Annotated in this window: 56 protein-coding genes (1 of these 56 only partly in view); 24 read left to right on the forward strand and 32 right to left on the reverse strand. The window is 70.8% G+C overall.

Annotated elements, in window-relative coordinates; all coding sequences use genetic code 11:
• Positions 1 to 579: the start of a glutamate synthase large subunit gene (gene gltB / locus ACFPCV_RS21920; protein ID WP_378058150.1), read on the reverse strand. 3,987 nt of this gene lie to the left of the window's left edge; 579 of the gene's 4,566 nt are visible here — the first part of the coding sequence; it begins with the start codon at positions 577 to 579; its stop codon lies off the left edge, out of view.
• A gap of 371 nt (positions 580 to 950) precedes the next feature.
• Here gltB and ACFPCV_RS21925 point away from each other — a divergent pair, with 371 nt between their 5' ends.
• The 11 genes from ACFPCV_RS21925 to ACFPCV_RS21975 all read left to right on the forward strand — a co-directional run bounded on the left by ACFPCV_RS21925 (position 951) and on the right by ACFPCV_RS21975 (position 13,309).
• The gene (locus ACFPCV_RS21925; RefSeq protein ID WP_378058152.1) at positions 951 to 2,336 is read left to right on the forward strand and encodes a glycoside hydrolase family 16 protein; all 1,386 of its coding nucleotides are present in this window, start codon (positions 951 to 953) and stop codon (positions 2,334 to 2,336) included.
• 367 nt (positions 2,337 to 2,703) lie between these two features.
• A complete protein-coding gene (locus tag ACFPCV_RS21930) occupies positions 2,704 to 3,972 on the forward strand; it encodes an ABC transporter substrate-binding protein (RefSeq protein ID WP_378058153.1) in 1,269 nt (422 codons plus the stop codon).
• Positions 3,969 to 4,973: a carbohydrate ABC transporter permease gene (locus ACFPCV_RS21935; protein ID WP_378058154.1), complete on the forward strand. Its 1,005-nt coding sequence runs from the start codon at positions 3,969 to 3,971 to the stop codon at positions 4,971 to 4,973. Before ACFPCV_RS21930 ends, ACFPCV_RS21935 begins: the two co-directional genes overlap by 4 nt.
• 1 nt (position 4,974) lies before the next feature.
• Positions 4,975 to 5,811, forward strand: coding sequence for a carbohydrate ABC transporter permease (locus ACFPCV_RS21940; protein ID WP_378058155.1), 837 nt, complete (start codon positions 4,975 to 4,977; stop codon positions 5,809 to 5,811).
• Complete coding sequence (locus ACFPCV_RS21945) at positions 5,808 to 7,190, forward strand: GH1 family beta-glucosidase (RefSeq protein WP_378058156.1); 1,383 nt, start codon at positions 5,808 to 5,810, stop codon at positions 7,188 to 7,190. The genes ACFPCV_RS21940 and ACFPCV_RS21945 overlap by 4 nt, the downstream gene beginning before the upstream one ends.
• Positions 7,187 to 8,191: a LacI family DNA-binding transcriptional regulator gene (locus tag ACFPCV_RS21950; protein ID WP_378058157.1), complete on the forward strand. Its 1,005-nt coding sequence runs from the start codon at positions 7,187 to 7,189 to the stop codon at positions 8,189 to 8,191. The genes ACFPCV_RS21945 and ACFPCV_RS21950 overlap by 4 nt, the downstream gene beginning before the upstream one ends.
• 466 nt (positions 8,192 to 8,657) lie before the next feature.
• On the forward strand, positions 8,658 to 9,614 hold the full coding sequence (locus ACFPCV_RS21955; protein WP_378058158.1) for an ABC transporter substrate-binding protein: 957 nt from the start codon (positions 8,658 to 8,660) through the stop codon (positions 9,612 to 9,614).
• On the forward strand, positions 9,611 to 10,642 hold the full coding sequence (locus ACFPCV_RS21960; protein WP_378058724.1) for a FecCD family ABC transporter permease: 1,032 nt from the start codon (positions 9,611 to 9,613) through the stop codon (positions 10,640 to 10,642). Before ACFPCV_RS21955 ends, ACFPCV_RS21960 begins: the two co-directional genes overlap by 4 nt.
• A complete protein-coding gene (locus ACFPCV_RS21965; protein WP_378058159.1) occupies positions 10,639 to 11,448 on the forward strand; it encodes an ABC transporter ATP-binding protein in 810 nt (269 codons plus the stop codon). The genes ACFPCV_RS21960 and ACFPCV_RS21965 overlap by 4 nt, the downstream gene beginning before the upstream one ends.
• A 20-nt stretch (positions 11,449 to 11,468) precedes the next feature.
• On the forward strand, positions 11,469 to 12,248 hold the full coding sequence (locus ACFPCV_RS21970; protein ID WP_378058160.1) for an SDR family oxidoreductase: 780 nt from the start codon (positions 11,469 to 11,471) through the stop codon (positions 12,246 to 12,248).
• Positions 12,245 to 13,309, forward strand: coding sequence for an NAD(P)H-dependent amine dehydrogenase family protein (locus tag ACFPCV_RS21975; protein WP_378058161.1), 1,065 nt, complete (start codon positions 12,245 to 12,247; stop codon positions 13,307 to 13,309). The genes ACFPCV_RS21970 and ACFPCV_RS21975 overlap by 4 nt, the downstream gene beginning before the upstream one ends.
• 82 nt (positions 13,310 to 13,391) lie before the next feature.
• Here the strand turns inward: ACFPCV_RS21975 and lgt are convergent, their stop codons facing one another.
• The 6 genes from lgt to ACFPCV_RS22005 all read right to left on the reverse strand — a co-directional run bounded on the left by lgt (position 13,392) and on the right by ACFPCV_RS22005 (position 19,623).
• A complete protein-coding gene (gene lgt / locus ACFPCV_RS21980) occupies positions 13,392 to 14,480 on the reverse strand; it encodes a prolipoprotein diacylglyceryl transferase (protein ID WP_378058162.1) in 1,089 nt (362 codons plus the stop codon).
• A 120-nt stretch (positions 14,481 to 14,600) separates the two neighbouring features.
• Complete coding sequence (gene trpA / locus ACFPCV_RS21985) at positions 14,601 to 15,392, reverse strand: tryptophan synthase subunit alpha (protein WP_378058163.1); 792 nt, start codon at positions 15,390 to 15,392, stop codon at positions 14,601 to 14,603.
• Positions 15,389 to 16,636, reverse strand: a complete 1,248-nt coding sequence (trpB, locus tag ACFPCV_RS21990) for a tryptophan synthase subunit beta (RefSeq protein WP_378058164.1) — start codon at positions 16,634 to 16,636, stop codon at positions 15,389 to 15,391. Before trpB ends, trpA begins: the two co-directional genes overlap by 4 nt.
• A complete protein-coding gene (trpC, locus tag ACFPCV_RS21995; RefSeq protein WP_378058165.1) occupies positions 16,615 to 17,424 on the reverse strand; it encodes an indole-3-glycerol phosphate synthase TrpC in 810 nt (269 codons plus the stop codon). Before trpC ends, trpB begins: the two co-directional genes overlap by 22 nt.
• 140 nt (positions 17,425 to 17,564) lie before the next feature.
• Entirely contained in the window at positions 17,565 to 18,089 is a 525-nt protein-coding gene (locus ACFPCV_RS22000; RefSeq protein ID WP_378058166.1) for a Trp biosynthesis-associated membrane protein, read from the reverse strand.
• Complete coding sequence (locus tag ACFPCV_RS22005) at positions 18,082 to 19,623, reverse strand: anthranilate synthase component I (RefSeq protein WP_378058167.1); 1,542 nt, start codon at positions 19,621 to 19,623, stop codon at positions 18,082 to 18,084. The genes ACFPCV_RS22000 and ACFPCV_RS22005 overlap by 8 nt, the downstream gene beginning before the upstream one ends.
• 379 nt (positions 19,624 to 20,002) lie before the next feature.
• Between ACFPCV_RS22005 and ACFPCV_RS22010 the strand changes: the two genes are divergently transcribed.
• The gene (locus tag ACFPCV_RS22010; protein WP_378058168.1) at positions 20,003 to 20,611 is read left to right on the forward strand and encodes a TetR/AcrR family transcriptional regulator; all 609 of its coding nucleotides are present in this window, start codon (positions 20,003 to 20,005) and stop codon (positions 20,609 to 20,611) included.
• On the opposite strand, the gene hisI is transcribed toward ACFPCV_RS22010, so the two are convergent.
• Positions 20,612 to 20,974, reverse strand: a complete 363-nt coding sequence (gene hisI / locus ACFPCV_RS22015; RefSeq protein ID WP_378058169.1) for a phosphoribosyl-AMP cyclohydrolase — start codon at positions 20,972 to 20,974, stop codon at positions 20,612 to 20,614. It abuts the gene before it with no gap.
• Entirely contained in the window at positions 20,971 to 21,732 is a 762-nt protein-coding gene (hisF, locus tag ACFPCV_RS22020) for an imidazole glycerol phosphate synthase subunit HisF (protein ID WP_378058170.1), read from the reverse strand. Before hisF ends, hisI begins: the two co-directional genes overlap by 4 nt.
• A 43-nt stretch (positions 21,733 to 21,775) precedes the next feature.
• On the opposite strand from hisF, the gene ACFPCV_RS22025 reads away from it, so the two are divergent.
• The 4 genes from ACFPCV_RS22025 to ACFPCV_RS22040 are packed head-to-tail and all read left to right on the forward strand — an operon-like array spanning position 21,776 to position 24,278.
• Complete coding sequence (locus tag ACFPCV_RS22025) at positions 21,776 to 22,342, forward strand: TetR/AcrR family transcriptional regulator (RefSeq protein WP_378058171.1); 567 nt, start codon at positions 21,776 to 21,778, stop codon at positions 22,340 to 22,342.
• 57 nt (positions 22,343 to 22,399) lie between these two features.
• Positions 22,400 to 23,125, forward strand: a complete 726-nt coding sequence (locus tag ACFPCV_RS22030; protein WP_378058172.1) for an ABC transporter ATP-binding protein — start codon at positions 22,400 to 22,402, stop codon at positions 23,123 to 23,125.
• Positions 23,122 to 23,856 (forward strand): ABC transporter permease, encoded by a 735-nt coding sequence (locus tag ACFPCV_RS22035; protein WP_378058173.1) that lies wholly within the window; start codon positions 23,122 to 23,124, stop codon positions 23,854 to 23,856. Before ACFPCV_RS22030 ends, ACFPCV_RS22035 begins: the two co-directional genes overlap by 4 nt.
• Before the next feature lie 44 nt (positions 23,857 to 23,900).
• On the forward strand, positions 23,901 to 24,278 hold the full coding sequence (locus ACFPCV_RS22040; protein ID WP_378058174.1) for a PPOX class F420-dependent oxidoreductase: 378 nt from the start codon (positions 23,901 to 23,903) through the stop codon (positions 24,276 to 24,278).
• On the opposite strand, the gene priA is transcribed toward ACFPCV_RS22040, so the two are convergent.
• From priA to ACFPCV_RS22070, 6 genes are all read right to left on the reverse strand, one after another.
• A complete protein-coding gene (priA, locus tag ACFPCV_RS22045; RefSeq protein WP_378058175.1) occupies positions 24,265 to 24,996 on the reverse strand; it encodes a bifunctional 1-(5-phosphoribosyl)-5-((5-phosphoribosylamino)methylideneamino)imidazole-4-carboxamide isomerase/phosphoribosylanthranilate isomerase PriA in 732 nt (243 codons plus the stop codon). The genes ACFPCV_RS22040 and priA overlap by 14 nt on opposite strands.
• A gap of 14 nt (positions 24,997 to 25,010) precedes the next feature.
• Complete coding sequence (hisH, locus tag ACFPCV_RS22050; protein ID WP_378058176.1) at positions 25,011 to 25,640, reverse strand: imidazole glycerol phosphate synthase subunit HisH; 630 nt, start codon at positions 25,638 to 25,640, stop codon at positions 25,011 to 25,013.
• Positions 25,641 to 25,649: 9 nt separating this feature from the next.
• Entirely contained in the window at positions 25,650 to 26,300 is a 651-nt protein-coding gene (locus ACFPCV_RS22055; RefSeq protein WP_378058177.1) for a fibronectin type III domain-containing protein, read from the reverse strand.
• Positions 26,275 to 26,871: a hypothetical protein gene (locus tag ACFPCV_RS22060; protein ID WP_378058178.1), complete on the reverse strand. Its 597-nt coding sequence runs from the start codon at positions 26,869 to 26,871 to the stop codon at positions 26,275 to 26,277. The genes ACFPCV_RS22055 and ACFPCV_RS22060 overlap by 26 nt, the downstream gene beginning before the upstream one ends.
• 105 nt (positions 26,872 to 26,976) lie before the next feature.
• Positions 26,977 to 27,852, reverse strand: a complete 876-nt coding sequence (locus ACFPCV_RS22065; RefSeq protein ID WP_378058179.1) for a transketolase family protein — start codon at positions 27,850 to 27,852, stop codon at positions 26,977 to 26,979.
• Positions 27,853 to 27,855: 3 nt separating this feature from the next.
• Positions 27,856 to 28,527 (reverse strand): transketolase, encoded by a 672-nt coding sequence (locus ACFPCV_RS22070; RefSeq protein ID WP_378058180.1) that lies wholly within the window; start codon positions 28,525 to 28,527, stop codon positions 27,856 to 27,858.
• 79 nt (positions 28,528 to 28,606) lie between these two features.
• On the opposite strand from ACFPCV_RS22070, the gene soxR reads away from it, so the two are divergent.
• Complete coding sequence (gene soxR / locus ACFPCV_RS22075; protein WP_378058181.1) at positions 28,607 to 29,068, forward strand: redox-sensitive transcriptional activator SoxR; 462 nt, start codon at positions 28,607 to 28,609, stop codon at positions 29,066 to 29,068.
• A gap of 34 nt (positions 29,069 to 29,102) precedes the next feature.
• Here soxR and ACFPCV_RS22080 read toward each other — a convergent pair whose 3' ends face one another.
• Entirely contained in the window at positions 29,103 to 29,522 is a 420-nt protein-coding gene (locus ACFPCV_RS22080) for a DnaJ family domain-containing protein (protein WP_378058182.1), read from the reverse strand.
• Positions 29,523 to 29,552: 30 nt separating this feature from the next.
• Between ACFPCV_RS22080 and ACFPCV_RS22085 the strand changes: the two genes are divergently transcribed.
• A complete protein-coding gene (locus tag ACFPCV_RS22085; RefSeq protein WP_378058183.1) occupies positions 29,553 to 30,110 on the forward strand; it encodes a TetR/AcrR family transcriptional regulator in 558 nt (185 codons plus the stop codon).
• Between the two features lie 271 nt (positions 30,111 to 30,381).
• Here the strand turns inward: ACFPCV_RS22085 and ACFPCV_RS22090 are convergent, their stop codons facing one another.
• Genes ACFPCV_RS22090 through hisD form a run of 4 tightly spaced genes read right to left on the reverse strand, consistent with a single transcriptional unit; the run spans position 30,382 to position 33,577 of the window.
• Complete coding sequence (locus tag ACFPCV_RS22090) at positions 30,382 to 30,540, reverse strand: hypothetical protein (protein WP_378058185.1); 159 nt, start codon at positions 30,538 to 30,540, stop codon at positions 30,382 to 30,384.
• 19 nt (positions 30,541 to 30,559) lie between these two features.
• Positions 30,560 to 31,159, reverse strand: coding sequence for an imidazoleglycerol-phosphate dehydratase HisB (gene hisB, locus ACFPCV_RS22095; protein WP_378058186.1), 600 nt, complete (start codon positions 31,157 to 31,159; stop codon positions 30,560 to 30,562).
• Positions 31,156 to 32,259: a histidinol-phosphate transaminase gene (locus ACFPCV_RS22100; RefSeq protein WP_378058187.1), complete on the reverse strand. Its 1,104-nt coding sequence runs from the start codon at positions 32,257 to 32,259 to the stop codon at positions 31,156 to 31,158. The genes hisB and ACFPCV_RS22100 overlap by 4 nt, the downstream gene beginning before the upstream one ends.
• Entirely contained in the window at positions 32,252 to 33,577 is a 1,326-nt protein-coding gene (gene hisD / locus ACFPCV_RS22105; RefSeq protein ID WP_378058188.1) for a histidinol dehydrogenase, read from the reverse strand. The genes ACFPCV_RS22100 and hisD overlap by 8 nt, the downstream gene beginning before the upstream one ends.
• 190 nt (positions 33,578 to 33,767) lie before the next feature.
• Between hisD and ACFPCV_RS22110 the strand changes: the two genes are divergently transcribed.
• Positions 33,768 to 35,036: a M14 family metallopeptidase gene (locus ACFPCV_RS22110; protein WP_378058189.1), complete on the forward strand. Its 1,269-nt coding sequence runs from the start codon at positions 33,768 to 33,770 to the stop codon at positions 35,034 to 35,036.
• Between the two features lie 58 nt (positions 35,037 to 35,094).
• Here the strand turns inward: ACFPCV_RS22110 and ACFPCV_RS22115 are convergent, their stop codons facing one another.
• Positions 35,095 to 36,291: an aminotransferase class V-fold PLP-dependent enzyme gene (locus tag ACFPCV_RS22115; RefSeq protein WP_378058190.1), complete on the reverse strand. Its 1,197-nt coding sequence runs from the start codon at positions 36,289 to 36,291 to the stop codon at positions 35,095 to 35,097.
• Positions 36,258 to 37,778, reverse strand: coding sequence for an ABC transporter substrate-binding protein (locus ACFPCV_RS22120; protein ID WP_378058191.1), 1,521 nt, complete (start codon positions 37,776 to 37,778; stop codon positions 36,258 to 36,260). The genes ACFPCV_RS22115 and ACFPCV_RS22120 overlap by 34 nt, the downstream gene beginning before the upstream one ends.
• A 73-nt stretch (positions 37,779 to 37,851) precedes the next feature.
• On the opposite strand from ACFPCV_RS22120, the gene ACFPCV_RS22125 reads away from it, so the two are divergent.
• The gene (locus ACFPCV_RS22125) at positions 37,852 to 38,616 is read left to right on the forward strand and encodes a carbon-nitrogen hydrolase family protein (RefSeq protein WP_378058192.1); all 765 of its coding nucleotides are present in this window, start codon (positions 37,852 to 37,854) and stop codon (positions 38,614 to 38,616) included.
• 625 nt (positions 38,617 to 39,241) lie between these two features.
• On the opposite strand, the gene ACFPCV_RS22130 is transcribed toward ACFPCV_RS22125, so the two are convergent.
• The gene (locus ACFPCV_RS22130) at positions 39,242 to 40,549 is read right to left on the reverse strand and encodes a cytochrome P450 (RefSeq protein WP_378058193.1); all 1,308 of its coding nucleotides are present in this window, start codon (positions 40,547 to 40,549) and stop codon (positions 39,242 to 39,244) included.
• Between the two features lie 49 nt (positions 40,550 to 40,598).
• Between ACFPCV_RS22130 and ACFPCV_RS22135 the strand changes: the two genes are divergently transcribed.
• Complete coding sequence (locus ACFPCV_RS22135; protein ID WP_378058194.1) at positions 40,599 to 41,171, forward strand: TetR/AcrR family transcriptional regulator; 573 nt, start codon at positions 40,599 to 40,601, stop codon at positions 41,169 to 41,171.
• Positions 41,172 to 41,367: 196 nt separating this feature from the next.
• Here the strand turns inward: ACFPCV_RS22135 and nadC are convergent, their stop codons facing one another.
• Genes nadC through nadA form a run of 3 tightly spaced genes read right to left on the reverse strand, consistent with a single transcriptional unit; the run spans position 41,368 to position 44,830 of the window.
• Positions 41,368 to 42,210 carry a carboxylating nicotinate-nucleotide diphosphorylase gene (gene nadC / locus ACFPCV_RS22140; protein ID WP_378058195.1) on the reverse strand — a complete coding sequence of 281 codons (843 nt, stop codon included), beginning with the start codon at positions 42,208 to 42,210 and terminating at the stop codon, positions 41,368 to 41,370.
• Positions 42,207 to 43,823: an L-aspartate oxidase gene (locus ACFPCV_RS22145; RefSeq protein WP_378058196.1), complete on the reverse strand. Its 1,617-nt coding sequence runs from the start codon at positions 43,821 to 43,823 to the stop codon at positions 42,207 to 42,209. Before ACFPCV_RS22145 ends, nadC begins: the two co-directional genes overlap by 4 nt.
• On the reverse strand, positions 43,820 to 44,830 hold the full coding sequence (nadA, locus tag ACFPCV_RS22150; RefSeq protein WP_378058197.1) for a quinolinate synthase NadA: 1,011 nt from the start codon (positions 44,828 to 44,830) through the stop codon (positions 43,820 to 43,822). The genes ACFPCV_RS22145 and nadA overlap by 4 nt, the downstream gene beginning before the upstream one ends.
• Before the next feature lie 70 nt (positions 44,831 to 44,900).
• Here nadA and ACFPCV_RS22155 point away from each other — a divergent pair, with 70 nt between their 5' ends.
• A complete protein-coding gene (locus tag ACFPCV_RS22155) occupies positions 44,901 to 45,617 on the forward strand; it encodes an NUDIX hydrolase (RefSeq protein WP_378058198.1) in 717 nt (238 codons plus the stop codon).
• A gap of 9 nt (positions 45,618 to 45,626) precedes the next feature.
• Complete coding sequence (locus ACFPCV_RS22160; protein WP_378058199.1) at positions 45,627 to 46,343, forward strand: LON peptidase substrate-binding domain-containing protein; 717 nt, start codon at positions 45,627 to 45,629, stop codon at positions 46,341 to 46,343.
• 87 nt (positions 46,344 to 46,430) lie between these two features.
• Here the strand turns inward: ACFPCV_RS22160 and ACFPCV_RS22165 are convergent, their stop codons facing one another.
• The 6 genes from ACFPCV_RS22165 to dnaE all read right to left on the reverse strand — a co-directional run bounded on the left by ACFPCV_RS22165 (position 46,431) and on the right by dnaE (position 55,613).
• Complete coding sequence (locus tag ACFPCV_RS22165; protein WP_378058200.1) at positions 46,431 to 47,036, reverse strand: DUF2567 domain-containing protein; 606 nt, start codon at positions 47,034 to 47,036, stop codon at positions 46,431 to 46,433.
• 565 nt (positions 47,037 to 47,601) lie between these two features.
• Entirely contained in the window at positions 47,602 to 47,796 is a 195-nt protein-coding gene (gene bsaP / locus ACFPCV_RS39025; RefSeq protein WP_465251570.1) for a biotin synthase auxiliary protein BsaP, read from the reverse strand.
• Between the two features lie 25 nt (positions 47,797 to 47,821).
• Positions 47,822 to 48,856 carry a biotin synthase BioB gene (gene bioB, locus ACFPCV_RS22170; RefSeq protein ID WP_378058201.1) on the reverse strand — a complete coding sequence of 345 codons (1,035 nt, stop codon included), beginning with the start codon at positions 48,854 to 48,856 and terminating at the stop codon, positions 47,822 to 47,824.
• Between the two features lie 818 nt (positions 48,857 to 49,674).
• Positions 49,675 to 50,394 (reverse strand): dethiobiotin synthase, encoded by a 720-nt coding sequence (bioD, locus tag ACFPCV_RS22175; protein ID WP_378058202.1) that lies wholly within the window; start codon positions 50,392 to 50,394, stop codon positions 49,675 to 49,677.
• 88 nt (positions 50,395 to 50,482) lie between these two features.
• Entirely contained in the window at positions 50,483 to 51,748 is a 1,266-nt protein-coding gene (locus tag ACFPCV_RS22180; protein ID WP_378058203.1) for an adenosylmethionine--8-amino-7-oxononanoate transaminase, read from the reverse strand.
• A 274-nt stretch (positions 51,749 to 52,022) separates the two neighbouring features.
• Entirely contained in the window at positions 52,023 to 55,613 is a 3,591-nt protein-coding gene (dnaE, locus tag ACFPCV_RS22185) for a DNA polymerase III subunit alpha (RefSeq protein ID WP_378058204.1), read from the reverse strand.
• 130 nt (positions 55,614 to 55,743) lie between these two features.
• Between dnaE and ACFPCV_RS22190 the strand changes: the two genes are divergently transcribed.
• Positions 55,744 to 56,370 carry a nucleoside/nucleotide kinase family protein gene (locus ACFPCV_RS22190; protein ID WP_378058205.1) on the forward strand — a complete coding sequence of 209 codons (627 nt, stop codon included), beginning with the start codon at positions 55,744 to 55,746 and terminating at the stop codon, positions 56,368 to 56,370.
• The last annotated feature ends 3 nt before the right edge of the window (positions 56,371 to 56,373 follow it).

The following is a 56,373-nucleotide window of genomic DNA, read 5'->3' on the forward strand; positions in this document are numbered from 1 at the left end:
GCCGGAAGCGACACTCTCGTGCTCGGCACGCTTGCGCAGGCAGAACGCCATGCGGTCCAGCTCGAGCCCGCCGATGCGGTTGCCGCTGCCGTCGGTCGGCGCGGCCACGAACGGCATCCCGAAGTGCGGCATGACCGAGCGCGCGGTCGGGCCGACGTCGGCGGCCTCCGGTGCGACCGGCACGTCCCGCCAGCCGAGGACCTCGAGGCCTTCTTCCTTGGCGATGCGCTCGACCAGCGCGACGGCCCTGGCCCGCTCGTCGAGGTCCTGGGGCAGGAAGGCGATGCCCGCCGCGTAGGTGGCGGCACCGTCTGGCGCCGGCGCGGGGAGTTCGAAGTCGACGACCGCGCGCAGCAGTTCGTCGGGGAGCTGAAGCAGGATGCCGGCACCGTCGCCGCTGGTGGGCTCGGCGCCGGCGGCGCCGCGGTGCTCCAGGTTGGCCAGCGCCACGAGGGCGTCGGTCACGATACCGTGTGACCTGCGCCCCCGGATGTCGGCGACCATCGCCACGCCACACGCGTCACGTTCGGTGGTGGGGTCGTAAAGACCTCGTGCGGTGGGTACGGCGGAATAGATCACGCGTCGACCTCCCTCGTCGTCCTCGCGCTCAACTGTCAGCTGGGCGCGGGACGGCGGTGGCCCGCGTGTTGACGTGAGCTTAACAGTCCCGAAACCCAGGAGCCATGCGTCGACGGCGGATTTTCCGCGTTGGATGTAACGATCTGGATGATCCGCGCGATATGCGCCCTTCGCCCTGGTGAGGCCCGTCAGGCACCGGCTGCTTCGCCTACGCCAGCGTAACCGACCGGCCCGCAGGTGGAACAACAGCGAAATGTTGCGACCTGTTGACAATCCGTTGTGAGAGCGCTTCCATGACTAACGGCAACATCTGCGGCCTGCATGCCAGGCACTCGGAACCCTGCCCGAGCGTGACAAGGAGGTCACCGCCCATGCCCACTACACGTGCGCCTGCGCGCCGGAGGTTCGCCTTCGGCGCCGCGGCCGCCGCAGTGCTCGTACTGACACCCCTGACCTACACGGCGCAAGCGTCGGTGCCGCCGCCGGACTCCGGCTGGACACAGGTCTGGGCCGACGACTTCAACGGTTCGGCCGGCAGCCTGCCGTCGTCGGCGAACTGGATCTTCGACATCGGCCACGGCTACCCCGGCGGCCCGGCCAACTGGGGCACCGGCGAGATCGCCTACCACACCAACAACCCGGCCAACGTCAGCCTCGACGGCGGCGGCAACCTGCGCATCACCCCGCTGCGCGACAGCGCGGGCAACTGGACCTCGGCCCGCATCGAGACCCACCGCGGCGACTTCCGGCCACCGTCGGGCGGCACGCTGCGCATCGAGGGCCGCATCCAGATGCCGAACGTCACCGGCAGCAGCGCGCTCGGCTACTGGCCCGCGTTCTGGGCGCTGGGCTCGCCCTACCGCGGCAACTACTGGAACTGGCCGGGCATCGGCGAGTACGACATCATGGAGAACGTCAACGGGATCAACTCCGTGTGGGGCGTGCTCCACTGCGGCGTCGCGCCCGGTGGCCCGTGCAACGAGAACAACGGCATCGGCGCGAGCCGGGCCTGCCCGGGCAGCTCCTGCCAGTCGGCCTTCCACACCTACCGGTTCGAGTGGGACGACGCGGCCGACCAGCTGCGCTGGTACGTCGACGGGCAGCAGTACCACTCGGTGAGCCAGAGCCAGGTCGGCGCGGACACGTGGAACCAGATGACCACGCACGCCGGCTACTTCATCATCCTCAACGTCGCCATGGGCGGCGCCTTCCCCGACGGTGTCGCGGGTCACGTGACGCCGACCGCGGCCACCGTGCCGGGGCGTCCCATGCTGGTCGACTACGTGGCCGTGTGGTCGCGTGGCGGCGGCGGAGGTGGCCCGACCGACCCGCCGCCGGGTGACGGCGGCAGCGCGTACGACCGCATCGAGGCCGAGTCGTTCAACGGCCAGAGCGGTCTGACCGTGGAGGGCACGGCCGACGCGGGCGGCGGCAGTCACGTCGGCTATGTGGGCAACGGCGACTGGGCCCGTTACGACGACATCGACTTCGGCTCGACCGCGGCGACCCAGTTCGTGGCCAGGGTCGCGTCCGGCGCCGGTGGCGGGGTGAGCGGGCTGATCGAGGTGCGCCTCGACTCCCGGTCGAACGCTCCGATCGGCAGCTTCGCGGTCGGCAACACCGGCGGCTGGAACAGCTGGCGGACGATACCGGCGAACATCTCCCGGGTCACCGGCGTGCACGACGTGTTCCTGACGTTTACCAGTGGCCAGCCGGCCGACTTCGTCAACGTGAACTGGTTCAACTTCGGGCGCTAGGGGCGCGTTCGCCGGTCGCCCCGGCAGGGTTGGCCAGAGTTCGCGCCGGGCAACGGAACCTCAGGGGACCGTGCCGGCACCCAGCCACCATCCACCGAACGTCCGCACAGCTCCCCGAAACGAAACCAGTACCTTGGATTCCGGGGAGGCGGACCAGCGATCCGCGCGACCCATAACAGGCCACGTGGAGGCTCGGATCGCACTCGCCGGTCCCCCGTGCCCCGTCCCAGGTGCGGGGGACCGGCTCTTTGTCCCACAACGTCCCGGTTACAGGGTCTTGACACAGCCTGGTCCGCCCGAGATCCTTCGGTAACTCATGAGAGCGCTCTCATGCATCCCACACCGACGTGGCCGCAGGAGGCCAGACATGCGCAACCCAGGGATCGTCGCGTGCGTCGCCGCGACCGCCCTCGTTCTCACGGCCTGTGGCTCAGGTGGTGACGCGAGCGAGGACGGCGGCAACACGCTGACGATCAACGTCTTCGGCGACAGCTTCTCGTTACCGGACAACCGCGCCCTCTACGACGAGTACGAGAAGGCGCACGGCGTCAAGATCGTCGAGAACCGCAGTGACTTCGGCACGCACCACCAGAACCTGCAGGCCCGCCTGACCGCGGGCTCCGGGACGGCGGACCTCGAGGTGATCGAGGTCGGGCAGGTGTCCGGCTTCATCGGGCAGTCCGAGTCGTTCGTGAACTTCAAGGACAAGGACGTCGACACGGGCCAGTGGACCGAGTCCACCGTGCAACGTGCGTCCACTCCGGACGGTGGCGCCCTGATCGGCCTGCCGACCGACATCGGCGGCCTCGCCATGTGCTACCGGACCGACCTGTTCGCACAGGCCGGCCTGCCGACCGACCGCGACGCGGTGTCCGCGCTGTGGTCGACGTGGGAGGACTACGTCGACGTCGGGAACCAGTTCCTGACGGCGATGCCGGAGACCAAGTGGTTCGACGCGGGCGGCCACGTGTTCACCGGCATCCTCGGCAACGAGAAGGAGACCTTCTACAACCCCGAGGGCGACCTGATCGTCGAGGAGAACAAGGCGGTCAAGGACGCGTGGGACCTGACGGTCGACGCGATCAAGGCCGGCCAGTCGGCCGCGCTGCCCGAGTTCTCCCCCGAGTGGAACACCGGTTTCCAGCAGGGCCAGTTCGCCACGATCACCTGCCCCGCGTGGATGATGGGCTACATCCAGGGCAACGCCCCGGACACCAAGGGCAAGTGGGACATCGCGAAGATCCCCGGTGGTTCCGGCAACTGGGGCGGCTCGTACGTGACGGTGCCTGCACAGGGCAAGAACGTCGACAAGGCCGTCGAGCTGGCGAAGTGGCTGACCGCACCCGAGCAGAACATCAAGCTGTTCAAGTCGATCGGCAACTTCCCGAGCCAGGAGTCGACCTGGACTCAGCCGGAGGTCGCGGACTTCACCTCCGAGTTCTTCTCGAACGCCCCCGCGGGCAAGATCTACCCCGAGTCGCTGGAGAACGCGCCGGTGCAGGTGGTCGGGCCACAGAGCGGCGTCATCGGCAACACGTTCGCCGGTGCGCTCAACAGCGTCGAACAGGGCACCGATCCCGAGGAGGCCTGGGAGTCGGCGATGAACGACATCAAAGCCGCCGCGGGTGATGGATGACCGTGCGAACGTCAGGGCAGCTCGACAACCGTGGGGCGCCACCGGACTCACCGGGGCGCCCCTCGGGGCCCTCCGCCCGCAGGCAGGCGTGGCGCTCCCGGCTGTACCGCTTCGACGTCAAGGGCTCGCCGTACCTGTACGTCCTGCCGTTCTTCGGGCTGTTCGCGGTGTTCGGGCTGTTCCCGCTGATCTACACCGCGGTCATCTCGACCACCGCGTGGAGCCCGCGCAAGCCCGGCAGCGAGGACGTCTCGGTCGGGCTCGACAACTACGGCAGGCTGCTGTCGGACGAGAACTTCCACAACTCGCTGCTCAACACGTTCGGCATCGGCATCGTCTCGACCGTGCCGCAGCTGTTGCTGGCGCTGGCGATCGCGCACCTGCTGAACTACCGGCTGCGCGGCAGGCTGTTCCTGCGCATGGGCGTGCTGGTCCCCTACATCACGTCGGTCGCGGCGGTCGCGCTGATCTTCAACCAGATCTTCGCCCGCGACTTCGGGCTGCTGAACTGGTTCCTGCAGCCGTTCATGGACAACCCGCTCGACTGGCGCGCGGACAAGTGGTCGTCGTGGCTCGCGGTGTCCTCGATGGTGATCTGGCACTGGACCGGCTACAACGCGCTGATCTACCTGGCCGCGATGCAGACCATCCCGTACGAGCTGTACGAGTCCGCGTCGATCGACGGGGCGAGCCGCTGGCAGCAGTTCTGGCACATCACGATCCCCAGCCTGCGGCCCACCATCATCTTCACGGTCATCGTGTCCACGATCGGCGCGTTGCAGCTGTTCGCCGAGCCGTTCCTGTTCGACACGACCCGCAACAGCAACGGCGGCCCGGAACGGGAGTTCCAGACCGTGGTCCTCTACCTGTACCAGCAGTTCTGGACCAACGGGCGGTACGGCTACGCCGCCGCGATCGCGTGGACCCTGTTCCTGATCACCGTCGTGATCGCACTGGTCAACTTCCTGCTGGTGCGCCGGATCCGATCGGCGGACGACTGACATGGCACACAGACGCTCCCCTGACCAGGCCCGCTGGGGCACCTACGCGATCCTGTTCGCGATCATCATCGTGTCGATCTTCCCGCTGTACTGGTCGATCGTGGTGTCCTCGCGCGACCAGTCCGCGATCGGCCGCTATCCCCCGCCGCTCGTGCCGGGCGGTTCGCTGTGGGACAACCTGGCGAAGTCGTTCGAGCAGGGCAACTTCGGCCTGGCGCTGACCAACTCGCTGATCGTCGCCGGGACCATCACGGTCGCGGTGGTGTTCACGTCCACGCTCGCGGGTTTCGCGTTCGCCAAGCTGACCTTCCGCGGCAGGGGCGGGCTGTTCGCCGCGGTGGTCGGCACGATGCTGGTGCCGACACAGCTCGCGATCATCCCGCTGTACATCATGGTCACCCAGTGGTTCGGCTGGGCGAACGACCTGCGCGGCGTGATCGTGCCGGCGCTGGTGAGCGCGTTCGGCGTGTTCTTCATGCGCCAGTACCTGTCCACCGCGATGCCGACCGAACTGCTCGAGGCCGGCCGCGTGGACGGTGCCTCGACGCTGCGGATCTACTGGAACGTGGTGCTGCCCATCGCGCGGCCGGGAGCCGCCGTGCTGGGGCTGCTCACGTTCATCACCTACTGGAACGACCTGTTCTGGCCGTTGATCCTGCTGAACACGCAGAACCCGACGGTGCAGGTGGCGATCGCCAACACGCGCAGCGGCATCGAGGTGGACTACTCCCTCGTGCTCGCGGGCACGGTGATCGCGACGTTCCCGATGCTCATCGTGTTCTTGGTGCTTGGCAGGCAGATCATCGGAGGGATCATGCAGGGGGCGGTGAAGGGATGACGGGGATCCAGTTTCCCGAGGGTTTCGTGTGGGGCGCGGCGACCGCGGCGTACCAGATCGAGGGCGCGCACGACGTGGACGGGCGCGGACCGTCCATCTGGGACACGTTCAGCCACACGCCGGGCCGGGTCGCGAACGGCGACACCGGGGACGTGGCGGCCGACCACTACCGCCGTTTCCGCGACGACGTCGCACTGATGGCCGACATGGGGCTGCACGCGTACCGGTTCTCCGTTTCGTGGCCCCGGATCCAGCCGACGGGCAAGGGCCCGGCCAACGCGGCGGGGCTGGACCACTACGAACGCCTGGTGGACGAGCTGGCCGCGCACGGCATCGAGCCGATGCTCACGCTCTACCACTGGGATCTCCCGCAGGAGCTGGAGGACTCCGGCGGGTGGGGGGCGCGGGACACCGCGGCCCGGTTCGCGGAGTACGCCGAGCTCGTAGGGGCACGACTCGGCGACCGGGTCCCGGTGTGGACCACGCTGAACGAGCCGTGGTGTTCCGCCTTCCTCGGATACTCCTCCGGCGAGCACGCGCCGGGGCGCACCGACCCGGCGCTGGCGCTGCGGGCGGCGCACCACCTGCTGCTCGCGCACGGGCTGGGTACGCAGGCGCTGCGTGCCGTGCTGCCGGAGCAGGCGAAGGTGTCGATCACGCTGAACCTGTCCTCGGTGCTGCCCGCGGTCACGTCGGCGGCCGCGACGAACGCGGTACGGCGGATCGACGGGCTCGCCAACCGGCTGTTCCTGGACCCGCTGTTCCGCGGCCACTACCCCGTCGACGTCCTGCGGGACACGGCCCGGCTGACCGACTGGTCGTTCGTGCTGCCAGCGGACCTGGCGGTGATCGCGGCGCCGGTCGACCTGCTGGGCATCAACTACTACACGCCGACGCTGGTCGACAGCGTCGGACCGGCGGGTCTGCCGGTCGACGGCCCGTCGCCGTGGCCGGGGTGCCGCGATGTCCGGTTCGTCCAGCCGCCCGGTCCGCAGACCGCGATGGGCTGGGCGATCGACGCGCAGGGCCTGCGCAACGTGGTGCACCGGGTGCACGACCAGTACCGGCCGGTACCGTTGATGATCACCGAGAACGGCGCCGCGTTCGACGACGAGCTCGGGGTCGACGGGGTGCGTGACGACGAGCGGATCGACTACCTGCGCGACCACTTGGAGGTCGTGCACGAGGCGATCACGCACGGCGTGGACCTTCGGGGATACTTCGTGTGGTCGTTGCTGGACAACTTCGAGTGGGCCTACGGGTACGCGAAGCGGTTCGGCATCGTCCATGTGGACTACCAGACACAGGCCCGCGTGTGGAAGGACAGCGCACACTGGTACCGGAAGGTGATTCAGACGAACGGCATAGACGAGGAATGATCTCGAAGCCCACGCTCGACACCGTCGCCGCCGAGGCGGGGGTGTCGCGGGCGACCGTGTCCAGGGTGATCAACGGGTCGCCGAGGGTGTCCCCCGAGGTGAAGGTGGCGGTCGAGTCGGCCATCGCGGCGCTGGGCTACGTGCCCAACCGGGCGGCCCGCAGCCTCGCCATGCGCAGGACCGACTCGATCGCGCTGGTGATGCGCGAGCCGGACGCCACGGTGCTCAACGACCCGTACCTCGGCAACATCATCATCGCGACGAGCCAGACCCTCATCGGCACCGGTGTGCAGCTGGTGCTGGTGAACGCGCAGAACACCGCGGAGCACGCGCAGCTCGCCGACTACGTCCGAAGTGGACACGTGGACGGCGTGCTGCTGGCCTCGATGCACGACGACGACCCGCTCCCCCGCGTGCTGCTGGAGGCCGGGATCCCCACGGTCGTCGGCGGCCGCCCCTCCCGCCCGATGCCCGGTCTGTCCTATGTGGACGTCGACAACGTGGGCGGCGCCCAGCTGGCGGCCGAACGCCTGCTGGCCGCCGACCGCCACCGCATCGCCACGATCGCCGGCCCGCAGGACATGACGGCGGGCATCGACCGCCTCACGGGTTACCGCCGCGCCCTGTCGGCCACCGGCCGCAAGGCCGACCGGGTGGCGTACGGCGACTTCACGAGGGAGTCGGGACAGCAGGCGATGACGGCCCTGCTCGACCACCACCCGGACCTGGACGCGGTGTTCGTCGCGAACGACCTGATGGCCATCGGCGCACTGCGCGCCCTCCGCGACGCCGGCCGCCAGGTCCCGGCCGACGTGGCGGTGGTCGGCTACGACGACATCGAGATGGCCCGCCACACCGAACCCCCGCTGACCACCATCCACCAGCCCATCGTCGACCAGGCCCGCACGATGACCGAACTGCTCCTGACCCAGATCGGCGGCGACCCGGTCGGCGACCCGGTGGTCCTGCCGACGGAACTGGTGGAACGCGAGTCCGCCTGACCGGTTTCTTCCCTGAATCGGTGTTGTGTCTTGGGTCTTGTCCACGCCGGCCGGACAGATCTCTGGGGTGGAGGGCTGTCGTGTCGGGTTCGGGTCTGCCTGCCATCCCGTCGACCTCCGCGGAGGGCTTGCGGGTTGCGTGAGTACGGGCCGTGCCTCCCAAGCCCCCGCTGCGCGGGCCGGGTGTTTCTCGCCACGCTCGTCCGCCGGGGTCACGACTGTCACGTCGGCCACTGGCCCGCCCCGTTACCGCACCGGGGTGATAGCGTCCCGGTGCTGGTCAGCACACTGACCGGTGACGCGGCGAGGTAGCGAAGTCCGGTGCGATTCCGGCGCTGTCCCGCAACTGTCATAGCCAGGTCGCCTCCCTGTCGCGTCGACGCCAACCGCCCCCGGTGCAGGGACGCGGCGTCCCGGGGCTCCCGGGTCGCGCCCGTGCGCCGGGCCGAAGACCCGAGGTGGTCCGTTGTCCTCCACCGTCAGGCGCCTCACGGCGCTGACCGTCGCCGGTGCGCTGCTCGTCGCCGGGTGCGCCAACCGTGACCAGCCCTCCGACCAGCCGCCCGGTGACTCGGTCGACGCCACCAGCGAGGCGTTCCCCGTCACGGTCTCCGCACCGGGTGGTGAGCCGGTCACCATCGAGCGGCGGCCGGCGCGCATCGTGTCGCTGTCGGCGAGCAACACCGAGACGCTGTTCGCGGTCGGCGCCGGTGAGCAGGTCGTGGCCGTGGACGACCAGTCCGACTACCCCGCCGACGCACCCAGGACCGACCTGTCCGGGCTCACCCCGAACATCGAGGCGATCTCCGAGTACGACCCCGACCTCGTGGTGATCTCCGACGACGCCGAGAACCTGGTCCAGTCCCTGCAGGCGATCGACGTGCCGGTGCTCGCGGTGCCCGCCGCGCAGACGCTGGAGGACGTGTACGTGGGCATGGAAGCCATCGGCAAGGCCACCGGTCACGCCGACGAGGCCGCCGACCTGGTGGAGCGGACCAGGTCCGAGCTGGACAAGATCGTCGCCGACACGCCGAAGCCCGCGACGGCGCTCACCTACTACCACGAGCTGGACACCACGCTGTACAGCGCGACGTCGAAGACGTTCATCGGGCAGGTCTACGACCTGTTCGGGCTGACCAACATCGCCGACGCGGCCGACGTGGACGCGGGCGGCTACCCGCAGCTGTCGAACGAGGCGATCCTGCAGGCCGACCCGGACCTGATCTTCCTCGCGGACGTGCAGTGCTGCGGCCAGAACGCGGGCACCGTCGCCGCGCGGCCGGGCTGGAACACGCTGAAGGCAGTGCGGAACGGCAACGTCGTCGAGTTGGACGACGACCTGGCCTCCCGCTGGGGGCCCCGCGTCGTCGACATGGCCAGGTCCGTGGCCGACGCCGTGACCAAGGCCGGCGAGCAGAACTGACCGCGACCCCCACCCGCCTCCGCCCTGGCGTGCTCGCCGTGGCGGTGGTGGGGCTGGTCGCCGTCGTGTCGGTCTCCACGCTGCTCGGCGCCGCCAACCTGGGCTGGACCCGGGTGGTGCAGGAGGTGTGGGCACAGCTCACCGGCGGCACGTCCCCGCTGTCGGCGACCGAGGCGGCGATCGTGTGGGAGGTGCGGTTCCCCCGCGTCGTGCTGGCCGGGCTGGTCGGCGCGGCGCTCGCCGTGTCCGGTGCCGCGTTCCAGGGCGTGTTCCGCAACCCGCTCGCCGACCCGTACCTGCTCGGTGCGGCCGCGGGTGCCGGGATGGCGGCGACGATCGTGGTGGTCGCCGCGCCGCAGACGGCAGGCTGGGTGATCGGCCCGCTGCCGATCGCCGCGTTCGCCGGGGCCATCGGCGGGGTGTCGCTGACGTGGATGCTCGGCCGGTCCGCGGGTGGTGGCACCGCCGTCCTGTTGCTGGCGGGGGTCGCGGTCGCGTCGTTCCTGACCGCGGTGCAAACGTTCGCGCAGCAGCTGAACACCGACACCATCAAGCAGGTCTACACCTGGATGCTCGGTGGCCTGAACACCTCCGGCTGGCGCGAGGTGCTGGTGACGCTGCCCTACATCGTGCTGGCCGCGACCGTGCTGTGCCTGTGCGGGCGACTGCTCGACGTGCTGGCGGTCGGCGACGACGAGGCCGCGTCGCTCGGCATCAACCCGGGACGGGTGCGGGTGGTGGTGCTGCTGTCGGCGTCGCTCGCGACCGCGGCCGCCGTGTCGGTCAGCGGGCTGATCGGGTTCGTGGGGATCGTGGTGCCGCACGTGGTGCGTCTGCTGGCCGGGGCGAGCTACCGGGTGGTGGTGCCGCTGTCGCTCGCGGGCGGGGCGATGTTCCTGATCGTCGCCGACCACATCGCGCGGACCGCGTTCGCGCCTGCCGAGCTGCCGATCGGCGTGATCACGGCGTTCACCGGCGCGCCGTTCTTCCTGCTGGTGCTGCGGATGAACCGGAGCCAGCTGCGATGACCGCTCTGTCGCTGCGCGCGGTCAGCGCCCGCCACGGCACCAAGGTGGTGGCCGCGGACGTCGACGTGACGCTGGAGAAGGGCGGCTGGCTCGCCATCATCGGCCCGAACGGGGCCGGGAAGTCGTCGCTGCTCAAGGCGATCGTCGGCATCGTGCACCACGACGGCGAGATCCTCGTCGACGACGCGCCGACCTCGGCGCTGTCGAACCGCGAACGCGCGCGGGCGATCGCGTACGCGCCGCAGACCCCGCAGCTGCCGGACCGGCTGACGGTGACGGACTACGTGCTGCTCGGCCGCACCCCGCACCTGTCGCCGCTGGCGCGGGAGCGCAAGTCGGACCTGGCGGTGGTGTCGCAGGTGCTGGAGCGCCTCGACCTCGGCCCGCTGGCGACGCGTGCGCTGCAGACCCTGTCGGGTGGCGAGCGGCAGCGTGCGGTGCTGGCGCGCGTGCTGGCGCAGGAGGCGGGCCTGCTGCTGCTGGACGAGCCGACGACCGGGCTGGACATCGGGCACGCGCAGGCGCTGCTCGACCTGATCGACCGCCTGCGCCACGAGGAGGGCGCGACGGTCGTCAGCACGCTGCACGACCTGACCCTCTCGGCGCAGTACGCGACGCAGCTGTTGTTGCTGGACAAGGGGAACGTGGTCGCGACGGGGTCGCCGGCGGAGGTCATCACCCGCGACACGATCGCCCGCCACTACGACGCCCGCGTGCAGGTGCTGACCACGGAGGACGGTCAGCTGGTCGTGGCCCCCACCAGGTCCCCGGACCGCGCCGAGCAGCTCACCCCGGACAACAACTAGAACGTGTTACAGTTCCATCCGTGATCCTCGACCGGTTCCGGGTTGCCGACCAGGTGGCCGTCGTGACCGGGGCGGGACGCGGGATCGGGGCCGCGACCGCGGTGGCGCTCGCCGAGGCGGGCGCCGACGTGGTGCTCTCCGCACGCACCGCCGGTGACCTCGACGAGGTGGCCGAACGGGTGACCGCCACGGGACGACGCGCGCGGGTCGTGCCGGCCGATCTGTCCGACGTGGACGCGGCGGCCGGGCTGGCGCGGATCGCGCACGAGACGTTCGGGCGCCTGGACATCGTGGTCAACAACGTCGGCGGCACCTACCCGCGCCCGTTCCCCGACACCGGCACCGACTTCCTCGAGCAGGCCTTCCACTTCAACGTGTCCACGGCGCACGCGCTGACCCGCGCGGCCGTGCCGCTCATGACCTCGGGCGCGGTCGTCAACATCTCCTCGATCATGGGCCGGGTCGCCGGGCGTGGCTACCTCGCCTACGGCACCGCCAAGGCCGCCCTCTCCCACTACACGAGGCTGGCCGCCTCCGACCTCGCGCCGAGGGTGCGGGTCAACGCGATCGCGGTCGGCTCGGTCGCGACGTCGGCGCTGGACGTCGTACTGACGAACGACGAGTTGCGCGAGAAGATGACGCGGGTGACACCGTTGCGGCGCATCGGCTCGGCCGATGAGATCGCCGCGACCGTGTTGTTCCTCGTGTCCGCCGCGGGCGGCTACCTGACCGGCAAGGTGCTCGAGGTCGACGGCGGCCTCCAGCAACCGAACCTCGACCTGGGATTGCCTGACCTATGAGAGTCGTGCAGTGGAGTACCGGCAACGTCGGCCGTCACGCGCTGGCCGGCATCGCCGCACACCCGGAGCTGGAGCTGACGGGTGTCTGGGTTTCCACACCGGACAAGGCGGGCCGCGACGCCGGTGAGCTGGCGGGGCTGCACCGCACGCTGGGCGTCGCCGCGACCACCGACGCGGACGCCCTGATCGCCACCCGACCGGACTGCGTCGTGTACACGGCGATGGCCGACGACCGCCTGAACGAGGCACTGGCCGACCTCACGCGGTTCCTGCGGGCCGGTGTGAACGTCGTGGCGAGCGGGCCCGTGTTCCTGCAGTACCCACACGGCGTGGTGCCCGAGGACCTGGTGGCGCCGATCCACGCGGCCGCGGCCGAGGGCGGCGCGTCGCTGTGGGTGAACGGCATCGACCCCGGGTTCGCGAACGACTGGCTGCCGCTGGTGCTGACGTCGGTGTGCGAGCGCATCGACCAGGTGCGCTGCCTGGAGATCCTCGACTACGGGACCTACGACAACGCCAAGATCCTGTTCGACATCATGGGTTTCGGCCGCCCGCTCGACGACACCCCGACGCTGCTGCTGCCCGGTGTGCTGTCGCTGGCGTGGGGCAGCGTGGTGCGCCAGCTGGCGGCGGGGCTCGGTGTGCCGCTCGACCGCGTGGAGGAGTCGGCGACCCGGCTGCCCGCACCGCACCGGATCGAGGTGCCCGCCGGGGTGATCGAGGAGGGCACGGCGGCCGCACTGCGGTTCGAGGTGCGGGGCATGGTGGGCGACCGCGCGGTGTGCGTGCTGGAGCACGTGACGCGCCTGCACCGGGACCTCGCCCCCGACTGGCCGAGGATGTCCGGGCAGGGCGGCTACCGGGTGCAGGTCACCGGCGAACCGAACTACACGCTGGACCTGCACATCGAGGCCACCGACGGCGACCACAACACCGGCGGCCTGAAGGCGACGGCGATGCGCCTGGTGAACGCGGTCCCGGCCGTCGTGGCGGCGAAACCCGGCCTGCTGACGGCGTTGGACCTGCCACTGATCACCGGCAAGGGCCTGGTCGCCCGCTGACCCCCTCGCGGAGCCGCCGCCCTGAAAGACGCTTTCGAGACGCTCAACGTCCCGAAAGCGTCTTTCAGGGCAGGTCGGTGGTCTAGCTGTCCGACTTCGTCGAGGCGTCCGCCTTCTTCTCGGGCTCCCCGCCGGTCTCGTCCGCCTTCTCCCGCTCGGCGTCGTCGTCGGCGGGGTCCGGCTCGGCCTCGGAGTCCGCGTCCCCGTCGCTGTCCGCATCACGGTCCGCATCGGTGTCCGGCTTCGCCTCGTCGTCCGGTTCGTCCTCCGGAGGCGCGTCCTTGCCGCGCAGGCTCGCCGGATCCTCCCGCTCACCACGGGACCGCGCCAGCACGAAGTACACGGCGGCGCCGACGAACACGAGGATCGACACCCAGACGTTGATCCGCACCCCGAACACCTGCGTCGCCTGGTCGGTGCGCATCAGCTCGATCCAGGTGCGGCCCAGCGTGTAGCCCATGACGTACACGGCGAACGCACGGCCGTGGCCGAGCCGGTACTTGCGGTCGACCCACACGACGAGCGCGGCGACGAGCACGTTCCAGATCAGCTCGTACAGGAACGTCGGGTGCACCGGACTGCCGTTGGTCGCGATGTGGTTGACCGCGACGCCGTTGAGGTTGTCGACGTTGCCGAGCGCGTCTTCCCGCCGGTACAGCTCAAGGCCCCACGGCAGGTCGGTCGGCGCGCCGTACAACTCCTGGTTGAAGTAGTTGCCGAGGCGGCCGATGGCCTGCGCTGCGACGATGCCCGGTGCGATGGCGTCCGCGTACGCGGGCAGCGGCACCCCCTTGACGCGGCAGCCGATCCACGCACCGACGGCACCGAACGCGATGGCCCCCCAGATGCCGAGGCCGCCGTCCCAGATCTTCAGCGCGTTCAGCGGGTTGTTGCCCTCGCCGAAGTACAGGTGCCAGTCGGTGGCCACGTGGTACAGGCGGCCGCCGACGAGGCCGAACGGCACCGCGAACACCGCGATGTCGATGACCGTCCCCGCGGTGCCACCTCGGGCGATCCACCGCCGCTCGCCCCACCAGATCGCCAGGATGATGCCTGCGATGATGCAGAGGGCGTACGCACGGATGGGGATGGGCCCGATCTCCCACACGCCCCGGTCCGGGCTCGGGATGTTGGCCAGGATGACACTGGACGCCACAGTCACGCGCGTCACCGTAACGGGCGACGTGTGTGGTGGACGCATCAGGTCCGGAAATCGCGCCGTGGCCGCCGGTTCCGTGAGCTGGTGGGTCAGCCCGCGAACGCGTGCCGTCCGCTCCGAGCGCCCGTTCCCCTAGCTCGTGACGAGCCCTCGGCGCACGCCTTCCGCCAGCTCAGCGGCCAGTTCCTGCACGGAAGCGACGCCGTCCGCGGCCCGGGACACGAAGGCGGAGCCCACGATGACGGCGTCCGCGAAGCCCGCCACCTCGGCGGCCTGGTCGCCCGACCGCACGCCGATCCCGACACCGATCGGCACCGACGTGTGCGCCCGCGCCCGCGCCACCAGTCCCGCGGCGTCCGCGCTCACCGCGTCGCGGGCGCCGGTGACGCCCATGACCGCGGCCGCGTACAGGAACCCGGTGGTGGCGGCGGTGGTCAGCGCCATCCGCTCCTCGGTGGTGGACGGCGCGACGAGGAAGGTCCGGTCGAGACCGTGGGCCTCCGACGCGGCCAGCCAGTCCTCCGCCTCGTCCGGCACCAGGTCCGGGGTGATCAGACCGAGTCCGCCGGCCGCCGCGAAGTCGCGGGCGAACCGGTCGACGCCGTAGCGGAACACCGGGTTCCAGTACGTCATCACGACGGCCTTGCCGCCCGCGGCCGACACCTGCTCGACGACCGTGAACACGTCCCGCAGCCGGAAGCCGCCCGACAGCGCGGCGTTCGCCGCGGCCTGGATCGTGGGGCCGTCCATCACCGGATCGGAGTACGGCACCCCGATCTCGACCAGGTCGCAGCCCGCGTCGATCATGCCCTTGAGCAGGTCGGCCGAGCCGGGCACGGTCGGGTAGCCGGCGGGGAGGTAACCGATGAGCGCGGCCCGGCCCTGTGCCTTCGCCGCCTCGATCGTGGCGGTGACGGTGCTCATGACGTGAAGCCGAAGTACGCCGCCGCGGTGTCCATGTCCTTGTCCCCTCGCCCGGACAGGCACACCACGATGAGCCCGTCCGGTCCCAGTTCCCGGCCCAGCTTCAGCGTGCCCGCCAGCGCGTGCGCGGACTCGATCGCCGGGATGATGCCCTCGGTGCGCGACAGCAACTGGAACGCGTCCATGGCCTCGGCGTCGGTGACCGAGCGGTACTCGGCGCGGCCGGTGTCCTTGAGCCACGCGTGCTCCGGGCCGACGCCCGGGTAGTCGAGGCCCGCGGAGATCGAGTACGCCTCGATGGTCTGACCGTCCTCGTCCTGCAGCAGGTAGGACATGGCGCCGTGCAGCATGCCTGGCGTGCCCTCGGACAGCGTCGCGCCGTGCTCGCCGGAGTCGATGCCGTGGCCGCCGGGTTCGAACCCGACCAGGCGGACGTCCGCGTCGTCGATGAAGCCGTGGAAGACGCCGATGGCGTTGGACCCGCCGCCGACACACGCCGTGACCGCGTCCGGCAGCCTGCCCGCCTTCTCCAGGATCTGCTCGCGCGCCTCCTGGCCGATGACCTTGTGGAAGTTGCGCACCATCATCGGGAACGGGTGCCCGCCCGCGGCGGTCCCGAGCAGGTAATGCGTGGTGTCGACGTTCGCGACCCAGTCCCGCAGCGCCTCGTTGATGGCGTCCTTGAGCGTGCGGGAGCCGGTGGTCACCGGGATGACCTCGGCGCCCAGCAGGCGCATGCGGGCCACGTTCAGCGCCTGCCGCTGCGTGTCGACCTCGCCCATGTAGACCACGCAGTCGAGGCCCATGAGTGCGCACGCGGTGGCGGTCGCGACGCCGTGCTGGCCGGCGCCGGTCTCGGCGATGACCCGCTTCTTGCCCATCCGCTTGGTGAGCAACGCCTGACCGAGCACGTTGTTGATCTTGTGTGAGCCGGTGTGGTTGAGGTCCTCGCGCTTGAGGAAGACCCGTGCGCCACCGGCGTGCTCCGCGAACCGCGGCGCCTCCGTGAGCAGCGAGGGACGGCCGGCGTAGTCGCGGAGCAGGCGGTTGAACTCGTCGACGAAGTCGGGGTCGAGCCGCGCCTTCTCGTAGACGGCGGTCAGCTCGTCCATCGCCGCGATCAGGGCCTCGGGCAGGAACCGGCCGCCGTAGGGCCCGAAATGGCCCCGCTCGTCCGGATCGTGCTGTGTTGCCTCGGTCGCCGCGCTCCTCCGCTCCCTGGTCACCGGCTCGGCCTCGGGCACGCGGGGTGCGACCCCGCGGTCACCAGCTGGACCAGCGCCGCCTTCGGGTCGGGTGCCGCCACCAGACTCTCGCCGACGAGCACCGCGTCGGCGCCCGCGCCCGCGTGGGTCATCAGGTCGCCGGGACCGCGGATGCCGGACTCGGCGATCTTGACTGTCTCGAACGGCAGCCCCGGCGCGAGCCTGCCGAACGCCTCGCGGTCGACCTCGAGGGTGTGCAGGTCACGGGCGTTGATGCCGACCACGGACGCGCCCGCCTCGAGCGCACGGTCGGCCTCCTCGGCCGTGTGCACCTCGACCAGCGCGGTCATACCGAGCGACTCGACCCGGTCGAGCAGTGAAACCAGCGCGTTCTGCTCCAGCGCGGCAACGATCAGCAGCACGATGTCCGCGCCGTGCATGCGCGCCTCGTGCACCTGGTAGGGCGTGACGACGAAGTCCTTGCGCAGCAACGGGATGTCGACGGCGGCGCGCACCGCGTCGAAGTCGGCCAGCGAGCCGCCGAACCGACGCTGCTCGGTGAGCACGCTGATGACGCGGGCCCCCGCGTCGGCGTAGTCCTTGGCGAGCGCGGCAGGCTCCGGGATGTTCGCCAGGTCGCCCTTGGAGGGACTGCGGCGCTTGATCTCCGCGATGACGCCGATGTCCGAGGCGCGGAGCGCGGAGACGGCGTCCCTCGGCGGCGCTGCCTTGGTTGCGCGTTCCTTCACGACATCGAACGGCAGCGCGGCCTCGCGGACCGCGAGGTCCGCCCGCACGCCTTCGATGATTGATTCGAGGACGCTCACTGGCCACACTCGCCGGCGCTCGTCGGTCCCGGCTGTGGTGCGGCCGACTCCGATGTACCGCTCGTGCTATCCGTCACCAGCCATGCCCCTTCCCGCTTAAGGGATGCTAACCCCGTGCCGTCGCGGCACTTTCCACGGGTTCACGTTCGTGGTCCGTCCGCCGTCGGATCCTCGCCGTCCGACAGGCCATCCCACATGTCCTTGTCGAGATCGCCGGAACGTCGGGCGGCGTTAGCGCGCTCGTGACGGGCGCCCATCGTGGGCAGCGTCGCGGCGTACCGCACGATCAGCACGCCGGCCGCCAGGAACAGCAGCCCGCCGAGCAGAGCGAGACCACGGCCGGTGAGCAGGTCGAAGGCACCTTCGGTGCGGAACCCCTGCCAGCACACCCAGCCGCCCGCGACGACGATGACGGCGCCGAGCAGGCGGCGCATCCATCCGCTGACGGCGAACACGCCCGCGAGCGAGGCGAGCCCGAGCCAGGCGACCGCGGTGAAGCTGGGCGAGCCGGGTGCCATGACCACACCGGGGTTCAGGAGGACCGGGCCCCGCGGTTCCGGCGGAGAGGTCCCGGCGAGGTGCCAACTGACGCCGTTCGCACCCCACAGCGCGGCCGCGGCGCCGAGCAACAGCACCGCGATGATCCACAGTGGACGCTTAGCCATCGGCCGCTGGGCGCATGGTCTGGGCGGTGGCGATGGCCGCGAGCACCGCGCCCGCCTTGTTGACGCACTCGTCGTCCTCGGCGACCGGGTTCGAGTCGGCCACGATCCCGCCCCCCGCCTGCACGTACGCGGTGCCGTCCCGCATCAGGGCGGTGCGGATGGCGATGGCGGTGTCGGCGTCACCAGCGAAGTCGAGGTAGCCGACGACGCCGCCGTAGAGCCCGCGCCGGGTCGGCTCCAGCTCCTCGATCAGCTCCATCGCCCTCGGTTTCGGCGCCCCGGAGAGCGTCCCGGCGGGGAAGCAGGCCGCTACGGCGTCGTAGGCAGTCCTCCCGTCGGCGAGCTGCCCGGTCACGGTCGAGACGATGTGCATGACGTGGCTGTACCGCTCGACCCGGAAGAAGTCCACGACGTGCACCGACCCCGGTTCGCACACCCGTCCGAGGTCGTTGCGCCCGAGGTCGACGAGCATGACGTGCTCGGCCCGCTCCTTCTCGTCGGCGAGCAGGTCCTTCTCCAGCAGCGCGTCTTCCTCGGGGTCCGCACCCCGCCACCGAGTACCCGCGATCGGGTGAGTGGTGGCCTGCCCGTCGCGCACAGTCACCAACGACTCGGGACTGGACCCGACGATGTCGAACCCGTCGAGCCGCAGCAGGTACATGTAGGGGCTGGGGTTGGTGGCCCGGAGCACCCGGTAGACGTCGAGCGGGTCGGCGTCGGTGGTTATCTCGAACCGCTGCGAGAGGACGACCTGAAAAGCCTCCCCCGCCCGGATCGCGGCCTTGGCGACCTCGACGGCGGCGGTGTGCTCGGCCTGCGACCGCCGCCGCACGTACTCCGGCTTGGGCCGCTCGTAGACGGCGGCGGTCGGCGGCGCGGGCGTCTGCAGACCCCGGGTCATCCCGTCGAGGTTCCGCACCGCCGCGTCGTAGGCGGCGTCCACCCGCTCAGGGCTGTCGTCCCAGTTCACGGCGTTGGAGATGAGGGTGATGGTCCCCTCGTGGTGATCGAGCGCGGCCAGGTCCGTCGCGAGCAGCATCACGAGTTCCGGCAGGTGCAGGTCGTCGACTGTGAGCTCGGGAAGCCGCTCAAGCCGGCGAACGGCGTCGTACCCGATGAACCCGACCATGCCCCCGGTCAGCGGCGGAAGACCGGGCAGCGGGTCGGTGTGGAGCCGCTGGATGGTCTCCCTGAGCGCGGCCATCGGGTCCCCGCCCGCGGGCAGCCCGACCGGCGGCGTCCCGGTCCAGACGGCTTCCCCGTCACGCTCGGTCAACGCCGCCGCGCTACGCACCCCGACGAACGACCAACGCGACCAGGACCGCCCGTTCTCCGCCGACTCGAAGAGAAAGGTCCCCGCCCGCCCCGCGGCAAGCTTCCGGTACACCCCGACGGGCGTCTCCGCGTCGGCGAGCACCCGCTTGACCACGGGAATGACCCGGCGCCCGGCTGCAAGCCGGTGGAACTCCTCCCGGGTGGGACTGACCACCCCGAGCCCGACAGCAGGAGCGGCGGCTTCGATCACACTGACCATGCCAGCCATTCTGCCCGCCTCCCCGCCCCCCGGGCCCGGTGGCTCAGTCCGGGGCGCCACAAGGCAGCCAACCGAACTGCGGCAGCCCGAACAGGCCCACGACAGAACGAGTGACAGTCGGCCAGCGTGGTGGCGCTGGCAAGTAGCGGCGGGAGCCAACCGCGCGTGCTCGGGAGCGATGTCGCGAAACGAGAACTCGCGGGTCCCGAACGGGGAACTCGCGGGTCCCGAACCGGGGACTCGCCGGTTCCGAACGCGGGACTCGCGGGTTCTGAACCGGGGACTCGCGGGGTAGCGTGGATTTGGGGGGCCGGAGGCCAGGCCGGCGTGGAATTCACTGGTTGTTGAAAAGGTTTGGTGGCTGGCGCATGATGAGGGCGTGACCGAGAAGACGACCGGGGTTCGGCGGCGGGGGCGGCGGCCCGGTGGGGCGGACACTCGGGAGGCGTTGATCAACGCCGCTCGTGAGGTGTTCATCGAGCAGGGGTATGACGGGGCCACTGTCCGGGCCATCGCGGGACGCGCCGGAGTGGACGCGGCCATGGTCAACCACTGGTTCGGCAGCAAGGAGGGCCTCTTCGGCGAGGCTGTGCTGAAGTTGCCCTTCAACCCCCAGGACATCGTCGAGATCCTCGTCGCGTCGCCGGTCGACCAGATCGGGGACACGATGGTGCGTACGTTTCTCAGCCGCTGGGACGCTTCCGGGGGTGGCGTGTTCACGGCGCTGATTCGTAGCGTCGCAAGTCACGACGAGGCTGCCGTGATGCTTCGGGACTTCTTTCTCAAGCTTGTCTTCAAGCAGGTCATCAGCCGGTTTTCGCCTGACCACCAGGAGTTGCGGGCGACCTTGATCGCCACGCAGGTCGTGGGGCTCGGGATGGTGCGGTACGTCGCGCAGTTCGAGCCGCTCGCCTCCGCCGACATCGACACGCTCGCCGCCGCCATCGCGCCCACGATTCAGCGATACATCACCGGACCCATCACCTGATCAGTCCGTCACCTGATCCGTGGCCTGGAGCAGGCGGTCCTCGTCGAAGCAGGTCGCGGCGCCGGTGTGGCACGCAGCGCCCTCCTGGTCCACCACCAGCAGCAGCGTGTCGCCGTCGCAGTCCAGCCGGACTTCGTGCACCAGCTGGGTGTGACCCGACGTCTCACCCTTGACCCACAGCTTGTTCCTGCTGCGGGAGAAGTACGTCGCGCGCCTCGTCTCCAGCGTCATGGCCAGTGCCTCGTCGTCCATCCACGCCACCATCAGCACCTCGCCGGTGCCCCGGCGTTGGACCACCGCGCAGACCAGGCCATCCTCGTTGCGTTTCAGGCGGGCCGCGATGGCCGGGTCCAATGTGGTCATCGGACGACTACTTCCGCTTCACGCAGCGCGTCTTTGACCTCGCCGACGCGCAGCTGCCCGAAGTGGAAAACGCTTGCGGCCAGCACCGCGTCCGCGCCCGCCGCGACCGCGGGGGCGAAGTGCGCGGCCTCGCCCGCGCCGCCCGACGCGATCAGCGGGACGTCCACCTCGGACCGGACCTTCCTGATCAGTTCCAGGTCGAAACCCGCCTTGGTGCCGTCCGCGTCCATGGAGTTCAGCAGGATCTCCCCCACGCCCAGTGCCTGTCCCCTGGCCGCCCATTCCACCGCGTCGATGCCCGTGCCCATGCGGCCGCCGTGCGTGGTCACCTCGAACCCGGACGGGGTGCCCTGTGCGCGCCGCGCGTCGACCGACAGCACCACGCACTGTGCGCCGAACCGTTGGGACGCCTCGGAAAGCAGCTCGGGGCGAAGGATCGCCGCGGTGTTGATCGACACCTTGTCCGCGCCCGCACGCAACAGGCGGTCCACATCGGACGTCTCGCGGACGCCGCCGCCGACCGTGAGCGGGATGAACACCTGCTCCGCGGTGCGCCGCACGACGTCGAAGGTCGTCTCGCGGTCCGAAGAGGACGCCGTGACGTCCAGGAACGTCAACTCGTCGGCGCCCTCCGCGTCATACGCGCGCGCCAGCTCCACCGGGTCGCCCGCGTCGACCAGGTTCGTGAAGTTGACGCCCTTGACGACGCGTCCGGCGTCGACGTCGAGACACGGGATCACCCGAACCGCAACTGCCATGACACCGAGGATACTGACCAGAGCCGAACCCGAAGGAGCCAACGTGGCAGGTCGCCGCCCCGGACAGACGCAGACGCGTGCGGACATCCTCGCCGCTGCCCGCAACCAGTTCGGCCAGCGCGGCTACAACGGTGCGACGATCCGCGGCATCGCGGCCGAGGCCGGGGTCAACCCCGCGCTCGTCCACCACTTCTTCGGGTCGAAGGAGCAGGTGTTCGCGGCGGCGCTGAACCTGCCGATGACCCCCTCCTCGATCGTCGACGCCATCACGCAGGGTCCCCGCGACCAGATCGGCGAGCGGATCATCCGCCTGTTCCTCGGGGTGTGGTCGGCGCCCGACTCGCGACAGACCTTCTTTGCGCTGGTCCGGTCCGTCACGAGCAACGAGCAGATCGCGTCGCTCATGCGCCAGTTCCTCGAGCACACGGTCATCGGCCCGGTGTCGGCCGCGCTCGACCTGCCGCCACTGCGGGTCACCGGTGCCGCCTCCCAGGGCATCGGCCTGGCCATGGTGCGGTACGTGATCCGGGTGGAGCCGCTCGCGTCGGCCACCGACGACGAGGTCGTCGAGCTCGTCGCGCCTGTGCTGCAGCACTACTTCACCCCTTGAGCAATACCTGCTCCCTTCGTCTTGACGGCGTCGCTCATCGCGCGCAAAATTAAACGTGTGACTAATTCCAGCGCGGTGGTCGTCGAGAACCTGCGCGTTCGCCGGGGTGCGCGCACGGTCCTGCACGACCTCAGCTTCGACGTCCCCCGCGGTTCCGTGACCGGCCTGCTCGGCCCGAGCGGCTGCGGCAAGACGACCCTGATGCGCTCGGTCGTCGGCGTGCAGACCGTCGAGTCGGGCACGGTCACCGTGCTCGACCACCCGGCCGGCAGTCCGCAGCTGCGCGACAAGATCGGCTACGCGACCCAGAGCCCGTCCGTCTACGCCGACCTGACGGTCAACGAGGCACTGCGCTACTTCGCGTCGATCCTGCGTGCGCCCGCGAACGACGTGGCCCGCGTGATCGACGAGGTCGGCCTCGGCACGCATGCCGACGACGTCGTGGGCCAGTTGTCCGGCGGCCAGCTTTCCCGGACGAGCCTGGCGGTCGCCCTCCTGGGCAAGCCGGAGCTGCTGGTGCTCGACGAGCCCACGGTCGGGCTCGACCCGGTGCTGCGCGAGGACCTGTGGGCGCTGTTCAACAGGCTCGCCGACCGGGGCGTGACGCTGCTCGTGTCCAGTCACGTGATGGACGAAGCCGCGCGCTGCCAACGCCTGCTGCTCATGCGCGAAGGCCGGATCCTCGCCGACGACACCCCGGCGGCGCTCCGCACGAGCACCGGCGCCGAGGATCTCGAACAGGCCTTCCTCAGCCTCGTGCGCGGACAGGAGACCCCCGCATGAACGTCAGGTTCACGGCGGCCACCGCGCGCCGCATCCTCACGCAACTGCGGCATGACCACCGCACCGTCGCGATGCTGATCCTGGTTCCCTCGCTCCTGTTGATCCTCCTTCGCTACGTGTTCAACACGGAGATGGCGTTCGACGCGGCCGCACCCGCACTGCTCGCCGTCTTCCCCTTCGCGATCATGTTCATCGTCACCTCGGTCACCACGCTGCGGGAGCGCACGAGCGCGACGCTCGAACGCCTGATGACGATGCCGATCGGCAAGTTCGACCTGCTGCTCGGCTATGCCATCGCGTTCGGGCTGGTCGCGATGCTCCAGGTCGGCGTCGCGACCGTGATCTCCTTGACCTGGCTGGGTATGGAGATCAACGGTTCGGTGTTGCTGCTCCTGCTGATCGCCACGCTCGACGCGCTGCTCGGGACCGCACTCGGGTTGTTCGTGAGCGCGTTCGCCCGCACCGAGTTCCAGGCGGTGCAGTTCATGCCGTTGATCGTGATGCCCCAGATCCTCCTCTGCGGGTTGTTCGCGCCGCGCGACACGATGACGCCGGTGCTCGAATGGTTGTCGAACGTGATGCCCCTATCGTATGCCGTCGAGGCGCTCGAATCAGTCACACGTTCGAATGAACTCGACGGGACATTCGTCCGCGATCTGGTGATCGTTGCCGGTAGCGGCGTTCTGGCGCTCGTGCTCGGCGCGGCCACGCTGCGCCGCCGGACCCCGTGAGCGACTGAGAGCGGTCACAGTTACCCGGAAGTAGAGTTTCCGGTATGTCTGATGTCGAGCGGCTCGGTCGCGGTTCCTACCTGCTGGTCACCACGTTCCGGAAGGACGGGACACCGGTGCCCACCCCGGTGTGGGTCGGCAGGGAGGGGGACGAGCTGCTCGTCTGGACGCAGACCACGGCGGGCAAGGTGAAGCGGGTACGGAACAACCCGACGGTGGAGCTCGCCGCCTGCGACCTGCGGGGCAAGCCGCGCGGGGAGACCGTCAAGGGCACCGCGCGGATCCTCGACGCCGAAGGCACCGAGCGGGGACGACGGGTGCTGAGGAAGAAGTACGGCATCGCGGGACGCGCGGTCATCGGGGCGAGCAAGGTCTTCCGCGGGCGCGACGGGACCGTGTGCCTCGCGATCACGCTCGACTGACGGCCGCCAGCGCCTCCGCCATCGTGAAAGCACCCGTGTACAGCGCCTTCCCGACGATCGCGCCCTCGACCGGCAGCGCGGCCAGGGCCTTGAGGTCGGCGATGCTCGACACGCCACCCGACGCCACGACCGGGGCCTTCGCCCGGTCGCAGACCTCGGCCAGGAGCGCGGTGTTCGGGCCCTGCAGCATGCCGTCACGGCCCACGTCGGTGACCACGTAGCGGGCGCAGCCGTCGGCTTCGAGGCGCGCCAGCACGGTCCACAGGTCGCCACCGTCCTCGGTCCAGCCCTTCGTCTTCACCCGCCAGACACCCTGGTCGTCGGCGCGGACGTCCAGACCGACCGCGATCTTCTCGCCGTGCCTGGCGATGACCTCCGCGCACCACGCCGGGTCGGTGACGGCCGCCGTGCCGAGGTTCACCCGCGCGCAGCCGGTGTCCAGTGCGGCGGCGAGGGAGGCGTCGTCCCGGATACCGCCGGTCAGCTCCACCCGCGCGGTCAGCCGCGACACGATGTCGGCCAGTCGTGCGCGGTTGTCACCGGTGCCGAACGCCGCGTCCAGGTCCACGAGGTGGATCCACTCCGCGCCTGCGTCCTGCCACGCCTTCGCCGCGTCGAGCGGGTCACCGTAGGCGGTCTCGGTGCCGGAGCGGCCCTGGACCAGGCGCACGGCCTTGCCGTCGCGGACATCGACTGCGGGGAAGAGCGTGAACGTCACGCCAGGAAGACTAGCTAAAGGTTCTTCAGCCAGTTGGTCAGCAGGTGCGCGCCGGCATCGCCGGACTTCTCCGGGTGGAACTGCGTCGCCGACAGCGGGCCGTTCTCCGCCGCCGCCACGAAGTCGCCGCCGTGGGTCGCCCACGTCACCTTCGGACCTGGCATCGGCGGCTGCTCGGTCAGCTCCCAGTTCCGCACCGCGTACGAATGGACGAAGTAGAAGCGGGTGTCGGCGTCGAGGCCGTCGAACAGCACCGAGTCGGCGGGCGCGCGGACGGTGTTCCAGCCCATGTGCGGCACGATGTCCGCCTCCAGCCGATCGACGGTGCCCGGCCACTCGCCGCAGCCCCGGGTCTGCACGCCGTGCTCGATGCCCTGCTCGAACAGGATCTGCATGCCGACGCACACGCCGAGCACCGGCCGGCCGCCCGCGAGGCGCTGCCCGATGATGCGCTCGCCCGCGACCGCGCGCAGCCCTTCCATGCAGGCCGCGAACGCACCGACACCGGGCACGACGAGCCCGTCGCACTCCAGCGCGGCATGGCGGTCGCTCGTCACCTCGACGTCCGCCCCGACCCGGCGCAACGCGCGCTCGGCCGACCTCAGGTTGCCTGATCCGTAGTCCAGTACGACGACTCGTGCCACGTCTCCAGGTTACGGGGTGCGCTCGCTGACCACGTTGGACATTTCCCCGAAGCGGTAGGCCCGCACCCGATAGGTGTCGGCGCTCTCGCCGAGGAGACCGACGCGGTTGACGTTCGCGTCGACGACGAACGCGACCTCGAAGGTGCCGCCGACCTCGCGTTCGACGAGGTGGCCCGTCTCGTCGGCGGCATTGTCGGTCCAGGTCAGACGCAGTGCGTCGGGGCCGACGGACTCGACGACGAGGTTCGCGGGGGCGCCGCCCCGCTTCGGCGCGGCGCGCTCGTCCGGCACCGTCCGAGGCACCAGCCAGTCCTCGCCCTCGACGCGGTCCGTGGCCGGCACCACGGTCGCGACATCGGACGTGGGTCCCTCCACCGGGCGAACGCGGTAGTAGAACGTGGTCGCCGGCATCAGGTCCGGGTGTTCGAAGCGGGTCTGGGCCCTGGGCACGAAGCCGAGGATCGTGTACCGACCGTCCGGCTCGGTGGCGAACTCGACGGCGACGTCACCCCCGTGCCCCTTCCACGTGAGGGTGACGTCGTCGCCGGTGAGCGACGCGGACAACCGGAGGCCCGTGTCGTTCGCGTCGGCGGACGAGCAGGCCGACGCGAGCACCGCGAGGCAGATCGCCGCTCTACCTGCGCCAGAAGCGAATGCCACTCCACACCACCGAGATGGGCCCCGCGCCGCTGTTGGTGCGGTAGGCGCCGAACTTGTCGTAGAAGCCGCCGGTGCCGCTCGACACCGTGTGCTTGAGCGAGCCGTTGACATAGGTCCGATGTGTGCCGCCGACATCGTGGACGGTGTTGACACGCACGGTGGTGCCGACGGTCGCGCCGGTGGCGAGCGTTGTGCCGCCGTGGACGGCGTAGAGGCGACCGCCGCGCTCCACCGCGAGCATGAAGTACGCGCCGCTGCCGGTCTCGTGGAACGTCTGCTTGAGGCTGATCCTGGTGCCGGTCTGGCTCGCGATCCGGAAGTAGCCCTCGAACTGCCGCGAGCCACCCGTGTAAGTGGCGTAGCGGCGTTCGGCGCGCTGGTCTCCGCTCGCGGTTGAGCAGGTCAGCGTGAAGGTGAGGTTGTCGACGTCGCCGCAGCCGCGCTCCTGCACCGAGAAGCCGGGCGAGTGGGAGGTCCACCCGCCCGGCTCGACCTCGGCGGCCGCCGCCGGCGTCGTGGCGAGCGTGACCACGGCCGCGGTCACGGCGCTCGCGAGCAGGTGACGCTTCATGGCGTACCCCCGATCAGGAAGGCAGGTCAACCAACCGTTTGCACTCGGCCACGCTACGGGAGATTCGCTTTCTGGTCTAGACCACGTTAGCCGCAGGTCACCGATTCATCGGAGGAATTCGCGAACGGTCCTCGCGATTCCCGGCACGTCGAGACCGTGGACGACGTCGTGGTCCTCGGCCGTGCCGTACGCGCGGACCTCCCGGTCGCGGCGGACGCCGATCGCGCGCAACCGGTGCGCGACGTCGTCGAACGCGATCGCGACCTCGTGCGCGGACGTCCCCGCGAGGTACGGCTCGACGAGCACGACGTCGGTGTGGCCCGCGGCACGCAGGCCGCGGTGGTCGAACGGGCGGATGGTCGAGGCGTACAGGACGGTGACGTCCTGGCCTTCCGTCGCGGCGAGCACGTTGTCGAGCGTCGGGCCGACGGCGACCACGGTGCCGCGACTCCCCTCCCGCACCAGCGTGAACCGGCCGGTCGCCGGGTGTGCGGTCGCGTTCTGCCTGGTCGAAAGCCGCAGGTAGACACGCCCCTCACCGGCCAGCGCACCAGGCAGGAGCGCGGCGACCTCCTCCGGGTGTCCGGGGACGTGCACGGTCCAGCCCGGCAGCGTGTCGAGCAGCGCGACGTCGCCGGGCGCCTGGTGGGTGCGGCCCCACACCGGGTCGTCGTAGGAGGCGCCGATGCTGACGAGGACGGCGCCGACGTCCTGGTGGCCGAGGTCGAGCTTGATCTGCTCGAACGGGCGCTCGACGAGGAACGGCGTGTAGCTGTGCACGACCGGGCGCAGGCCGGTGAGCGCCAGTCCCCCCGCGACGCCGACCATGGCCTGCTCGCGGATGCCGACGTTGAGCACACGGTGCGGGTGCCGGGCGCGAGCGGGCGTGAACGCGTCGCGGGAGATGTCGGCCGTGACGACGGCGATCCTCGGGTCGTGGTCGAGGGCGGTGGTCACGGTGTCCACAAAGGTCTCGCGCATTGCTCATGCCTCCCTGATCGTCGCCACGACGGCGTTCGGGCCGTCGTGCCGCGCGGTGAGCGCGGTGTACAGCGCGTCGTGGTCGCGGCCGTCCACTGTGGTCGCGTGCCAGCCCTCGACCGCGAACCGCCGCGCGATGCCACCGGGCCAGCCATGGCTCGCGGAACCGTTGTCGACGGCGATGGCGGTGAGGTTGGCGACGTCCAGGCGGCCCGCGAGCGCGATGGCCTCGTGGTTGCTCCCCTCGTCCAACTCGCCGTCGCCGACGAGGACGAACACTCTCGGCGCGGTCCGGTTCTGCGCACGCAGGCCGAGCGCGGTACCGACGCCGAGGCCGAGCCCGTGGCCGAGCGAGCCGCTGCCGATCTCGGCGCCGGGCACCAGCACGCGGTCGGGGTGCTGGCCGAGCGGGGAGTCGAAGGTGGTCCAGCCGTCGAGGACGGCCGGGTCGAGGAAGCCCTTGGCGGCGAGGACGGCGTAGAACGCCATCGGGCCGTGCCCCTTGGAGAGGAGGAAGCGGTCGCGGTCGGGGTGGTCCACGGTGTCCGGGGAGATGTTCAGCACCCGGTCGTAGAGCACCCAGAGTATGTCCAAAGTGGACGCAGCGGCCCATTCGTGCTTCTCGTCGCCGGTCATCCGCCGGAACAGGGTGGCGAGGTCGAGTGTGGTCGTCATGCCACCGAGCATGCGACCTCGAGTGCGCTGGAAGTCAAGGACTTCGGCTTAGGTGGAGGTCCCCGGTAGTGTGAATCTTGTGCCGAAACTGCCCGACCACCTGACGATCGGCGAGGTCTCGCGGCGTAGTGGTGTGCCGCACACCGCGCTGCGGTTCTACGAGGAGCGGGGGCTCATCTCGTCCGAGCGCACGGCAGGCAACCAGCGAAAATATCCGCGGGCGGTGCTGCGCCGGCTGGCGTTCATCCGGACCGCGCAGCGGGTGGGGCTGAGCCTGGAGGAGATCCGCGACGCGCTCGGCACGCTGCCGGAGGGACGCACGCCGACGAAGGCGGACTGGTCGCGGCTGTCGCACGTGTGGCGGGGTGAACTGGACGCGCGGATCGACGCGATGCAGCGGCTGCGGGACCGGTTGACGGCCTGCATCGGGTGCGGGTGCCTGTCGTTGAAGTCCTGCCACCTCATCAACAAGGACGACCTGCTGGCGGACTACGGGCCGGGCGCGCCGCGGCTCAAGGCGGCCAGCGAAGGCGGGATCTGAGGCCGGGCGCCCCCAGCCGTGGGGGCCGACGGTTTCAGGCGGTGCGGTCCGGGCCGGTGGACGACTCGCGCCACTCGCGGACCACCTCGTCCACGTCCAGTGGACCCAGGCGCAGTGGCGGGCCGACCGGGGGTTGGCGGTGGACGTCCATGATGCGCCTGTTGAGGTCGGCCACGATGTCCCGGACCTCTTGTTCCCTGCGGATCCTTGCCAGGCGGGCCGGGAGTGCGGCCACCTCCTTCGGCAGCGCCAGCGACGGTGGCAGCAGCACCGACGTGTCGTGGTTCTCCTCGCGCAGTTTCTGCGCCACCCACTCGAGTGCGCCGCCCTGGCGTTTCGGGAGGGGTTTGCCCGCGCCGGGGAGGTTGTCCATCTCGCCGCGTTCCTGCGCCATGCGGATCTGGTGTTCGACCCAGTTCTCGGCCGACATGCCGCGGGGTTTCCTGTCGGTCATGTTTTCATAGTACAGCGGTACGATGATCGAGTGCCGAAACGTGTCGACCACGAGGTCCGCAAACGGGAGATGGCAGCCGCGCTCGTGCGGTGTGCGCGGGTGCGGGGACTGCACCAGTGCGGTTTTCGCGAGGTGGCCGCCGAGGCCGGGGTGTCGGTGAACCTCGTGCAGTACTACTTCCCCACCAAGGCGGACCTGCTGCTCGGTGGACTGGTGCATGTGCGGGCGTTGATCACCGCGCGGTTCGCCGGGCTGCCATCCGAACCCCGGGCGCGGGTGCGGGCACTGCTCGAGTCGGTGCTGCCGACCGACGAGGCCGGCACCGACCTGTACCGCGTGCACGCGGCCTACGCGGCACTCGCGTTCACCGATCCGGTGCTCGCCGCGCAGCCGCAGGCGGCCGGACCGGACGAGTTGCAGCCGATGCTCGCCGGGTTGCTCGCGGAGCTCGCGGTCCCCGAGCCGGCACGTACCGCCACGGCGCTGCTCGCGCTGTGCACCGGGCTCAGCGCGTACCTGACCTCGGGGTTCCTGACCGCCGACGACGCCGTGCGGACCTTGCGAGCCGAGCTGGCCCGGGTGCTCTAGATGATTGATTCCGTGAAGTCGGTGTGAGTGGGCGGTCGGTCGTCGTGTGCTGGTCGCGTCGGTATCGGTCGGGTGTGCTGGCTGCGGTTGGTGCCGTGAAAGGCGCGCTGACGGCGTGGTAATGCCCTGAAAGGCGCGTTCAGGGCGCTGGGCGCCCTGAACGGCCCATTGACGGCACTCGTTGTGCCGTGAACACGCCTTCCACGGCATCGGCCCAGATGACGGGTCCGTACGCCAAGCCACTTCACATGACCTTGGCGGAATCAGTCCGTCAGGAGGACATCCAGACGATCGCGCCGCCGACGGCCAGTACCGCGCACACGCCGAGGAGCATCGCGAGGACCTTCGCGGTCTTGTACGTCGAGTAGACGCCGCCGACGAGGAACCCGGCTACCGCGAGCAGGCCGATGACGATGACTTCCTTGGACATGTCGCGGAAGCGTAGTTCGCTAGAGCGTGCCCTTGGTGCTCGGGATGCCCTGCTGTCTCGGGTCGGACTCCGACGCCGCGCGCAGGGCCCGCGCCACCGCCTTGTACTGGGCCTCGGTGATGTGGTGCGGGTCGCGGCCGTGGATGACGCGGACGTGCAGTGCGATGCGCGCGTGGAAGGCCAGCGACTCGAACACGTGCCGGTTGAGCACCGTGGGGTAGTTGTTGCCGACCACGAAGCCCGTCATCATCTCCGGCTCGCCGGTCAGGACGCAGTACGGGCGACCGGACACGTCGACCGCGGCGTGGGCCAGGGTCTCGTCCATCGGGATCCACGCGTCGCCGAAGCGGCGGATGCCGCGCTTGTCGCCCAGCGCCTTGCCGAACGCCTCGCCGAGCACGATGGCCACGTCCTCGACGGTGTGGTGGGCGTCGATCTCGATGTCGCCCTTGGCGTGCACCGTCAGGTCGAACATGCCATGGGCGCCGAACGCCGTCAGCATGTGGTCGTAGAACGGGACACCGGTGGACACGTCCACCTTGCCCGCACCGTCGAGGTCGATCTCCACGACCACCGACGACTCCTTGGTGGTCCGCTCGACGCGGCCGATCCGGTTCACCTGATCTCCTTGCTCGCGGCCAGGAACGCGTCGTTCTCGGCCGGGGTGCCGATGGTCACCCGCAGGTGACCGGGGATGCCGACGTCCCGGATGAGCACCCCGTGGTCGAGGTAGGCCCGCCACGTCGCGGCCGCGTCCTCGAACTGTCCGAAGAGGACGAAGTTGGCGTCGCTCGGGACGACCGTGAAACCCAGGCCGCGCAACGAGTCCATGACACGATCGCGTTCGACGGCCAGCTTGTGCACCGACGCGAGGGTCTCGTCCGCGTGCCGCAGCGCGGCCCGCGCGGCGGCCTGGGTGAGCACCGACAGGTGGTAGGGCAGGCGCACCAGCAGCAGCGCGTCGACCATCGCCGGCGCGGCCGCGAGGTAGCCGAGGCGGCCACCGGCGAACGCGAACGCCTTGCTCATCGTGCGGGACACGATCAGTTTCGCCGGGTAGTCGGCCAGCAGGGTGACCGCGCTGGGCTGCGACGAGAACTCGGCGTACGCCTCGTCGACGACGACGAGACCCGGTGCCGCCTCGATCAGCGCACGCAGCCCGGCCAGCGGGATGGAGCCGCCGGTCGGGTTGTTCGGGCTGGTCACGAACGCGACGTGCGGCGCGCGGTCGGCGAGCACCTTCGCGGCGGCCTCGGCGTCCAGTGTGAAGTCGGCGCGGCGCGGGGTCGGCGTCCACTCCGTGCGGGTGCCCGCGGCGATGATCGGGTGCATCGAGTACGACGGCTCGAACCCCAGCGCCGTGCGGCCGGGACCGCCGAAGGCCTGCAGGATCTGCTGCAGCACCTCGTTGGAACCGTTGGCGGCCCACAGGTTCGCGGTCGTCAGCGGCACACCGGTCGCCGTGGACAGGTACGCGGCCAGGTCGGTCCGCAGCTCGACCGCGTCCCGGTCCGGGTAGCGGTGCAAGTCCTCGGCTGCCGCCGCCACCGCCCGCGTCACGTCCGCGACCAGCGCGGGCGGCGGCGGGTACGGGTTCTCGTTGGTGTTGAGCCGGAACTCGACGTCCAGCTGTGGCGCGCCGTACGGACTGGCACCACGCAGGTCGGCACGCAGCGGCAGGTCTCCCAACTGGACGGACGACCCGATGGCGTCATTCATCCCGGCCTCCGAAACGGGCCGTGACCGCCTGGCCGTGCGCGGGCAGGTCCTCCGCGTTCGCGAGCGCGACCACCTTGTCCGCCACCGACCTCAGTGCGTCGGCCGAGTAGTCGACGACGTGGATGCCGCGCAGGAAGGTCTGCACCGAAAGGCCCGACGAGTGCCGCGCGCAGCCACCGGTGGGCAGCACGTGGTTCGAGCCCGCGCAGTAGTCGCCGAGCGAGACCGGGCTGTGCGCGCCGACGAAGATCGCGCCCGCCGCACGGACCCTGGCCGCCACCTCGGCGGCGTCGACCGTCTGGATCTCCAGGTGCTCGGCGGCGTACGCGTCCACGACGGACAGTCCGGCGTCCACATCGGACACCAGGACGCAGCCGGACTGCGCGCCCTGCAGCGCCGTCGTGATCCGGTCGGTGTGCTTGGTGGTCTTGACCTGGCGGGCCAGCTCGGCGTCGACCGCGTCGGCCAGCTCCGGTGACGGGGTGACCAGCACGCTCGCGGCGAGCGTGTCGTGCTCGGCCTGGCTGATCAGGTCGGCGGCCACGTGCACCGGGTCGGCGGTGTCGTCGGCGAGGATCGCGATCTCGGTCGGGCCCGCCTCGGAGTCGATCCCGATCAGGCCGCGGAGCAGGCGCTTCGCGGCGGTGAGGTAGACGTTGCCAGGGCCGGTGACCATGTCGACCGGGTCCAGCGGCGTGCCGTCGGTGTCGGTGCCGCCGTAGGCCAGCAGCGCGACCGCCTGCGCTCCCCCGACGGCCCACACCTCGGTCACGCCGAGCAGCTCGGCGGCGGCGAGGATCGTCGGGTGCGGGAGGCCGCCGAACTCGGCCTGCGGGGGTGAGCAGACCACCAGCGACTCGACGCCAGCGGTCTGCGCGGGCACCACGTTCATGACCACGCTCGACGGGTAGACGGCCAGGCCACCCGGCGCGTACAGGCCGACCCTGCGGACCGGGACCCACCGCTCGGTGACCGTGCCACCGGGCACGACCTGGGTGGTCACGTCGGTGCGGCGCTGGTCGGCGTGCACGCGGCGGGCGCGGTCGATGGTCTCCTCGAGCGCCTCGCGGACGGGGGCCTCGAGGTAGGCCAGCCCCGAGGTCAGCTCGCGGGCGGGGACGCGGACGGCTGCCGGGCGGACGCCGTCGAAGCGCTCGGACAGCTCGATGGCGGCCTCGGCACCGCGGTCGCGGACGGCCTCGACCAGGGGGCGGACCTGATGCAGCACCGCGTCCACGTCCACATCGGCGCGCGGCAGCAGCGTGCGCAGCTCGGCCGGGGACGGGACTCGACCACGCAGGTCGGTGCGGCTCAGCATCGGGTTCCTCTCCTGGTGCGGGGGTGTGTACGCCACCAGCCTAAGCGGTCGGCGGTGCACCCGATCGGCCCACTACCTTCGTCGGATGATCCAATCCTGACGCACCGTTTCCGACCAATGACGGGTTGTCGCCACGTGGTGCCCGCCGGAGGCTCGGGCGAGCATCACAACAGCCTTCGGGGAGGCGAACATGCACATCACACGTCGCGTGCTCGGGGCGGGCGCCGGCGTCACGGCGGCCGTCCTGGTGCTGGTCACCGGCTGGCAGGCCGGGGCGGCCGAGGAACAGGTGCCCGGTCAGGGCCTGTACCAGGTGCGGGGCGCGGACACCGCCGTCGAGCGGACCGACGTCTCCCGCACGGGCGTCGACGTGCTCGGGGTCCGCGAGGGCGCGATGGAGGTCGTGGCCGGCCCGGCGCAGGCGGCCGCGCTCCGGGCCCAGGGGTTCACCGTGTCGCTGCTGGGCGACTGGGCGGCGATGCTCGACGCGCGCGGCGGCGGGGTGGCGCGCGCCGCCGACTTCCCCGCGGGTGACGAGGGGTACCACACGTACGAGGAGATGGTGGCCGCGCTGCGGTCGGCGGCGTCGGCGCACCCGGCGATCACGGCGGTGTCGAGCATCGGCAGCACGTACGAGGGCCGCGACCTCCCGGTGATCAAGATCAGCGACAACGCGGCGGCCGACGAGGACGAGCCCGAGGTGCTGTTCACGTGCAACATGCACGCGCGCGAGCACCTGACCACGGAGATGTGCCTGCACATCGTGGACCGGTTCACGTCCGGCTACGGGACCGACGACGGGGTCACGGCGAACGTGGACGCCAAGGAGATCTGGGTCGTCCCTTCGCAGAACCCGGACGGCGCCGAGTTCGACATCTCGGGCGGCGAGTACCAGGGCTGGCGCAAGAACCGGCAGCCAGGCGACGACGGCACCGTCGGCACGGACCTCAACCGGAACTTCTCGTACAAGTGGGGTTGCTGCGGCGGGTCGTCCGGCTCGCCGTCCGCGGAGACCTACCGCGGCCCGTCGGCGGCCTCCGCGCCGGAGGTGCGGGCCGTTCAGTCCTTCGTGGACTCGCGGGTGGTCGGCGGCGTGCAGCAGATCAAGGGGCACATCGACTTCCACACGTACTCCGAGCTGGTGCTGTGGCCGTTCGGGTTCACCCACGACACGGTGACCGAGGGCATGACGCAGGAGGAGTACGACCGCTTCACGTCGGTCGGCGAGGAGATGGCTGCCTCGAACGGTTACACGCCGGATCAGTCGTCCGGGCTCTACATCACCGACGGTGACATCACGGACTGGATGTGGGGACAGCACAAGGTGCTCTCGTACTGCTTCGAGATGTACCCCTCGGGCGGCGGCGTCGAGGGCTTCTACCCGCCGGACGAGGACATCGCCCCGCAGACGACCCGCAACGACGGCGCGGTCGACATCCTGCTGTCGAACGCGACCTGACCGCTGGTTCCGCGGTGGCCCGGCGACGCAGCCGCCGGGCCACCGTCACCTGTCAGGGTCAGGTGAGGTCGGCGACCGCCGCGATGGTCTCGTCCAACTGGGTTCGGGTGATGAAGTAGTGCGGGGACGCGCGGACGATCACGTCCAGGCCGCGGCGGGTCATGTCGTACTGGGTCGAGGTCGTTCCCGACAGGGTCACCGTGATGTGCCGGTCCCGCAGCCGGTCGCGGACCGTTGCCGGGGCGACGCCGTCGACGGTGAACGTGACCAGGCCGCACCGCTGCGTACCGAGGTCGTGGACCGTCACGCCCGGCAGTCCTGCCAACCCCGCGCGCAGGTACTCCGCCCCCGCGCGGACCGCGGTCTCGATGTTCGCCAGCCCCAGGTCCAGTGCGTACCGGACCGCGGCGATCAGGCCGAGGCGGTCCGCGACGCTCGACTCCCACAGCTCGAACACGCGCGCGTCGGAACGCAGTGAGAACCGGTCCGGGGCCTCCCACGTGCCGCTGTGCAGGTCGACCTGTCGTGGCCGCAGGCGGTCGCGAACCTCCTTGCGCACCGCGAGGAACCCGGTGCCGCGTGGACCGCGCAGCCACTTGCGGCCCGTGCCCGTGACGATGTCCGCGGCCACGCCCGCCAGGTCGACCTGGCCCGCCGACTGGCACGCGTCCAGCAGCACCAGCGCACCCGCCTCGTGCGCGGCCTCGACGACCGCCGCGGCCGGGTTCACCAGGCCGCCGTTGGTCGGGACGTGGACCAGTGACACCAGGCGGACGCGGTCGTCCAGCATGGCCCGCAGTGCCGCGACGTCCACGGCGCCAGACTCGTCGGACGGGACCGGTTCCACCGTCGCGCCCGCCTCTGCCGCCCTGCGCAGCAGCGGGACGGCGTTGCCCGCGTACTCCACCTCGGTCGACAGGACGCGGTCGCCGGGGGCCAGCGGGATCGCGTCGAACGCGGTCAGCCACGAGCGGGTCGCGCTGTCGGTGAACGCGACCTCGTCCGCGTCGCAGCCCAGTGCCCGCGCCAGCACCTCGTAGCCCGCTTCCAGGTCGTCCTCGCGTTCGGCCGCGGCGCGGTAGCCGCCCACCTCGGCCTCGCGGCGCAGGTGGTTCACCACCTCGTCCAGCACCTGCACGGGCGGCAGCGACGAGCCCGCGCTGTCGAGGAACACGCCCCGGTGGCTGCCGGGGGTGTCGGCCCGCACCGCGTCGAGGTCGATCACCTTGGCTTCCAGTCCTCGAGGTTCCACCATGCCCCCCACGTGAAGTCCGAGTGCGCCGCGTCGACGACCGGCTGGTAGCCCTCCCAGCTCTCCCGCATGACGTAGGTGTGGTTCGGCGCCACCAGTACCACCATGCCAGGTGCGGTCACCCACGACCGCTGGAACTTGCGGTAGGCCGTCGCGCGCTGTGCGGGGTCCGTTGCCGTCCTGCCGGTGTCGAGGGCCTCGTCGACCGTGTCGTTGACGTACCCGCCGAGCGCGGAACCGCTGTGCACCAGCGGGTACAGCTCCGGGTCCGGGTCGAACGGGTCGCCGAATGCCACCACGGACGGGCCGGTCTGGGCGGTGGCCGCGGGCTCGGGTGTCACCTCGACGCCGACCGCGCGCGCGTCGGCCGCGAACGACCGCGCCAGCGCCTCGGACACCGTGTCGCCCGCCGGGTAGTGCAGCGTGAACGACGCGGGCACACCGTTCTTCGTCCGCACCCCGGCCTCCCCCGGCACCCAGCCGCCCGCCGACAGCGCGTCGAGCGCGCTGGTCAGGTCGAACTCGTAGGTGGCGTCCGGGTCGACGAACTCGGCGAGCACGTGCGGCATCGGGGTGTGCGCGGCCCGTGCCTTCGTCGCGACCGCGTCGTCGACCATGTTCTTGCGGTTCACCGCGTGGTTGAGCGCGACCCGCAGGGCGGGGTCGCCGGTGACCGGGTTGCCGGTGGGCAGCACGACGGCCCGCACGTCGGCGGCGCTGTGGTAGGCGACCAGCAGGCCGTCGACGTCCTCGAACCCGGCGGCCAGCGGCGGCGGCAGCGCGGCGCCGTCGAGTTTGCCGTCCCGCAGCCGGGCCGCGCGCGCGTCGTCGTCGGGGATGAACTCGACGGTGACCTTCTCGACGGCGGGCGGGTCGTTCCAGTACGAGGTGTTGGCGGTCAGCACCATCCGCTCACCACGTGCCCACGACTCCAGGCGGTACGGCCCGGTGCCCACCGGTTCCGGTGTGCCGACCGACTCACTGGACACGATGCCGAGCACGAGCAGCGCGGGGAACGGCGCGTACGGCGCGGTCAGGTCGAACCGCACGGTCGACGCGTTGACCGCGGTGACGCTCTTGAGCATCGAGAACCGTTGGCGCACCGGTGACTTTCGTGCCGGGTCGAGCACGGCGCGGTAGGTGGCCACGACGTCCTCCGCCTCGAACGGTGTGCCGTCGGCGAACGTCACCTCTCCCCGGAGGCGGACCGTCCACGAGCGACCGTCGGGCGCGGGCTCGGGCAGGTCGACCGCGAGCGCGGGCCGCAGCGACCGATCGCTCTGGTGCTCGACGAGCCCGTCGAACAGCTTCGCGGCGCCGTTCTCGGCGTACCCGGACAGCGGGTGCACGTCGGCGGGCTCGTCGGCGACGGCGATCACCATCGACGTGCCGTCCGGGTCGCCGGAGGCCGGTGGCGCCGGGTCACCCGTGCAGGCGCCCACGAGCGCGGCCGCGAGCAACGGCACCAGAAGACGCGACTTGTGAGGCACGAGGCCCGACCCTAGCCGGGCGACATATCCTCGCGTGGAGGGATTACGCATTCTCGCGCCTGGAGGTGTTGCCGTGCGTGTCGCGTTGAGCCAGATCACATCATCGCCGTCGCCGTCGTCGAACCTGGACCTGGTGGCGGCACAGGTGAAGGCCGCGGCGGCGGACGGTGCCTCGGTGGTCCTGTTCCCGGAGGCCACGATGGCGTGTTTCGGCACGTCACTGGGCCCGCTGGCGGAGCGGCTCGACGGGCCGTGGGCGTCGGCGGTGCGCGCCATCGCGGCCGAGCACGACGTGCTCGTGGTGGCCGGCATGTTCACCCCGGCGCCGGACGGGCGGGTGTTCAACACGCTGCTGGCCACAGGCCGCGACCGGCATGTGGGCTACGACAAGGTCCACCTGTACGACGCGTTCGGCTTCCAGGAGTCGCGCACCGTCGCGCCGGGTGACGAGCTGGTGGTGCTCGGTGACCTGGGGCTGGCGACGTGTTACGACGTGCGGTTCCCCGGGGTGTTCACCGGGCTCGCGGACAGGGGCGCCGCCGTGGTGCTGCTGGGCGCGTCGTGGGGCGCCGGGCCCGGCAAGAGGGAGCAGTGGGAGCTGCTGGTGCGGGCGCGGGCACTGGACTCGACGTGCTGGGTGGTGGCGTGCGGGCAGGCCGACCCCGGGGTGGCGTCGAAGGCGCCGACCGGGATCGGGCACAGCCTCGTCGCCGCGCCGGACGGGTCGGTGTTCGCGTCACTCGGCGCGGACCCCGAGCTGCTCGTGGTGGACCTCGACCTGGACCTGGTCGCGAAGACCCGCGAGAACATCCCGGTGCTGGCGAACCGCAGAATCTAGACGATTGATTCCGTGAAGCTCATGTGAAGTGGCTTTGGCGTACGGCCCCGTCATCAGCACGTCTCCCACACCCACGCGGTCGCCCGACGGGGGCTGGGCCGATGCCGTGAAAGGCGCGTTGACGGCACAACCGGTGCCGTCAATGGCACATTCACGGCGTTGAGCGCCGTGAACGGCCCATTGACGGCATCCCGGATGCCGTCAACGCGCCTTTCACAGCACCAAACCCCCGGGCGCTACGCGCCCCGGGCCCGCGAAGCGGCCCCGCACAGCAAGCCCGGCACAAGCAAGCCCGCCAAGCCCCGCGAAGCGGCCCTCTACACACCCCGACGGTGGCGCAAGCCCACCCCAAAGGGGCTCCCTGCCATCCCGTCGACCTGGCATAGCCCGATCACACCGTGTCAAGGGGGCCAAAACGGCCGAAGCACAACATGCCAAAGCTGGCCCCCCTTGGCGCGGTGTGATAGCCCGCAGGGGAGGTCGACGGGATGGCAGGCAGACCCGAACCCAACCGCAGCCGACCTCCCCCTCCGCCACCCCGGAGACCTGCCCGTCCGGCGAGGACAAACCACCAACGCCAACCGCAACGCACCCGACCAAAACGACGCGACCAGCACACGACGACCTAGCGCGGGGTGACCACGATCCGGGCACCCCTGGACGGAACCAGGGTGATGTTGCGGGGTTTCGGGAACTCCTCGTGGCCGCTCGCCGCGCGGATGTCGTAGCGGGTCAGGGCTTCCTTCAGGACCGCGCCCGCCTCCTGCAGCGAGAAACCCGCGCCGATGCAGCGGCGCACGCCGCCACCGAACGGGATCCACGTGCCGGCTTCCGGCGTTCTGCCGAGGAAGCGGTCCGGGCGGAAGTCCTTCGGCTCCTCGTGGAGGGTCGCGTCGCGGTGGACGAGGGAGATGCTCGGTGCGACCACCGTGCCGGCGGGCAGTCGGTAGCCGGCCAGCTCGACCGGTTCGGTCAGCATGCGGGCCACGTTCTGGATCACCGGGCGGCGGCGCATGGCCTCCTTCGCCACGGCCTCCAGGTAGCCGTCGTCGCCGTCGTCCGCCGCCTGTTGCGCGCGGCGCTGGATGTCCGGCCGCCGGGACAGTTCGTGGAACGACCAGGCGAGCGCGGTCGCGGTGGTCTCGTGGCCCGCCAGCAGCAGGGTGATCATCTGGTCGCGCAGCTCGACGTCGGACAGCTCGTCGCCCGCCGCGGTGAGCAGGCGGGACAGCACGTCGTCGCGTTCCGACAGGTCACCGGCGGCGCGGCGGTCGGCGATCTCGGCGTACAGCAGGCGGTCGGCGGCGTGCAGGTTGTCCCAGTTGCGTTTCCAGAAGCCGTACCGGCGCAGCTTCGGGTAGCTCCAGCCGAGCACGGTGAGCGGGCCGATGTCGGAGATGCGGCGCAGCCGGGGCCGCAGCTCCGCGAGGCGCGGGCCCTCGGACATGCCGAACACGACGCGCAGGATGATCTCCAGGGTCACCGCGTTCATGCGCGGGTGCACGGCGAACGGCGTGCCCTCGGGCCAGCGCTCGACGTTGGCCACGGCCAGTTCGGTCATGAGGTCGCGGTAGCCGCGCAGTGCGGCGCCGTTGAACGCGGGCATCAGCAGCTTGCGGGCCCGCAGGTGCTCGTCCTCGTCGGTGGTGAGCAACGAGTGCTCGCCCATGACCGGCGCGAGGATCCCGTTGCCCTCACCGGCGTGGAAGACCGTCGGCGCGCCCGCGAAGACCTGCCGGATGTGCTCGGGGCGGCTCAGCGTGACGATCGTGCGGTCACCGGCCACGCGGGTGGTGAACACCTCGCCGTAGCGGCGGCGCCAGCGCGCGTGGACCTGGCGGCGGAACGCGAGGAACAGGATCGTCTGCACGAGCGACGGCAGGGTGGACCCGGGCGGCAGGGCGGTTCCCGGTGTTGCCTCGACCGTGGCCATGCCCAGTTTTATACGCGCGTATAGATCGGCTCACAAGTACGATCGACCGGTGGGCCATCGGGAACAGCTGCTCGCCGCGGCGCGGCAACTGCTGGAGGACAAGGGATACGCGCACATCACCGCGCGTGACCTCGTCGCCGCATCCGGCACGAACCTGGCCTCGATCGGCTACCACTTCGGGTCGAAGGCCGGGTTGCTGAACGCCGCGCTCGGCGAGCTGTTCGAGGAGTGGGCGCGGCAGCTCGCGGAGATCGCGCTGGCGGCCCCGGACGCGTCGCCGGTCGAACGCACGCACCGGATGTGGGCGGCGTTCCTCGAACACGTCGGCGGGCGGCGGGCGCTGCTGGTGTCGTTCGTGGAGGCGATGGCGCAGGCCGACCGCGACCCGGAGCTGCGCGAGCAACTGGCCGGGACGTACCGGAACGTGCGCACGCTGGCGAGCCGAATCGTGGCCGACGCCCTGTCCGTGGCGCCGGAGGACCCGCGCTGCGCCGCGGTGGCGAGCTGGATGATGGCGGTGTGCGACGGCCTGGCCATGCAGTGGCTGCTCGACCCGGCCGCGGCGCCGAGAGGTGCGGACCTGTTGCGGGGACTCGAGGATCTGCGGGCGCTGTCCGGCTGACGTGCGCACCGGCGGCCTCCGGCCCCCGGTCACCGGTGTAGGCGAGGGGACCGACGATTCCGGGCCGTCGCGGCGCTGCTGTGGACAACCGCGGCGGCTGTGGATGGTTCCGGGCGTGCGACCGGGGATCGTCGGTGCCTCGTGGGAGACTGGAAACCGGGGGCCGGCGGCAAGCCCGAGCACGGGCCCGCCGGCTTCAGCGCAGGTCCAGGCCCAGGTCCAGCGCCTTTGCCGAGTGCGTCAGCGCGCCGACCGACAGGTAGTCGACACCGGTCTCCGCGTAGACGCGGGCGTCGGCGATCTTCAGGCCGCCCGACACCTCCAGTTTCGTCCCCGCGCCGAGGTCGGCCACCCGCCGGACCGCGGTCACGCAGTGCTCAGGCGTGAAGTTGTCCAGCAGCACCAGTTCCGCCTTCTCCGCGAGGGCCTCGTCGAGCTGGTCGAGGCTGTCCACCTCCACCTCGCACGGCAGGTCCGGGGCCCGGTCCCGCGCGGCACGCAGCGCCGCGGCCACCGAGCCCGCCGCGGCCACGTGGTTGTCCTTGATGAGGACCGCGTCGCCGAGGCCGAGGCGGTGGTTGACGCCGCCGCCGCAGCGGACCGCGTACTTCTCCAGCAGCCGCAGGCCGGGCAGTGTCTTGCGGGAGTCGCGGATGGCGACGCCGGTGCCCGCGACCGCGTCGACCCACTCGGCCGTCGCGGTCGCCACGCCGGACAGGTGGCACAACAGGTTCAGTGCGGTGCGCTCGGCGGTGAGCAGCCTGCGGACCGGGGCGCGCACCACGAGCACGTCGTCGCCGGGCCGGACCTGCGCGCCGTCCTCCATCGTGGACAGCACGTCGTAGTCGCCGATGACCTCGTCGAAGACCGCCAGCACGGCAGGCAGCCCCGCGACGGTGCCGAACGCGCGCGGGGCGATCGCCGCCGTGGCGACCGCGTCCGCGGGCACCGTCGCCTCGGTGGTCGCGTCCGGGCCGTACCGCAGGTCCTCCTCCAGCGCGGTCCGCACCACGCGGTGGAGGTCGTCCATGTCGATCATGCCGCTCCTCTCGCCATCGCCGGTGCCGCGATCATCGGCTGACCCGACGGGGTCAGGCGCACCGAAAGGCTGCGCGCCCATTCCGTTGCGGTGCCGGGGAAGTCGTCCCGCACGTGACAGCCGCGGGACTCCTCGCGGGCGGCGGCCGCGGCGATCAGCGCCCGCGCCGTGAGCGTCAGCGCCGCGTCCTCGACACGTTCCCGGGTCGTCAGTGGACGGTCCACAGCGGACACGTCGAGCACCGAGCCGACGACCGCGAGCCCTTCGGAGTCCCGGCCGATCGCGGCGTAGCGGCTCATGACGCGCTGCAGCGTGTCCCGGTCGGCGACGGGCGCGGTCGGCACCGGCTGGCACACCGCGAGGCGCCGCTCCTGCGGCACCCCGAGCGCGAGGTCGGCCGCGACGGACTCCGCGGCACGGGTGCCGACGACCAGTCCCTCCAGCAAGCTGTTGGACGCCAGCCGGTTCGCGCCGTGCAGACCGGTCCGCGCCACCTCGCCCGCCGCGTACAGGCCGGGCACCGGGGTCCGTCCGTCCACAGTGGCCACCACGCCACCGCACGAGAAGTGCGCGGCAGGGGCCACCGGGATCGGTGCGGTGGCCGGGTCGACGCCGACGGTGAGGCACGCGGCCAGCACGGTCGGGAACCGGCGCCGGAACTCCGCGGCGGACAGGTGCGTCGCGTCCAGGTACACGTGGTCGTCGCCGAGCGTGGCCGCGCGGCGGGTGATCGCCGCGGACACCACGTCCCTGGGCGCCAGGTCCTCCTGCGGGTGCACCCCGACCATCACGCGGTCCCCGCGCGCGTCGACCAGCACGGCACCCTCGCCGCGCACGGCCTCGGTCACGAGCGGGCACCGCCCCCGCGCACCGGAACCGGTGTACAGCACGGTCGGGTGGAACTGCACGAACTCCAGGTCCGCGACCGGCGCGCCGGAGCGCAGCGCGATCGCGAACCCGTCCGCGGTCGCCACGGACGGGTTGGACGTGGCCTGGTACAGCTGCCCGAGCCCGCCGGTGGCGAGCAGGACCGCGGGTGCCACCAGGATGCCCGGCACGCCCTCGGCGTCGAGCACCAGCAGCCCGTTGACCTCACCTGCCGGGGTGCGCAGCGTGTCGACCGCCGTGTGGTGCTCCAGCATCGGCACGCGCCCGTCCCCGGAGGCGGCGAGCAGTGCCCGCTCGACCTCGGCGCCGGTCGCGTCGCCGCCCGCGTGCACCACGCGGAACGCGGTGTGCCCGCCCTCGCGGGTCCGCGCGAGCCGGTCACCGTCCCCGACGGCCCGGTCGAACTCCGCGCCGAACGCCCGCAGCCGGGCGACCGCGGCGGGGCCCGCGCCGATGATCCGTGACGTGGCGGCGGCGTCACACAGCCCGACGCCCGCGACGAGCGTGTCGTCGACGTGCCGCGCGACCGAGTCGGCCTCGATGTCGCCGAGCACGACCGCGACCCCGCCCTGCGCCCAGCGGGTGTTGCCGCCCTCCGCGGTGTCCTTCGTGACGACCAGGACGTTCAGGCCCAGCTCACGGGCGCGCAGCGCGGCGGTGAGCCCGGCGACCCCGGTGCCGACGACCACGAGGTCCGCGCGTGCCTCCCAGCACGGCGAGGTCACTCGCCACCACCGGGCTTGCCGATCTCGATCATCCGCTGCACGGCGCCCCGCGCCCTGGCCGCGGTCTCGGCGGCCACGTGCACCTCGTCCTTGTTCTCCCGCAGCGAGCGGAGCAGGGCGGCGGGGGTGATCATCTTCATGTACCGGCAGGACGCGCGGTCGTTCACGGCGTTGAACTCGATCTCCGGGGCGGCGCGGCGCAGCTGGTGCAGCATGCCGATCTCGGTCGCCACCAGCACCGACTTCGCCTTGGTGGCGCGGGCCTGCGTCACCATGTCGCCGGTGGAGAGGATCTTGACCTGCTCACTGGGCACGATGCCCTCGCCCGCGAGGTAGAGCGCCGAGGTGGCGCAGCCGCACTCGGGGTGGATGAACAGGTCGGCGTCGGGGTTCGCGGCGGCCCGCTCGGCCAGCTGCGGGCCGTTGATGCCCGCGTGGACGTGGCACTCCCCCGCCCAGATGTGCAGGTTGTCGCGGCCGGTCTCCCGCTTGACGTGCGCGCCGAGGAACTGGTCCGGCAGGAACAGGACCTCCCGGTCGGCGGGGATCGAGCGGACCACGTCGACGGCGTTGGACGACGTGCAGCAGATGTCGGTCTCGGCCTTCACCTCGGCGGTCGTGTTCACGTACGACACCACGACGGCACCGGGGTGCTCGGCCTTCCACGCGCGCAGCTGGGCGGCGTCGATGGAGTCGGCGAGCGAGCAGCCCGCCCGTTCGTCCGGGATGAGAACGGTCTTCTCCGGCGCGAGGATCTTCGCGGTCTCGGCCATGAAGTGGACACCGCAGAAGACGATCGTGGCCGCGTCACTGGCCGCCGCGATGCGGCTCAGCGCGAGCGAGTCGCCGGTGTGGTCGGCGATGTCCTGGATCTCCGGCAGCTGGTAGTTGTGCGCGAGCAGCACGGCGTCGCGTTCCTTCGCGAGCCCGCGCACCTCGTCGCGCCACGCCGCGTCGGGGGCCACCCCGGAGTACGGCGTCAGGTCTTCGGTGATTGGTGCGGCCACTGGTCCCTCCCTGGGCTACGGTCCGCCTGTCCGTTTCCTCTCCCGAGGTTTTCGCCTTAGGATCGAAAACATGCGCAATGTTACCACCGCGTCAACAGTGGCCGACCACGAAGTACTGGCCGCGGTGCTCCAGGTGCGAGCGGGATCACTCCAAGTCCTGCTCTGGGAACGCGCTCGGGAACCACACGCGCACCGTTGGTCACTACCGGGCGGGCGGCTCGGCGCTACCGAGGACGTGGAGACCTCGATCCGCCGCCAGCTGGAGGAGAAGGTCGACGTCCGGCAGTTGTCGCACGTCGAGCAGCTCGCGGTGTTCAGCGCGCCGGACCGGGTGCCTGGCGAGCGGGTGATCGCGTCGGCGTTCCTCGGGCTGGTGCCATCCGACGTCGACCCGGTGCTGCCCTCGGACACGGCCTGGCACCCCGTCGCCGCGCTCCCCCGCACCGCGTTCGACCACGAGTCGATCGTGCGTCGAGCACGGGACCGGCTGCGGGCGAAGCTGTCGTACACGAACCTGGGTTTCGCACTGGCCCCGCCGACGTTCACGATCTCCGCGCTGCGAGCGCTGTACTCGGCGGCGCTCGGGTACCGCGTCTCGGCGACGAACCTGCAGCGGGTGCTGTCGCGCCGCGGTCTGCTCGAACCCACCGGGGACACCGCACCCCCCGGCAGGGCAGGCGGCCGCCCGGCCGCGCTGTTCCGCTTCACCGAACGGGGCATCGAGGTCACGGACCCGTTCGCGGTGCTCCGTCCACCGAACCAAGCGCGCGGCGGCGCGGCGACCTAACCTTGGTCCGTGCCCACGGGTCCGAAACCAACGTCGCCGACGCCGCTGCCGCTGTTCCCGCTGCAGACGGTGTTGCTGCCGGGGTCGACGTTGCCGTTGCACATCTTCGAACCCCGGTACCGGCAGCTGACCGTCGACCTGATGACCGGCACGCTGCCGGAGAAGCGGTTCGGCGTGATCGCGCTCGCGCCGTCGGCAGACGTCGAGGTCACGTGCCTCGAACAGCTGAAGACGATCGGGTGCGCGGCGATCCTGCGGCAGGCGTCACGGCTGCCGGACGGCCGCTTCGACATCGTGACGCTCGGCGAGCGCCGGTTCCGGCTGTTGTCGGTGGACAGCGAAGCCGCGCCGTACCTGATGGGCACGGTGGAGTGGCTGCCGGACGCGCCGACCACGATCCCAGGACAGCGGAGGGTCGACGACGCGGTCGGTGCGCTGGTCGGCTCGGCACGAGAGGCGTACCGGCGCTACTGCCGGGCGGCGTGGCAACAGGATGACTGGACCGAGCCCGACGAGGACGTCGACGTCGCGACGCTCACGCACCTGCTCGCCACGGACTGCCTGCTGCCACTGGAGGACCGGCAGCACATCCTCGAGGAAACCCGGCCACTGCACCGGCTGCGCCTGGTGACCCAGCTGCTGAGCCGGGAGGCAGGCATCCTCGCGACACTGCACGCGATCCCCGCTCCCCCCGCGGACCTGCGCCGCCAGGCGATCGAGAACTGACGCTTCCGGCGTCCGCCCCACAGAGCCCGGGCACGGACCGCTGAGCGTCGGTCCGGTGTAGAGCTGCCGCGTTTCCGGCGCGGGACCCTAGCCCAGGCGGCGGCCCAGGTCGTCCATGCCGCTCATCGCGGCCAGCACGCCGTAGACCAGCGCGGTCCCCAGCGGCCACAGCAGGATGGCCCACGCCGACTCGATCGGGGGCGGCACCGACACGATGTCCAGCGGCTGCACCGTCGCGGGCGCGGGCCAGCGGCCATCCGCCCACGCCTTGCCGACCGACATCGCGAGCCAGCCGCCGAGCGCGCCACCCGCGGTGGCCGCCACCATGACCACCGGACCCCGCCGTTCCCGCAGGTACCAGACGGCGACCGCCGCCACGACACCGGCCGCGAAGCACAGCAGCATGAAGATCACGAGCGCGTCGAAGCGGTGATAGCTCTCGTCGGTGAGGTTCGCGGCCTGGCCGTCCTGCGTGATGACCTTGCGCTGCGGCGGCGCCAGCCGCGACCACAGCCAGCCCACGGCGAGACCGAGCAGCGCGACCGTGGACAGCACGCTCACCGCGGGCAGCAGGTCACGCTTGACCACGACCCTCGGCACCGGCCTGCGCCAGGCGTACTCGGGCGGCGGGTAGATCGGGTACTCGGGCCCCCGGTGCGGCGCTGCCTGCTCCCCGACCGGTTGTTCCGACACGCCGAACCTCCCACTAGTCCCTCGCGGACCGGTACGGCCCCGCAGCAAAGACTAGTCCGCCTCCCCGGATTTTCATGTTTGGGTTGCGGTCCCGGCGCAGGTGCGGACACCGAGGTGGATCGTGGCTGAGTGCCGTCACGTTCCCCTGAGGTAACCGCTGGTCAGGTGCAGACCTTCGCACAGAAGTGAAGCTCAAGTGAAGTGGCTTCGCCGCGCCAAGGGGGGCCGATTCCGCGTGTTGTGATTCGGGTGTTTGGCCCCCTTGACGCGGTGTGATCGGGCTTCGCCAGGTCGACGGGATGGCAGGGAGCCCCTTTTGGGGTGGGCTTGCGCCACCGTCGGGGTTGCGCAGGCAGGCGCCCGCTTCGCGGGCCCAGGGCGCGTGGCGCCCGGGCTTTGGCGCCAAGGCGCGTTGACGGCGTGGCAGTGCCCTGAAAGGCGCGTTCAGGGCGCTGGGCGCCCTGAACGGCCCATTCACGGCACTCGTTGTGCCGTCAACGCGCCTTCACACCACGGCCCACCCCTGCGGGACGACACTTCACATGATCTTCACGGAATCGATCGTCTAGTGCCCAGCGTCCGCCGACAGACGCTCACCGTGGCGGCTGCAGCGCGCGGACCACCCCGACGGCGTCACCTGCACGATCATGCGCCGCGCGCAGTCCGGGCAGAAACGCGGCGGGTCGAGGGCCGCCTGGGCCCCCGAACACCGCGGATGTTCTCCCTCGGCAGAGGGTCTTCCACAATGCACGCAGAACATCAGTGGTTCGCTCCGCAAGCTCCGCTCACAAGTGCTCGCTCAGTGCCTTCACCGGCATCTTCAGGTCCGCCAGCATGTCCAGGTCCTGCTGTGCCGGCCTGCCGAGGTTGGTGAGGTAGTTGCCGACGATGATCGCGTTGATGCCGCCCAGCATGCCCTGCTCGGCACCGAGGTCACCGAGCGTGAGCTCGCGGCCGCCCGCGAACCGCAGGATCGTGCGCGGCAGCGCGAGGCGGAACGCGGCGATGGTGCGCAGCGCGTCCTTGCCCTCGACGATCTCGTAGTTCTCGTACGGCGTGCCGGGCTGCGGGATCAGGAAGTTCATCGGGACCTCGTGCGGGTCCAGCTCACCGAGCTGCGCGGCGAACTCCGCGCGCTGCTCGACGGTCTCCCCCATGCCGATGATGCCGCCGCAGCACACCTCCATGCCCGCCGCGTGGACCATCTTCAGCGTCTCCCAGCGTTCCTCCCACGAGTGCGTGGTGACCACGCTCGGGAAGTGCGAACGGGCGGTCTCGAGGTTGTGGTTGTAGCGGTGCACACCCATCTCGACCAGCTCGTCGACCTGGGCCTGCGTGAGCATGCCGAGCGAGCAGGCGATCTGGATGTCGTTGCCGTCCTCGCGGATGGCCTTGATGCCGTCCCGCACCTGCGACAGCAGCCGCTTGTCCGGCCCACGCACCGCGGCGACGATGCAGAACTCGGTGGCGCCGGTCGCCGCGGTCTCCCGTGCCGCCTTCACCAGACCGGGGATGTCCAGCCACGCCGAACGCACCGGGGACGGGAACTGGCCGGACTGCGAGCAGAAGTGACAGTCCTCCGGGCAGCCGCCGGTCTTGAGGCTCACGATGCCCTCGACCTCGACCTCGGGCCCGCACCAGCGCATCCGCACCTCGTGGGCGAGGGCGAGCAACTCGGGGATGCGGTCGTCGTCGAGCCGGAGGATCTCCAGGAGCTGCTCCTCGCCGAGACCGACGCCGCGTTCGAGGACCTGCTCCCTTGCCGTGGCCAGCGGGTCGGAAACCGACTCTGTCCCGGTCCGTTCGGCAGCTGCGGTCACGGTGCCTCCATGTTCGTCGTCGGACGCGTTTTGGTCCGCCCCAGTCTGCCTGACGCCCCGGACACTCCAACGCGATGTATCTCACGCGTACGAGCGTGCCCTTGGCCCCACGGCGCGGCGGTCACCTCCGACGTGCCTCGGTCGGTGGACCGACCAGCGTCTGGATGATCGATTCCGTGCGGTTGGTGGGCGGGCGGTGGTCGGACTGGCCCGGTTTGGGCCGGGTGGGTTGGCTGCGGTTCGCGTGGTGGGTTTGTCCTCGCCGGACGGGCAGGTCTCCGGGGTGGCATGGGGCATGTCGGCTGCGGTTGGGTTCGGGTCTGCCTGCCATCCCGTCGACCTCCCTGCGGGCTATCACACCGCGCCAAGGGGGGCCAGCTTTGGCATGTTGTGCTTCGGCCGTTTTGGCCCCCTTGACACGGTGTGATCGGGCTACGCCAGGTCGACGGGATGGCAGGGAGCCCCTTTGGGGTGGGCTTACGCCACCGTCGGGGTGTGTAGAGGGCCGCTTCGCGGGGCTTGGCGGGCTTGCTTGTGCCGGGCTTGCTGTGCGGGGCCGCTTCGCGGGCCCGGGGCGCGTAGCGCCCGGGGGTTTGGTGCTGTGAAAGGCGCGTTCACGGCATCCGGGATGCCGTCAATGGGCCGTTCACGGCGCTCAACGCCGTGAATGTGCCATTGACGGCACCTGTTGTGCCGTCAACGCGCCTTTCACGGCATCGGCCCAGCCCCCGTCGGGCGACCGCGTGGGTGTGGGAGACGTGCTGATGACGGGGCCGTACGCCAAAGCCACTTCACATGAGCTTCACGGAATCGATCGTCTAGGCGGCGTACTCGGCCGCGAAACCGTTCGCGTCGAACTCGCCGCCCAGCGACGGGCCGAGCGACCTGGTCGCCATGTCGAGGAACCTCGGCCTGGTCAGCGTGCTCGCACCCGCCGGGATGGCGCCGACGAGCGGCGCGTCGGCGACCACCGGAAGGTCGTCGAGGTTGCAGCGGGCGGCGAGGTCGGGGGCGGCGGGCCACGAGCCGACGACGACGCCGGCGCACTCGATGCCGCGGCGGCGCAACGCCTCGGCGGTCATGGCCGTCTCGTTGAGGGTGCCGAGTCCGGCGTTCGCGACGATCAGCACCGGCGCGGCGGCGGACCACGCGACGTCGGCGAGGGTGCCGCCCTGGTCGTCCATGCGGACCAGCAGCCCACCGGCACCCTCGACCAGCACCAGGTCGTGGCCGCGGGACAGCTCGACGGCGGCCGCGGCGGCCTGCTTGGGGGTGACCGGCATGATCCCGGCGCGGCGCGCGGCCGTCGCGGGGGCGAGCGGGTCGGGGAAGCGGGCCAGCTCCCACGTCGTGACTTCGGGGCCGACGAGGCGCGTGACCTCGTCGACGTCTCCCGGCTCCCCGGGTTCGAGACCGGTCTGCGCCGGTTTCAGCACCGCGACACTGCGTCGCCGCGACAGCGCGAGCGCGGCGACGGCCGCCGTCACGACCGTCTTCCCGACTCCCGTACCGGTTCCCGTGAGCACCATGAAACCCACGAGGCGTCAGGCTAGACCCACCCGCTCACGGCGACCTCAACCGCCCCTGGGGTCTTCCCCCGCGGCCACCCGCGCGCCACCCCGCCGGTCACGCGGCCCTGGCGGCCGCCAGCACACCGGCGGTGATCCGTGCCAGGTCCTCGGGTTCGGTGACGTACGGCGGCATCGTGTAGATCAGGTCCCGGAACGGGCGCAGCCACACACCCTCCGCGACGACGGCGGCGGTCGCCGCTGCCATGTCGACCTCGTGGTCGAGCTGCACGACGCCGATCGCGCCCAGCACCCGCACGTCCCGCACCCCCGGCAGGGTCCGCGCCGGTGCGAGCCCCTCCACCAGACCGGCCTCGATGTTCTTGACCCGCCTCTGCCAGTCCTGCGACAGCAGCAGGTCGACCGACGCGTTCGCCACCGCCGACGAGAGCGGGTTGCCCATGAACGTCGGGCCGTGCGCCAGGACCGGGACGTCGCCCCGCGAGATGCCCTCCGCCACCGCGGGGGTGCACAGCGTCGCGCCCATCGAGAGGTAACCGCCGGTCAGCGCCTTGCCGACGCACATGATGTCCGGCGCAACCGCCGCGTGGTCGGCCGCGAACAGCGTGCCGGTGCGCCCGAAGCCGGTCGCGATCTCGTCGAAGACCAGCAGCACGTCGTGTGCCAGCGTCAGCTCGCGCAGCACGTGCAGGTAGCGCGGGTCGTGGAAGCGCATGCCGCCCGCACCCTGCACCACCGGCTCCACGATCACCGCGGCCAACTCGTCCGCGTTGGCCTCGATCAGCTCCGCGAGGTGCGCGACGTAGTCGTGCTCGAACGTGGGCGGCGGCGCGTCCGCGAACACCTGCGCGGGCAGCACACCCCGCCACAGGCTGTGCATCCCGCCGTCCGGGTCGCACACGCTCATCGGGTGGAACGTGTCGCCGTGGTAGCCCCCGCGCCACGTCAGCAGCCGCCGCTTCTCCGGCCTGCGCAGCGACCGCCAGTGCTGCAGCGCCATCTTCACCGCGACCTCGACCGACACCGAGCCCGAGTCGCACAGGAACACGTGCCGCAGCTCACCGGGGGTGATCTCCGCCAGCGTGGTCGCGAGCCGCACCGCGGGCTCGTGGGTGAGACCGCCGAACATGACGTGGCTCATCCGGCCGGCCTGGTCGGCCAGTGCCCTGTCCAGCACGGGATTGCGGTACCCGTGGATCGCGGCCCACCACGACGACATGCCGTCGACCAGCTCCCGCCCGTCGGCGAGCCGCAGCCGCACCCCCGACGCCGACTCGACCACCAGCGGGTCGACGAGCCCTGGCATCGGGCCGTACGGGTGCCAGACGTGCGCGCGGTCGAGGGCGAGGAGATCTTCGGTCACGTCAGGCAGGCTAACCCGTCCCGGGCCACCCGCAGGACGATCTTGCCCTTCCGACCACAGTGGTCAGGTCACCACCCGCGACGCGGTGGCCTCGTCGGCCCGCGGTCCACAGTGGCCACGTCGGCCTCCGGCCCCCGAATCCAGCCTACGGCCGGGGACCGACAGTGCCGGGCCGCCGCGGGTCGGTTGTCCACAGGGGGCGACGGTCCGCTGGATCGCAGGCGCCGGCGGGCTGAACAGTCCGTCCGGGTCCCGGACGGAAGCGGTCGACCGGTCAGGCGTCGACGGCGACCCCGGGGATCGCCTTGATCTCACCGAGGAACGCCGGGGAGACCTTGATCGGGTAGTCGTCCAGCGCCAAGGTGATGCCGTTCTCCTTGTGCGCGAACTTCAGGTGCACCGGGGTGTCACCGCGGTGCGCGGACAAGGTGTTCTTCAGTTCGCCGACGACCTCGTCGTTCAGCTTGCCCGGGTTGCACAGCAGGATGAACGGGGCCTCCTCGCCGGGGGCGGCCAGGTCGGCGTCGGTGATGTCCAGCGGCACGAGGCCGGAGCCGAACACCGACATCTTGTCCTCGCGCCAGTTCACGCGGCCCTTGACCGCGACCGCCGCGTCCTCGACCAGGTCCTGGGACAGCACCGAGTAGCTCTTCGCGAAGAACAGGACCTCGATCGAGGCGTCCAGGTCCTCGATCGTGCAGATGCACCACGGTTCGCCCTGCTTGTTCACCCGGCGTTCCATCGCCGAGATCATTCCCGACAGGACGATCTCGCCTTCCTTGGGCGGGTTGTCCAGGATGTCGGCGATCGCCTTCGGGGCGTGCTTGCGCAGCAGGCGTTCCGCGCCGTCCAGTGGGTGGGCCGACACGTACAGGCCCAGCATCTCCCGTTCGTAGGCCAGCAGTTGCTTGCGTGGCCACTCGTCCGGCGTGAACTTGAGGTGTGCCAGCGGACTCGAGTCACTCGACGGGGTGGACGACTCGTCGTCGCCGAAGCCGAACAGGTCGAACTGGCCCATCGCCTCCTGGCGTTTCAGGCCGACGACCGCCTCCACCGCCTCCTCGTGCGCCTGCACCAGCGACAGACGGGTGTGGCCGAGCGAGTCGAACGCGCCCGCCTTGACCAGCGACTCGACGACCCGCTTGTTGCAGACCACCAGCTCCGACTTGTCGAGGAAGTCGGTGAAGCTCGTGTAGTTGCCCTTCGCCTCGCGGGTCTTGATGATCGACTCGACCACGTTGGCACCCACGTTGCGGACCGCGCCCATGCCGAAGCGGATGTCGGTGCCGACCGCGGCGAAGCGCAGGCCCGACTCGTTGACATCCGGCGGCAGCACCTTGATGCCGGAGCGGCGGCACTCGGACAGGTACACCGCGGACTTGTCCTTGTTGTCCGCCACCGAGGTGAGCAGCGCCGCCATGTACTCGGCCGGGTAGTTCGCCTTCAGGTACGCCGTCCAGTACGACACCAGGCCGTACGCGGCCGCGTGCGACTTGTTGAACGCGTAGCCGGCGAACGGGAGGATCGTGTCCCACAGCGCCTTGATCGCGGCGGACGAGAAGCCGCCCGGCCGCAGGTCGCTGGCCTTCATACCGGCCTCGAAGCGCTCGAACTCGGCGTCCAGCACCTCCTGCTTCTTCTTGCCCATCGCCTTGCGGAGCACGTCCGCCTGCCCCATGGAGTAGCCCGCGACCTTCTGGGCGATGAACATGATCTGCTCTTGGTAGACGATCAGGCCGTAGGTCTCGGACAGGATGTCCTTGAGCGGTTCTTCCAGCTCCGGGTGGATCGGCTTGATCTGCTGCCGCTTGTTCTTGCGGTCGGCGTAGTCGTTGTGGGCGTTCATGCCCATCGGGCCGGGGCGGTACAGCGCGCCGACCGCGACGATGTCCTCGAACCCGGTCGGCTGCATGCGCCGCAGCAGGTCCCGCATGGGGCCACCGTCCAGCTGGAACACGCCGAGCGTGTCACCACGGGACAGCAGTTTGTAGGTGCTCTCGTCCTCCAGGCCCAGCGTGTCGAGGTCGATGTCCTCGCCGCGGTTGGACTTGATGTTGTCGATCGCGTCGCCGATGACCGTGAGGTTGCGCAGGCCGAGGAAGTCCATCTTCAGCAGGCCGATGGCCTCGCAGGACGGGTAGTCCCAGCCGGTGATGATCGAGCCGTCGTCGCGCTGCCACAGCGGGATGGACTCCATCAGCGGGGTCTTCGAGAGGATGACCGCACAGGCGTGCACACCCGCGTTGCGGATCAGGCCCTCGAGGCCGCGGGCCGTCTCGAAGATCTTGCCGACCTCGGTGTCGGTCTCGATCAGCGTGCGGACCTCGGTGGCCTCGGCGTAGCGCTCGTGCTTCGGGTCGACGATGCCGGCCAGCGGGATGTCCTTCGCCATGATCGGCGGCGGCAGCGCCTTGGAGATCCGGTCGGCGATCGAGAAGCCGGGCTGGCCGTGGATGACGCGGGCCGAGTCCTTGAGCGCGGCCTTCGTCTTGATGGTGCCGAACGTGATGACCTGGGCGACCTTGTCCGAGCCGTACTTGTCGGTGGCGTAGGTGATCATCTCACCGCGCCTGCGGTCGTCGAAGTCGATGTCGATGTCGGGCATGGCGGTGCGCTCGGGGTTGAGGAACCGCTCGAACAGCAGGCCGTGCGGGATCGGGTCCAGGTTCGTGATGCCCAGGGCGTACGCCACGAGCGAGCCAGCGGCCGAACCACGGCCGGGGCCGACCCGGATGCCGACCCTGCGCGCGTAGCTGACCAGGTCGGCGACGACGAGGAAATACGCCGGGAAGCCCTTCTGCGTGATCACGCCCAGCTCGAACTCGGCCCGCTCGACGTACCCGTCGGGGATGCCGCCGGGGAACCGCCAGTTCAGGCCGCGCATGACCTCTTTCTGGAGCCAGCTGGCCTGGGTCTCCCCCTCCGGGACGTCGAACACCGGCATCCGGTCGACGTGTGCCCAGATCTCGTCGTAGGACTCGACGCGCTCGGCGATCAGCAGCGTCGAGTCGGCCGCGCCGGGGACCTCGGAGTCCCAGTACTCGCGCATGTCCTCGGCCGACTTGAGGTAGTAGCCGTCGCCGTCGAACTTGAAGCGGTTCGGGTCCGACAGCGTCTTGCCCGACTGCACGCACAGCAGCGCGGCGTGCGCCTCGGCCTGGTCCTTGGTGACGTAGTGCGAGTCGTTGGTGGCCATCGGTGGCAGGTCGAGCTTGCGGGCGATGTCGAGGAGGCCCTCGCGCACCGAGCGCTCGATCGGCAGCCCGTGGTCCATCAGCTCGAGGAAGAAGTTCTCCTTGCCGAAGATGTCCCGGTAGTCGGACGCGGCCTGGATCGCCTCCGCGGTCTGACCGAGCCGCAGCCTGGTCTGCACCTCGCCGGAGGGGCAGCCGGTGGTGGCGATGATGCCCTCGGCGTACTCGGCGATCAGCTCGCGGTCCATGCGCGGCTTGCGGTAGTAGCCCTCGATGCTCGCGCGGGACGACAGCGTGAACAGGTTGCGCAGGCCGGTGGCGTTGCCCGCGAGCATCGTCATGTGCGTGTACGCGCCGCCACCCGACACGTCGCCGCCCTCGCCGAGCTCGTCGCTGCTGCGCTGCCGCGCCTCACCCCAGAAGATCGGCTTCTTGTGGTAGCGGCTGGCCGGTGCGATGTAGGCCTCGATGCCGATGATCGGCTTGATCCCGGCCTTGCGCGACTCCTGGTAGAACTGGTCGGCGCCGTACATGTTGCCGTGGTCGGTCATCCCCACGGCGGGCATGCCGAGGCGCTTGGCCTCGGCGAACAGCGGCGCGACCTTGGCGGCGCCGTCGAGCATCGAGTACTCGGTGTGCACATGGAGATGAACGAACGAATCAGCCGCCACGAGGCACCACCCTACGACGAGATCTCGGCGGTCCGGCAGAGCCCTCGGCGGCGTGTCTCGTGCTGTGTGTGCATGCGATCGTTCTACCGCGGGCCACCGACAGTTCTCGCGGCGTTGGCATGATCGAGGCATGCGTTTCCGCCCCGTCTCGCCCGACCTGCTGATCACCGAGGTGACCGAGACGATCATCACGCGCGCGGGCGGCGAGTGGACCAGGGTGGGGGTGGACGGCGCGCCACCGGCCGAGCCCGGCGCGTTCGCCGACCGGCTCGCCGACGAGCTGCGGCTGCGCGGACGGCCGGTGCGGCGGGTGTCCACCTCGGACTTCCTGCGGCCGGCGTCGCTGCGGTTCGAACGCGGCAGGACCGACCCCGACGCCCGCCACGACGACTGGCTCGACCTGGGCGGGCTCGTGCGCGAGGTGTTCGACCCGCTCGGCCCCGGCGGCTCCGGGCGGGTCCTGCCCGCCCTGTGGAACACCGGGACCGACCGTGCCACCCGCGCGGAGTACGTGGACCTGCCGCGCGGCGGCGTGCTCGTGCTCGACGGCGAACTGCTGCTCGGCCGCGGCCTTCCGTTCGACTGTTCCGTTCACCTCTGGCTCTCCCCAGCCGCGCTGCGCAGGCGCACCCCGGAGGCAGACGCGTGGTCGCTGCCTGCCTTCGAGCGGTACCACTCGGGCGCGCGCCCCCTGTACGCGGCCGACTTCGCGGTACGGGTGGACGATCCGGCCCACCCCGCCGTGCTCGACGAGTGACAG

The organism is Actinophytocola glycyrrhizae (assembly GCF_042653545.1).
Taxonomy (GTDB): Bacteria; Actinomycetota; Actinomycetes; order Mycobacteriales; family Pseudonocardiaceae; genus Actinophytocola; species Actinophytocola glycyrrhizae.

Bases quoted from the DNA above. Each gene is read 5' to 3' on its own strand.
- ACFPCV_RS22070 (WP_378058180.1), bottom strand. From the start codon at position 28,527: ATGACGACCACACTCGACCTCGCCACCCTGTTCCGGCGGATGACCGGC.
- ACFPCV_RS21975 (WP_378058161.1), top strand. From the start codon at position 12,245: ATGAGAGTCGTGCAGTGGAGTACCGGCAACGTCGGCCGTCACGCGCTG.
- hisF (WP_378058170.1), bottom strand. From the start codon at position 21,732: ATGGCAGTTGCGGTTCGGGTGATCCCGTGTCTCGACGTCGACGCCGGA.
- hisI (WP_378058169.1), bottom strand. From the start codon at position 20,974: ATGACCACATTGGACCCGGCCATCGCGGCCCGCCTGAAACGCAACGAG.
- ACFPCV_RS22130 (WP_378058193.1), bottom strand. From the start codon at position 40,549: ATGGCCACGGTCGAGGCAACACCGGGAACCGCCCTGCCGCCCGGGTCC.
- ACFPCV_RS21925 (WP_378058152.1), top strand. From the start codon at position 951: ATGCCCACTACACGTGCGCCTGCGCGCCGGAGGTTCGCCTTCGGCGCC.
- ACFPCV_RS21935 (WP_378058154.1), top strand. From the start codon at position 3,969: ATGACCGTGCGAACGTCAGGGCAGCTCGACAACCGTGGGGCGCCACCG.
- ACFPCV_RS22065 (WP_378058179.1), bottom strand. From the start codon at position 27,852: ATGCGCGAGACCTTTGTGGACACCGTGACCACCGCCCTCGACCACGAC.
- ACFPCV_RS22155 (WP_378058198.1), top strand. From the start codon at position 44,901: ATGCGCAATGTTACCACCGCGTCAACAGTGGCCGACCACGAAGTACTG.
- ACFPCV_RS22190 (WP_378058205.1), top strand. From the start codon at position 55,744: ATGCGTTTCCGCCCCGTCTCGCCCGACCTGCTGATCACCGAGGTGACC.
- ACFPCV_RS21930 (WP_378058153.1), top strand. From the start codon at position 2,704: ATGCGCAACCCAGGGATCGTCGCGTGCGTCGCCGCGACCGCCCTCGTT.
- ACFPCV_RS22090 (WP_378058185.1), bottom strand. From the start codon at position 30,540: ATGTCCAAGGAAGTCATCGTCATCGGCCTGCTCGCGGTAGCCGGGTTC.
- ACFPCV_RS22100 (WP_378058187.1), bottom strand. From the start codon at position 32,259: ATGAATGACGCCATCGGGTCGTCCGTCCAGTTGGGAGACCTGCCGCTG.
- ACFPCV_RS22110 (WP_378058189.1), top strand. From the start codon at position 33,768: ATGCACATCACACGTCGCGTGCTCGGGGCGGGCGCCGGCGTCACGGCG.
- nadC (WP_378058195.1), bottom strand. From the start codon at position 42,210: ATGATCGACATGGACGACCTCCACCGCGTGGTGCGGACCGCGCTGGAG.
- hisD (WP_378058188.1), bottom strand. From the start codon at position 33,577: ATGCTGAGCCGCACCGACCTGCGTGGTCGAGTCCCGTCCCCGGCCGAG.
- ACFPCV_RS21945 (WP_378058156.1), top strand. From the start codon at position 5,808: ATGACGGGGATCCAGTTTCCCGAGGGTTTCGTGTGGGGCGCGGCGACC.
- ACFPCV_RS22115 (WP_378058190.1), bottom strand. From the start codon at position 36,291: ATGGTGGAACCTCGAGGACTGGAAGCCAAGGTGATCGACCTCGACGCG.
- ACFPCV_RS22040 (WP_378058174.1), top strand. From the start codon at position 23,901: ATGTCTGATGTCGAGCGGCTCGGTCGCGGTTCCTACCTGCTGGTCACC.
- ACFPCV_RS21965 (WP_378058159.1), top strand. From the start codon at position 10,639: ATGACCGCTCTGTCGCTGCGCGCGGTCAGCGCCCGCCACGGCACCAAG.
- ACFPCV_RS21940 (WP_378058155.1), top strand. From the start codon at position 4,975: ATGGCACACAGACGCTCCCCTGACCAGGCCCGCTGGGGCACCTACGCG.
- ACFPCV_RS22080 (WP_378058182.1), bottom strand. From the start codon at position 29,522: ATGACCGACAGGAAACCCCGCGGCATGTCGGCCGAGAACTGGGTCGAA.
- ACFPCV_RS22000 (WP_378058166.1), bottom strand. From the start codon at position 18,089: ATGGCTAAGCGTCCACTGTGGATCATCGCGGTGCTGTTGCTCGGCGCC.
- ACFPCV_RS22060 (WP_378058178.1), bottom strand. From the start codon at position 26,871: ATGAAGCGTCACCTGCTCGCGAGCGCCGTGACCGCGGCCGTGGTCACG.
- ACFPCV_RS22035 (WP_378058173.1), top strand. From the start codon at position 23,122: ATGAACGTCAGGTTCACGGCGGCCACCGCGCGCCGCATCCTCACGCAA.
- ACFPCV_RS22005 (WP_378058167.1), bottom strand. From the start codon at position 19,623: ATGGTCAGTGTGATCGAAGCCGCCGCTCCTGCTGTCGGGCTCGGGGTG.
- bsaP (WP_465251570.1), bottom strand. From the start codon at position 47,796: ATGTTCTGCGTGCATTGTGGAAGACCCTCTGCCGAGGGAGAACATCCG.
- trpA (WP_378058163.1), bottom strand. From the start codon at position 15,392: ATGAGCACCGTCACCGCCACGATCGAGGCGGCGAAGGCACAGGGCCGG.
- ACFPCV_RS21950 (WP_378058157.1), top strand. From the start codon at position 7,187: ATGATCTCGAAGCCCACGCTCGACACCGTCGCCGCCGAGGCGGGGGTG.